Annotated in this window: 46 protein-coding genes and 4 tRNA genes (1 of these 50 running past the window's edge); 20 read left to right on the top strand and 30 right to left on the bottom strand. The window is 40.4% G+C overall.

Going from position 1 to position 57,671, the window contains the following annotated elements; genetic code table 11:
• Positions 1-727 carry the 3' portion of a hypothetical protein gene (locus H6763_00250; protein MCB9803246.1) on the top strand. 377 nt of this gene lie to the left of the window's left edge, so 727 of the gene's 1,104 nt are visible here — the last part of the coding sequence; its start codon lies off the left edge, out of view; the stop codon is at positions 725-727.
• Here H6763_00250 and H6763_00245 read toward each other — a convergent pair.
• Positions 717-2,120: an acyltransferase family protein gene (locus H6763_00245; GenBank protein ID MCB9803245.1), complete on the bottom strand. Its 1,404-nt coding sequence runs from the start codon at positions 2,118-2,120 to the stop codon at positions 717-719. The two genes, H6763_00250 and H6763_00245, sit on opposite strands and share 11 nt — an antisense overlap.
• Before the next feature lie 44 nt (positions 2,121-2,164).
• Positions 2,165-3,133, bottom strand: coding sequence for a YvcK family protein (locus H6763_00240; protein MCB9803244.1), 969 nt, complete (start codon positions 3,131-3,133; stop codon positions 2,165-2,167).
• Positions 3,134-3,215: 82 nt separating this feature from the next.
• On the opposite strand from H6763_00240, the gene H6763_00235 reads away from it, so the two are divergent.
• The 5 genes from H6763_00235 (at position 3,216) to H6763_00215 (ending at position 6,200) form a co-directional block, all read left to right on the top strand.
• On the top strand, positions 3,216-3,809 hold the full coding sequence (locus H6763_00235; protein ID MCB9803243.1) for a hypothetical protein: 594 nt from the start codon (positions 3,216-3,218) through the stop codon (positions 3,807-3,809).
• A gap of 37 nt (positions 3,810-3,846) precedes the next feature.
• The gene (locus H6763_00230) at positions 3,847-4,326 is read left to right on the top strand and encodes a hypothetical protein (GenBank protein ID MCB9803242.1); all 480 of its coding nucleotides are present in this window, start codon (positions 3,847-3,849) and stop codon (positions 4,324-4,326) included.
• Positions 4,323-4,745 (top strand): HIT domain-containing protein, encoded by a 423-nt coding sequence (locus tag H6763_00225; GenBank protein ID MCB9803241.1) that lies wholly within the window; start codon positions 4,323-4,325, stop codon positions 4,743-4,745. Before H6763_00230 ends, H6763_00225 begins: the two co-directional genes overlap by 4 nt.
• Positions 4,746-4,830: 85 nt before the next feature.
• Entirely contained in the window at positions 4,831-5,601 is a 771-nt protein-coding gene (locus H6763_00220; GenBank protein MCB9803240.1) for a TIGR00266 family protein, read from the top strand.
• A 62-nt stretch (positions 5,602-5,663) separates the two neighbouring features.
• Positions 5,664-6,200 carry a hypothetical protein gene (locus H6763_00215; GenBank protein MCB9803239.1) on the top strand — a complete coding sequence of 179 codons (537 nt, stop codon included), beginning with the start codon at positions 5,664-5,666 and terminating at the stop codon, positions 6,198-6,200.
• A 73-nt stretch (positions 6,201-6,273) separates the two neighbouring features.
• On the opposite strand, the gene H6763_00210 is transcribed toward H6763_00215, so the two are convergent.
• The 7 genes from H6763_00210 to H6763_00180 all read right to left on the bottom strand — a co-directional run bounded on the left by H6763_00210 (position 6,274) and on the right by H6763_00180 (position 12,275).
• Positions 6,274-6,555 (bottom strand): hypothetical protein, encoded by a 282-nt coding sequence (locus H6763_00210; GenBank protein MCB9803238.1) that lies wholly within the window; start codon positions 6,553-6,555, stop codon positions 6,274-6,276.
• Between the two features lie 34 nt (positions 6,556-6,589).
• The gene (phrB, locus tag H6763_00205) at positions 6,590-8,014 is read right to left on the bottom strand and encodes a deoxyribodipyrimidine photo-lyase (protein ID MCB9803237.1); all 1,425 of its coding nucleotides are present in this window, start codon (positions 8,012-8,014) and stop codon (positions 6,590-6,592) included.
• Positions 8,015-8,065: 51 nt separating this feature from the next.
• Positions 8,066-8,887, bottom strand: coding sequence for a DUF1295 domain-containing protein (locus tag H6763_00200; protein MCB9803236.1), 822 nt, complete (start codon positions 8,885-8,887; stop codon positions 8,066-8,068).
• An 86-nt stretch (positions 8,888-8,973) separates the two neighbouring features.
• Entirely contained in the window at positions 8,974-9,399 is a 426-nt protein-coding gene (locus H6763_00195; GenBank protein ID MCB9803235.1) for a hypothetical protein, read from the bottom strand.
• Positions 9,400-9,651: 252 nt separating this feature from the next.
• A tRNA-Gln gene (locus H6763_00190) sits at positions 9,652-9,722 on the bottom strand.
• A gap of 316 nt (positions 9,723-10,038) precedes the next feature.
• Positions 10,039-10,671: a Type 1 glutamine amidotransferase-like domain-containing protein gene (locus H6763_00185; protein MCB9803234.1), complete on the bottom strand. Its 633-nt coding sequence runs from the start codon at positions 10,669-10,671 to the stop codon at positions 10,039-10,041.
• The gene (locus H6763_00180) at positions 10,671-12,275 is read right to left on the bottom strand and encodes a glutamate--tRNA ligase (GenBank protein ID MCB9803233.1); all 1,605 of its coding nucleotides are present in this window, start codon (positions 12,273-12,275) and stop codon (positions 10,671-10,673) included. Before H6763_00180 ends, H6763_00185 begins: the two co-directional genes overlap by 1 nt.
• A gap of 40 nt (positions 12,276-12,315) precedes the next feature.
• On the opposite strand from H6763_00180, the gene H6763_00175 reads away from it, so the two are divergent.
• Positions 12,316-13,617 (top strand): hypothetical protein, encoded by a 1,302-nt coding sequence (locus H6763_00175; protein MCB9803232.1) that lies wholly within the window; start codon positions 12,316-12,318, stop codon positions 13,615-13,617.
• Between the two features lie 53 nt (positions 13,618-13,670).
• Here H6763_00175 and H6763_00170 read toward each other — a convergent pair whose 3' ends face one another.
• From H6763_00170 to recA, 6 genes are all read right to left on the bottom strand, one after another.
• Positions 13,671-14,633 (bottom strand): D-alanyl-D-alanine carboxypeptidase, encoded by a 963-nt coding sequence (locus H6763_00170; protein MCB9803231.1) that lies wholly within the window; start codon positions 14,631-14,633, stop codon positions 13,671-13,673.
• 51 nt (positions 14,634-14,684) lie between these two features.
• On the bottom strand, positions 14,685-16,919 hold the full coding sequence (gene aspS / locus H6763_00165; GenBank protein ID MCB9803230.1) for an aspartate--tRNA ligase: 2,235 nt from the start codon (positions 16,917-16,919) through the stop codon (positions 14,685-14,687).
• Between the two features lie 491 nt (positions 16,920-17,410).
• Positions 17,411-19,147 carry a single-stranded-DNA-specific exonuclease RecJ gene (recJ, locus tag H6763_00160; protein MCB9803229.1) on the bottom strand — a complete coding sequence of 579 codons (1,737 nt, stop codon included), beginning with the start codon at positions 19,145-19,147 and terminating at the stop codon, positions 17,411-17,413.
• Positions 19,137-19,787, bottom strand: a complete 651-nt coding sequence (locus tag H6763_00155) for a RecX family transcriptional regulator (protein ID MCB9803228.1) — start codon at positions 19,785-19,787, stop codon at positions 19,137-19,139. The genes recJ and H6763_00155 overlap by 11 nt, the downstream gene beginning before the upstream one ends.
• The gene (sppA, locus tag H6763_00150; protein ID MCB9803227.1) at positions 19,784-20,821 is read right to left on the bottom strand and encodes a signal peptide peptidase SppA; all 1,038 of its coding nucleotides are present in this window, start codon (positions 20,819-20,821) and stop codon (positions 19,784-19,786) included. Before sppA ends, H6763_00155 begins: the two co-directional genes overlap by 4 nt.
• A gap of 12 nt (positions 20,822-20,833) precedes the next feature.
• Positions 20,834-21,865 (bottom strand): recombinase RecA, encoded by a 1,032-nt coding sequence (gene recA, locus H6763_00145; protein MCB9803226.1) that lies wholly within the window; start codon positions 21,863-21,865, stop codon positions 20,834-20,836.
• Between the two features lie 119 nt (positions 21,866-21,984).
• On the opposite strand from recA, the gene H6763_00140 reads away from it, so the two are divergent.
• Positions 21,985-22,392, top strand: a complete 408-nt coding sequence (locus H6763_00140) for an MscL family protein (protein ID MCB9803225.1) — start codon at positions 21,985-21,987, stop codon at positions 22,390-22,392.
• On the opposite strand, the gene H6763_00135 is transcribed toward H6763_00140, so the two are convergent.
• Entirely contained in the window at positions 22,385-22,987 is a 603-nt protein-coding gene (locus tag H6763_00135; GenBank protein MCB9803224.1) for a hypothetical protein, read from the bottom strand. The two genes, H6763_00140 and H6763_00135, sit on opposite strands and share 8 nt — an antisense overlap.
• 109 nt (positions 22,988-23,096) lie before the next feature.
• On the opposite strand from H6763_00135, the gene H6763_00130 reads away from it, so the two are divergent.
• Entirely contained in the window at positions 23,097-23,717 is a 621-nt protein-coding gene (locus H6763_00130) for a hypothetical protein (protein MCB9803223.1), read from the top strand.
• A gap of 73 nt (positions 23,718-23,790) precedes the next feature.
• The gene (locus H6763_00125; GenBank protein MCB9803222.1) at positions 23,791-24,894 is read left to right on the top strand and encodes a DUF1846 family protein; all 1,104 of its coding nucleotides are present in this window, start codon (positions 23,791-23,793) and stop codon (positions 24,892-24,894) included.
• Here H6763_00125 and H6763_00120 read toward each other — a convergent pair.
• The 8 genes from H6763_00120 to H6763_00085 form a co-directional block, all read right to left on the bottom strand.
• Positions 24,883-26,028 (bottom strand): DNA recombination protein RmuC, encoded by a 1,146-nt coding sequence (locus tag H6763_00120; protein ID MCB9803221.1) that lies wholly within the window; start codon positions 26,026-26,028, stop codon positions 24,883-24,885. The genes H6763_00125 and H6763_00120 overlap by 12 nt on opposite strands.
• Position 26,029: 1 nt before the next feature.
• Positions 26,030-27,310 (bottom strand): hypothetical protein, encoded by a 1,281-nt coding sequence (locus H6763_00115; protein ID MCB9803220.1) that lies wholly within the window; start codon positions 27,308-27,310, stop codon positions 26,030-26,032.
• A gap of 45 nt (positions 27,311-27,355) precedes the next feature.
• Positions 27,356-28,204: a M48 family metalloprotease gene (locus tag H6763_00110; GenBank protein MCB9803219.1), complete on the bottom strand. Its 849-nt coding sequence runs from the start codon at positions 28,202-28,204 to the stop codon at positions 27,356-27,358.
• Positions 28,205-28,245: 41 nt separating this feature from the next.
• Positions 28,246-29,124: a TPM domain-containing protein gene (locus H6763_00105; GenBank protein MCB9803218.1), complete on the bottom strand. Its 879-nt coding sequence runs from the start codon at positions 29,122-29,124 to the stop codon at positions 28,246-28,248.
• 1 nt (position 29,125) lies between these two features.
• Entirely contained in the window at positions 29,126-29,701 is a 576-nt protein-coding gene (locus H6763_00100; protein ID MCB9803217.1) for a LemA family protein, read from the bottom strand.
• A 197-nt stretch (positions 29,702-29,898) separates the two neighbouring features.
• Positions 29,899-30,594 (bottom strand): sortase, encoded by a 696-nt coding sequence (locus H6763_00095; protein ID MCB9803216.1) that lies wholly within the window; start codon positions 30,592-30,594, stop codon positions 29,899-29,901.
• Positions 30,572-36,820, bottom strand: coding sequence for a DUF11 domain-containing protein (locus H6763_00090; protein ID MCB9803215.1), 6,249 nt, complete (start codon positions 36,818-36,820; stop codon positions 30,572-30,574). Before H6763_00090 ends, H6763_00095 begins: the two co-directional genes overlap by 23 nt.
• A gap of 78 nt (positions 36,821-36,898) precedes the next feature.
• Entirely contained in the window at positions 36,899-38,614 is a 1,716-nt protein-coding gene (locus tag H6763_00085; protein MCB9803214.1) for a hypothetical protein, read from the bottom strand.
• 248 nt (positions 38,615-38,862) lie between these two features.
• Here H6763_00085 and H6763_00080 point away from each other — a divergent pair, with 248 nt between their 5' ends.
• From H6763_00080 to H6763_00070, 3 genes are all read left to right on the top strand, one after another.
• The gene (locus H6763_00080) at positions 38,863-41,142 is read left to right on the top strand and encodes a hypothetical protein (protein ID MCB9803213.1); all 2,280 of its coding nucleotides are present in this window, start codon (positions 38,863-38,865) and stop codon (positions 41,140-41,142) included.
• 225 nt (positions 41,143-41,367) lie between these two features.
• Complete coding sequence (locus H6763_00075; GenBank protein ID MCB9803212.1) at positions 41,368-42,462, top strand: YibE/F family protein; 1,095 nt, start codon at positions 41,368-41,370, stop codon at positions 42,460-42,462.
• 156 nt (positions 42,463-42,618) lie between these two features.
• Complete coding sequence (locus H6763_00070; GenBank protein MCB9803211.1) at positions 42,619-43,602, top strand: Gfo/Idh/MocA family oxidoreductase; 984 nt, start codon at positions 42,619-42,621, stop codon at positions 43,600-43,602.
• A 91-nt stretch (positions 43,603-43,693) separates the two neighbouring features.
• Here the strand turns inward: H6763_00070 and H6763_00065 are convergent.
• Positions 43,694-43,770, bottom strand: a tRNA-Val gene (locus H6763_00065).
• Between the two features lie 222 nt (positions 43,771-43,992).
• On the opposite strand from H6763_00065, the gene H6763_00060 reads away from it, so the two are divergent.
• Positions 43,993-44,523: a GNAT family N-acetyltransferase gene (locus tag H6763_00060; GenBank protein ID MCB9803210.1), complete on the top strand. Its 531-nt coding sequence runs from the start codon at positions 43,993-43,995 to the stop codon at positions 44,521-44,523.
• A gap of 150 nt (positions 44,524-44,673) precedes the next feature.
• Here the strand turns inward: H6763_00060 and H6763_00055 are convergent, their stop codons facing one another.
• Positions 44,674-45,825 carry a sensor histidine kinase gene (locus H6763_00055; GenBank protein MCB9803209.1) on the bottom strand — a complete coding sequence of 384 codons (1,152 nt, stop codon included), beginning with the start codon at positions 45,823-45,825 and terminating at the stop codon, positions 44,674-44,676.
• Between the two features lie 21 nt (positions 45,826-45,846).
• Positions 45,847-45,935, bottom strand: a tRNA-Leu gene (locus H6763_00050).
• 135 nt (positions 45,936-46,070) lie between these two features.
• Here H6763_00050 and H6763_00045 point away from each other — a divergent pair.
• Both H6763_00045 and eno read left to right on the top strand, forming a co-directional pair.
• Positions 46,071-46,937: a prohibitin family protein gene (locus tag H6763_00045; GenBank protein MCB9803208.1), complete on the top strand. Its 867-nt coding sequence runs from the start codon at positions 46,071-46,073 to the stop codon at positions 46,935-46,937.
• Complete coding sequence (eno, locus tag H6763_00040) at positions 46,937-48,223, top strand: phosphopyruvate hydratase (protein ID MCB9803207.1); 1,287 nt, start codon at positions 46,937-46,939, stop codon at positions 48,221-48,223. The genes H6763_00045 and eno overlap by 1 nt, the downstream gene beginning before the upstream one ends.
• A 70-nt stretch (positions 48,224-48,293) precedes the next feature.
• On the opposite strand, the gene H6763_00035 is transcribed toward eno, so the two are convergent.
• From H6763_00035 to H6763_00025, 3 genes are all read right to left on the bottom strand, one after another.
• Complete coding sequence (locus H6763_00035; protein MCB9803206.1) at positions 48,294-49,958, bottom strand: CTP synthase; 1,665 nt, start codon at positions 49,956-49,958, stop codon at positions 48,294-48,296.
• Positions 49,959-50,231: 273 nt separating this feature from the next.
• Positions 50,232-51,317, bottom strand: a complete 1,086-nt coding sequence (gene tsaD / locus H6763_00030) for a tRNA (adenosine(37)-N6)-threonylcarbamoyltransferase complex transferase subunit TsaD (protein ID MCB9803205.1) — start codon at positions 51,315-51,317, stop codon at positions 50,232-50,234.
• The gene (locus H6763_00025) at positions 51,304-52,410 is read right to left on the bottom strand and encodes a threonylcarbamoyl-AMP synthase (GenBank protein ID MCB9803204.1); all 1,107 of its coding nucleotides are present in this window, start codon (positions 52,408-52,410) and stop codon (positions 51,304-51,306) included. The genes tsaD and H6763_00025 overlap by 14 nt, the downstream gene beginning before the upstream one ends.
• 451 nt (positions 52,411-52,861) lie before the next feature.
• Here H6763_00025 and trxA point away from each other — a divergent pair, with 451 nt between their 5' ends.
• The 4 genes from trxA (at position 52,862) to H6763_00005 (ending at position 57,618) form a co-directional block, all read left to right on the top strand.
• A complete protein-coding gene (gene trxA, locus H6763_00020) occupies positions 52,862-53,182 on the top strand; it encodes a thioredoxin (GenBank protein MCB9803203.1) in 321 nt (106 codons plus the stop codon).
• 116 nt (positions 53,183-53,298) lie between these two features.
• The gene (locus H6763_00015; GenBank protein MCB9803202.1) at positions 53,299-54,177 is read left to right on the top strand and encodes a hypothetical protein; all 879 of its coding nucleotides are present in this window, start codon (positions 53,299-53,301) and stop codon (positions 54,175-54,177) included.
• A 242-nt stretch (positions 54,178-54,419) separates the two neighbouring features.
• The gene (locus H6763_00010; protein MCB9803201.1) at positions 54,420-57,128 is read left to right on the top strand and encodes an efflux RND transporter permease subunit; all 2,709 of its coding nucleotides are present in this window, start codon (positions 54,420-54,422) and stop codon (positions 57,126-57,128) included.
• A gap of 413 nt (positions 57,129-57,541) precedes the next feature.
• Positions 57,542-57,618, top strand: a tRNA-Asp gene (locus tag H6763_00005).
• The last annotated feature ends 53 nt before the right edge of the window (positions 57,619-57,671 follow it).

Raw genomic sequence — 57,671 nt, 5'->3', positions numbered from 1 at the left:
ACCAATATATGCGGTGGTCACAGCGATACTCTTATATATCTTTATTCTCTATCTCTTTAAGGCTGTAGGACAGACTTCTGATGTTACTCTCATGACAATAATGATAAGCTCGGTGACAATGCTTTTTGTAGGTTTTCTAAATAGACCGCAACCTGAGAATGATAGACCTCTCAGCCATTCACAGAGATTCACACGTTATTTTAATGACGCTTTTGAAGTAATGCTCTTCATCTTCTTCCTCACAATGGATAGTACAAAGATCTTTTTCTTCCCTGAGAGCTTAAACACCCACTTAACGGCTCAAATAGGTAGTTATGATCTAATGCAAAGAGGCTTCACTGTTGACGGTATGACGCAAGTCACAATAAATATAGTTCTTGCGACTGTAGGGATAGAAGTTACAAGACAAGTTCTGCGTGTATTTGCTTATTCGCGTCAGTATTTTTCTGAATTACGGCGTGGAGATCCCGCAATGGAAAGAGAATCTGTGCTTAAACATGCCCTCACTAGAGGTTTCCAAGAAAATATGGACGACATAATAAAATTTGTGACCTACTTCACTTTTCTTATCATTGTATTTCTACTCTTCCCGAGATTGAAGCTCCTGGCCATGCTCGTGGTCAGTATTACTGCACTTATCCTTGATATTCTGATCCCGGAAAGACTAACTGCAAAGAGACAAGAGGATCTTATCGGAAGATTCTTAGCAAGAACGCTCAAGATCTAGTTGGTTTCTCTTTTTTCTGAAACGGCTTAATGACAAGAGCTTTGATATGGTCTAGTAACCATACCAAACATAGTGACATGAGCACGATCAAGAACCAATCAACATACCAATTTACCTTCCATTTCCATACTTCCATGATCAAAAGATGGTAGAAGAATATTTCGTATGATTTAGCTGAGATATAATTTATCAACTTGACTAGATATCTGGATCGTTCAAGAAGCGGTAAAAGGTTCATGCCCACACTCCAAACGATCGCAGAAGCGAACACATTGTAAGATACAAAATACAGATCTGGAGGATACTTATTTGTGAATATTCCACTATCCAATCCCATATACCCATAAATTGCACGTAACAAGAACCATAATGATCCTGACAGCGCAATAGTTGAGAGAAGTGTTTTTTGGGAATTGTATTTATACATGAAGAATCCAACGTATAGTATAAGTGTCCAACCAAATAGGTTCGAATGGATGTACGGAATAGAAAGCGTTCGTGTCATCAGATAAGTAGCTCCTGAGAATACTATTGAAACCAAAAGTACTCTGAACATCTTAACCCTCTCGGCCAAGAACCCATCGATCAGTAGTATTATGCTAAAAGAGAAGAATAGCTTAGGGATCCAATTATTACCGACTCCTCCACTTAAGAGGAGTGTATCCTTGATACTCTCGAATCCTAGGTATTTGGAAATATCTTTATCAAGGAACAGAACCGAGACAAGAACAAACAGAAATGCAAATTCATAATACGGGATAACGATGCGTTTGAACTTTTTCACAAGATATTTCCATACCTCCGTCTTACTACTTATCTTTCTATATGAATTCGCTGCTAAAAAACCCGATGCTAAAACAAAAAGCCCCACAGAAAAATGGATATAATCATAGAAAGCCGCCATCAGCGCACCATTTCCTTTATATCTTGATGTCACATGGATCAGTACAACCAATAAAGCAGCAAATGCTTTGAGGAGATCGATAATTGGATACCTTTCCTTTTTGATCGAATTTCCCACGGTATTTTTTTGTACAGAGGCTTCTTTCGAATTAGGCTTATGAGTCCGTTTGGTCAACTTTTTTGGATTAGGTGTTTTCACTGTATTAGCGATCTTCTTTACAGTAGATCTTTTTCTGGTCCTTGTGTCTTTTGTGGAAACACTTTTTGTATTCTTCTGTTTTACCGGTCTGTTCTTTGCTTTACTCCCTTCGGGTTTGATCTTCTTTTTGTTGATCTTCTGATCTCTCTTCGTGCGAACGTTAGATGTGATACCTACTTTACTGTTGACAGTACCTGTAGTTTTACCGCTTTGTTTCTCAACTACCTTTCTATTTGTACCTTTCTTTCTACTTACTGTGGTCTTTCTGTTTTTCTCAGAAGTTTTACTCATTCGATTTTCCTAATTAGATCAAACTATCCAAGAATAACTTGAGACTATAGTTTGTACAAGACCCCGCCCAGCATATCAGCGTCATGTCTCACCATACTGCGGACAAGGACATCTCCATCGTCTTTTTTAAAAATCTCATCAGCAATGATCTCTTTACGGATAATTCGTTCATCTTCTCCGAGGTCATCTTTCAACAAATGTTCACCACTCTGATGATAGTACTGAATGATATGTTTAGGAATGGTTTCGGTATTTACGATGATATGATCGAAGGATCTTCCTATATACCCTTCCAGTATAGAAACTATCTGAGATTGAGTGAGGTATCTGGTCTGTCCGATCTTACTCATAATATTGGTGATATAGACGATCTTCCCCTGGGCGTTCCTCAATATCTGATATACATTTTCAGGGATCATAGTTGCAAGGATCGTTGTATAAATATCTCCAGGACCGATGATTATCATATCTGCATTTTCTAAGGATCCTAACGCCTCTGCATCAGCTGAAACTTTAGGTTCAGCCCAAAAACGCTTGATATGTGTTCTCTCAGGGATACTTGGCTCATCTATCAGATGCTCACCATGAATTATCATACCATTGTCGTATTCTGCAGATATTACATAATTTTCGTATGTTATAGGCAGTACACGTCCCCTTACTTGAAAGATATCACACATCTCCTGCACAGCTTTACGCTCACTGTTGCTGATCCGTGAGAGGGCTGTCATTATTAGATTGCCTAATGTATGTCCCGTTAGACCTGTTCCTTCGGAAAATCGATATGTGAAAAGTGATCTGAGGATATCGCTATTTTCTAGTGTAGAGAGGGCTATAATACTCTTTCGTATATCACTCAACGGTAATAATCCAAATTCGTCTCTCAAGACAGCGTTACTCCCACCATCATCAGCCATACCGACTATGACATCAATATCAATATCCGGATACGATTTGAGTCCGTTTATTACTGCAGAACTACCGGTTCCACCACCTATAACTGAAACTTTCATTAAGAGTTCGTAAACTATCTATATTGGACAAAGTATAGCAAAGATATGTTATATTGAAAGTGTTAAATTTAATCCATTTCAAATGAAAAGTATAATCAAGATAGCAATATTTGCTTTAGTTATAACATCATTATCTATAGCAACAGTATCTGCTCAACAAGGTTCCAATAACACCAAAGACAGAGTTCCCACAACAGAGCAGAAAGATACAGCGAAAGAAAATGCTACCGAGCAGAGATCTGTTTATAAATGTGAAAGTGCGATATTAAAAGCAGATGCAATATTATCACGGTACCAACGAAATCATGAGAACCATCAATATATATATCAAAACATGGTAAGTCGGATAAGCGAGGTACTTGATCAGATCGACAAATCTGGTTATGACACTACAGAAGCTCGCACACAACTTGATCTATTCCAGATACAGATCCAAAACACCAATCAAGAAATGGAACAGCTAGGAGTTGCTATACAAAATGCAAAAACCAATATATGTAATGAAGACTCTGACGGAACGAGGAACTCATTGGAACAAGCCAGAGAGCAGTTAAGGAATATAAAAAAGGAAATGCTTCAACTTCGGAGCTTCTACCAAGAAAATGTTAAGCCTGAATTGATCAAGCTAAGACAACAGATGGCTACAGATACTGACACACCAGACACCGTTCAATAAAGCACTTCATGTTATCTAATCTAATAAATTTATTTGAATGGATCAATCATCACAAAGTAAGAAACTTATGATTGAGAAGCCCATCGAACAAGATCATACTGGTTCTGATGAACTCGAGTTCGGTGAATACATCAAGGTTGAGGATAGTAATATGTCTTCTGGAATGATGATCGCTATGTTTATTGGTATAGCTATTGTGATTGTTTCTGCCATAGCACTTGCTTATACTTACATATACAATGAGCGATTTCCAGTATCACTAAATCTAAACCGTAACTTACTTATCTCTAGAGAAGAAGTTATGATCGATAATATTCTGCTGGAAATCGACACAGACCTTGCGACTATCGATCCAAATGAGGATTTTCAAGATTTTCAAGATCAAGATCTAGCAACCCCAGCTACTCCGGATGAAGAACTCTCAGAAACCATCGATGAGATCGATGAGCTATTCATTGATCTTAATGAGGTAGACCGAGATTTTAATGATGTTTATGAAAGTGACCTTGGGTTATGAAAGATCATGATCAAAGCTGTATCTTTTGCAAGATCTCAAAAGGTGAACTCTCTTCATATACAATCTTCGAAAGCTCTACTGTCATGGCATTTCTAGATATCAGACCTTTCTCTTCAGGGCATACATTGTTGATTCCGCGAGAGCATTATCGTTGGATCTGGGATCTACCAAACGAGATGTTGGAGGAGTTCTATTCATCGGCAAATCAGATCGCTAAGAAATTAAAGGTTGTTTTTGAGACTGATAATGTATATTCCCTAACAATGGGAGAGATGGTTCCTCATTGTCACCTTCATATAATTCCCGACTCAAGTATTGGTTTTTCAGGAAATCTAAGTGAGCTACTCGAGAAAGAACGGCTCTCTCCGACTGAAGATGAGCTTCTCTCGTTATGTGACAAGATCAGATCATCTGATTAGCAAGCAAGATCTTCGCGACTTTTCTTGCACAACATATCGTATCAGGGGTACAATGGATTGAGGTTAAATTCGCTTTCATACACAAATGTCAAAAGTTCTGGAACATGAGATCTTCGGTGATGATATGCAGGCTGTTGAGATCGTTCTTGACCCCAAAGAGGGCGTTCGGTCAGAAGCAGGTAGTATGTTATACATGCAAAATGGTATTCAAATGGAGACAAATATGGAAGGTGGATTGATGAAAGGTCTCAAGAGAGCTTTTACAGGTGAGGGCTTGTTCCTTACGAAATTCACAAATTATTCTGATATCAGTCAAAAAGTCGCCTTTGCAGCACCCTACCCCGGAAAGATCATCTTATTGGAACTAAGTGAAGTTGGTGGGGAGTATTACTGTCAGAGAGACTCCTATTTATGCTCAGATACTAATGTTGATCTAGAGATCGCATTTACAAAACGTCTAGGTGCCGGATTCTTCGGAGGAGAGGGCTTTATTCTCCAGAAACTGTTTGGGACAGGTCAAGCATTTATCCATGCAGGAGGTACTGTCATAAGAAAAGAACTCGCAGAGGGTGAGGTACTAAAAGTAGACACAGGTTGTTTAGTTGCATTTAATACAACTGTCGATTATGACATTCAGTTTGTGGGAGGTTTCAAAAATGCACTCTTTGGTGGTGAAGGGTTGTTCTTAGCCACCTTGACAGGACCCGGAATTGTTTATTTACAATCTCTACCATTCTCTCGCATGGCTGATAGGGTTGTAACGGCAGCAGGGATACTTCCCAATACCGGTGAGTCAACAGGTGTGGCGGGTGTAGGAGGTGGATTGATAAGGGATATAATCAGCGGTGGGAGATAACATTGTTTTTAGTAGCGTAAAAAGCATTAATTTATCGGCTATTTTGTGGTATAATTGATATTATGTATAGGGATCATCTCGAACTTATGGAAATAGGTGTTAATAGTAAAGTCTTCTATCCATCACATGGAGCAGGACAAATAGTAAAAGAGAAAAAGATCGAGTTCGCTGGTGAGACTAAGCGATATTTCGAATTTTCTTTTCTAAATAAAAAGCTTACTATCTCTACCCCCGTACAAAATATCGGAAAGCTAGGTATTCGCACTGTCCTTCCAATCGAGGATATCCTTCAACAGATAAAACTACTCAAGAAAAAACCCGCACTAGACCCTCAAACCAAAGATTATAATGAACTGATGAACAAGATCCAAGAGCTTGACCAGAAAGGTGAAGTAGCATCTTTTGTAGAGATCATACAGTATGCAAATTTTGAGAAGATCTATCGAAACAATGAAGGTCGACTAATTCCTGTAAGTATCACAAAATTCATCAAAAGCTCCGTAGAACATATAGTTAGTGAAATGGCTGTATCACAAGGTATCAGCTATGATGACGCGGCAAAGCAATTCACTGCAACAACAGGTCTCGAAACAGTCTAACAGTATCATCTCCACCTATCTTTAACCATTTTTCAGGGTTTTGCTTTTTAGGCAGAAGTTCAATAGTAGTTGATCAATGCATTTCGCTCGCTCGGAAACCGTTTAGCATCGATTGGATCTTTGATCTCAGAGTATCTGTATGCTCAGTATCGAATTGGGGTGCAGGAATAATGATCTCATCTAAAATAAACTCGAGCTCATCCTCAGAAAGTTCGATGGAGATCTGATCAGAATCAGACTCAAATGCTGCAGTCATCTTGTTCTTCAGCGTTTCAGAATTGAATGTTTCCATCTCTACACGCTTAAAAACCTCGTTTATTTCATCTTTGGACAAAGTGATCACTCCTCTTTTCATAATGTTTTCTGCTCCTTATTTGATTAATATGTAATTATTTTGAATTATACGAATTTCGGGATATGTAGTCATCTACATCAAATTTCCTTTTAGCTCCATTGTAATTCATATATCGGATATTTCCAAATATCTGTCGCTCAACCCAGGGTCGATCGTGCAATCCACCAATAGCCCAAGCAACTCCGGTATATCCATTTGGATCTCTACCATCCAATTCATACTTATCATTCAGATAGACCGCTATTCGATGTGCCTCCTGAGGTGTTTTTGTCCATTCTAGGATCTTTTTTGCCCAATACATCCTCATATACCCATGCATTTTACCTGTATGTATCATCTGAGACTGCGCAGAATTCCATAAAGCATCATGTGTCACTCCACGCTCTAATTCATCTAGAGTATATAAATGCTCACGAGTGTCCATAGAATGCTTCTCTAATGTTCTTTTACCCCATTCGGGCAATCCGGCAAATTTATCATAATTTTCATTATAAAAACAGTAGTTTTCCGAAAGCTCCCTCCTTATCAGGATCTCCTCTATGAATGCTTCAGATCCAGAATTTCCGATCGCAAGAACCTGACTAACTACCTCTTGAGCTGAGATCTGTCCAAAGTGCAGATATGGCGAGAGATCTGAGAGGCTATCCTCGTTTGGATCGTTTCTCTTCTCTGCATAATTAGCTAATTTTACAGTTATGAAATCTTCTAGTTTGCTCATACCAGCTTCATATCCTGGTGTTAGCCAAGACACAGGTGCAGGAGGTTTTAGGTCTAATTTCGACTTAATTTCTTCAACATCGATCTTATTGAACCGTGTCTGAAAAGATGGAGGTTTTGATCGTGCTACCAATTGATCGACCTCAGGAAATTTCACAAGGAACTGATCAAGTAGTTTGTAGATCTTCCCTCGTATCGTTCTTGCTGAATATTCCTGCTTATCTGAGGTTTCCCAAACTGGTATGACATTATGTGCATCTACAACATGGATAGGGATATTCACCTGATCTTGTAATTTTGTGATCTGAGAGCTTGGTCCTCTAAGTGGAGTATGATCTGTCACTAACAAACTTGCACCTACTTCCTGCAAGAATCTAATGAGATCTGCAACCCCATTTCCGATCGTTATATGGGTTCCGACACCGAGGGTATGACATCTCCGCTCAACTTCCTCGAGTCCTGGTAGCATAAAATCGAAATGTCTATGATAAGGATACTGATAATTTTGTATTATCTGAAAATATACTACTAAGGGTACTTTATATGCTAATGCCTTCTGTAGAGCATGTATAAAAGCCCAATTCTCATCTACTCGTTGATCTCGACGCATCCAGTAAACAACAACTCCAGACCCTTTCTCGACCGCTACTTTCGATCCAGTTTCTTCCTCTCTCATTTTTTCCTCTCCAGATCCTTCACCTATCGCTCCTTTGATCTGTCTGACTCTTCGTTCATCAATCATCATGATGTGACAATTATATTCGAATTAGATGAAATTTTCCTGAAGGGCATATTACGCGACTTGAGCCTCTTGCGATCCAAGTCTAAGATTTGGTAGCACCGCTCTAGTTTTTCTCATATAGTCAATATATCCTTCGTATCCTTTCAGTTTCTTCTCCATTAGCTTCACTCCTGTCACTTTATAGATCATGATTGTTAGGAAAAATGGTGCGACCAGAACCCATATTGAACTAAGATCACTTACCGAAATAATGGCTACTGACCACCACATGATCATTTCACCAAGATAGTTCGGATGTCTCGATAACCCCCAAACTCCTTTTGTAAGGAGCCTCCCATTATTTTCAGAGTTTGACTTGAATTGATATAACTGAAGATCAGCAAGGCTCTCTAGGTAGAATCCGATCGTCCATATCAGGATGAATGTTGCTTGTACGATGCTTATACGGTTGCTATCTATTCCGGCGACATAGATCAAAGGGAGGGTGACTATCAACATTGAGATCGCTTGAAGCATATAGATCTTGAGAAATGCATTAATATAGTAATTTTGATACCACGATTTTCGCAAATTTCGATAGCGCCAATCTTCTCCGGCTTTAAAACTTCTAATGGCTAAATATATCGTCAATCTCAAACCCCATATTGTGACAAGCGTATTTAAGATCATCTGTACTGAAGTTACATTTTCATCGAAGAAATAGATCATCCAAGCCAATAATGGAAATCCTAAGCCCCAGCCGAGATCTACCACATTATTATTCTTCAGGAAGATTGATACTCCGAATAGAAGTACAAAAAACCCAAGTAGGATCATTACAGAAAGAAACAGAAACATATTAAAGGGGTCATATCCCATGATTTGTTCGACCATCACATCTTTCCTCTAACTTATTACTATAGCGTACCATATTACACAGCTGTGATGAAGGGTTATATTTGTAATATTGAGTTTGTTGCTTATTGTGGAGGTTTCGATACTATTGATTGTTTTTCTCTAGTTTCAACAAAAAGCATTAACCCTAAAGATATCAATACTACGTTCTTGAGTATGTATTGCCCTAGTAAGTTGGGTACAAGGAACCCATCCCAAACGTATTGTGGTAGCAATAGCAGTGGTAGCATGGTTGTGAACATATGCGCCATCATTACAGGGATCGCATATTTCGTGATCTTTGGGATCAGAAATGCTATTCCTAGTAGCGTTTCGAAAAGACCTAGTGCTATGAAGAAGAGGTCAAATGGGATGAATGGGATTGTGACTTGGTGGAGATGAAGCACTATTTCATCAGCAGGGCTGAGTGAGAAGACTTTGAGTATTCCGAACCAGAAGTATACGAGAAATAGTGAGATCCTTGAGATCAGGTGTATTTTTTGCTTACCCATCCCGCTAACTTATAGTGTGAACTTATATTTATAGGATTAGGCTCAAGAACTGGTAGCCGGGCAGGGACTTCCCGCCATCCTGCGGATGTGAGGGACCACCGCGATGCTTCGCTTTACGGGATCCACGAGTGTCTGCCAATCGCTACGCTCTTGGGACACTTGCGGGAGTGGCTCACCTTGCTCGAGCTTCGCTCGAGGGTTCTCGTTCTATATATGCAAGTTGCTTTAATGTCCATAGGACATGATATCAACTTGCCGGGCAGGGACTCGAACCCCGATTATTGGTGCCAGAAACCAACGTCCTACCATTAGACGACCCGGCAATGAACATAAACCAAGTAGAAGACCTAGCTCATGTAGAACATGAGAATTATATCCTATGATGCCGAAACTTGCTATCAATTACTAATAATTATCCGTAGCTGAAGAATTACGAAGGCTGGGAGGTTACAAAAACGGATGAATTACAGATGTAAAATAATTTCGAAAGTAAAAGATTGACGTAAGTAGAAAAATGTCAAATGAGAGCTTTTGTAAATTGGTAGGTGGTTTTGAATTTTGTAGAGGGTCATGCTGTAAAAGCAATGATAATGTTATGAATACGTTGGGGTATGGGTGGTGGTTCTGTGTTGGAGAGATCTACTGTTGCAGATCGAAAAGTTGAGGATGAATTCCGGATAAAGACCATTTGCCATCTGCAAGAGTGGCTGTATCTTCTTCAGAGAGTGCTAATACCGGGATCTGGTGGTCATTAACCCATTCTTTTATTTTAGAAGTATGATCTTCTGTGTAGTGAGGCCATACTGAATAACCAGAAATCATATCTAAACCTTTCGTTACATCTAAACCAACCTCATTTGGATCAAATGTCTCAGCTGTAGAGATATCTGCACCCATTATGATCGCTCCTGCACTCCCCCCAAAGATCACTCCTTTCTTTTCATAATTGCGTAGTGCTTCATCAACCTCTGTGTCGTATATGATCTTGAGAAGTTTATAGGTGTTCCCACCACCGATATATATGCCATCATATTGCGTGAGAGCAGAACCAGATAGCTGGTCTAATTCTGTGATCATATCAAAATGAATATCGCCAAATCCATAAAAAGCATTTGTTATCCATGATAAACAACTGTCCCAAGGATGTTTTGTGGGGTCAAGAGCGACAGGGATGTACAGTATTCTCGGGTTATCCTTGCCTATGAGTGTGTAAAAGTGTTTATGAGCTTCATACCCGCTTTTTTCATCTCCACCTCCACCAAGTACGATCATTAGATTTCCATCTGACCAAGATAATTTATCGCCTGTACAATAAACTTTCGTGTCTTCTCCCAACCCATGGCTTCTATGCTTTCCAAGATTGGTGGGCTTTTTAATCTTCCTGTAATTGCGGATCGTAAAGCCATGAACATGTCTCCATGTTTCCAATCATGTTCATCCGCAAAGCCTCGAACTACAGCTTCCCACTCCTCATGTGCTACATTCTCATTACAAAATAAGATGTCTAATTTCGGTAGTATACCCTGCAGTGCTTCTGCGAGTTCTTTTTTATCATGATTCTTAGTATTCCAATCCTCATCTGTCCAATTGAGATCTTCATCGAAGAAGAAGGCTGTTGAGTCTAGTAGTTCAGAAAGAATTGTTATCCGCTCTTGTTCTAATGCTAACGCTGCTTTCAATTTGTCTGGTTCTGATCTCCACATCGGAAGGTACTTTGTTACTTTTTCTCTGATCTCTAATTCCCTATCCTCTAAACCTGAAACCTGGTCGATCGCAAAGTCTTTTAAAACAATATTTTCTGCCCAATCAAGCACTCTTTCAACAAATTCGTCTAGACTCCATCTTCTAATGTGTTTGGCATTGATATAGTCAAATTTCTTCTGATCATAACGAGCCGGAGTATTATGAACCCGAGAAAGATCAAATAGCTCGATCAATTCTTCCATTGTATAGATCTCATCTCTGTGAGCGACAGCAGGGTCTGGAGCCCATCCACAAAGGAGCGCATAGTTTACTATCCCCTCTTTTACATATCCTTCTCGTAATCGTGCAACGATCGAGTTAGCACCATATCGTTTACTTAATTTCTTTCTTCCATCCGGGTTTAAGATCAACGGAAGATGGGCAAATTCTGGTATCTCCCATCCAAAATACTCATAAAGCTTCACATGTTTTGGAAAACTTGGTGCCCAGTCATTCCCTCGGATGACTGTCGTGATATTCATCAGATGATCGTCAACCACTACAGCGAGATGATAGGTGGGGAAGCCGTCTTGTTTTATCAAAACTTGATCCTCGATATCTGAATTCCTGAATTTCACATCTCCCATAATTTGGTCATGACATATAGTCACACCTTCCTTTGGGAATTTCATCCGGATCACATATGGTTCTCCATTCTCTACTCTTCTTCGTGCCTCGTTCGGATCAATATCCCTACAGTGTCCGTCATACATAGGTTTCTGTTTATTTTGATTCTGTATCTCTCTAACCTCTGCGAGTCTTTCCTTTGAACAGAAACAGTAGTAGGCATGTCCTTTCCCGACCAATTGTTCTGCGTGGGTCTGATAGATGGACAATCTTTCGGATTGGATATACGGACCGTATTCTCCACCGAGATGAGGACCTTCATCAAAAGTTATCCCAACAGTTTCATATGCCTCTACCATAGCTTGTGATGCAGCCTCTACACTCCCTAGAACATTTCTCTGTGTATCAGTGTCCTCTATACGAAGTATATTCTTTCCGCCTGTTTTTCTTGCTAACAAGAAATTTGGTAGGTATGCACGTACAGTTCCGATATGAACTTTCCCGGTCGGACTTGGTGCTGCACGGTATCTATGGTGATTTTTTACTGTTGGAGTAGGTTTGTTCATAATAATTGCCATTTTAGCATATAAACCTTAGAATTGTAGCATGACATTAACCGAAGCAGCTTACTGGACAAGAAGATTGAGTGTTCTATTTGTCGGGGGTTTTGGGATATTGATCCTTCTATTCTTCCTACTCCTTTCGATCAATAATAGTAATGTTGAGAGTGAAATATTAGTTCCGGATTATGCTTGTACCGATACAGCTACGGAATTCTTAGAAAACAAGCTTTCTATACCATCATTGACATTAGCCTCAAATTCCGAACAGCTGATCGAGATCGATACACCAACCGGAACCCTTGATGACAATATACCTTTAGTAGCAAATGTTTACGCTTATGATGACCCGGGTCCCTCATTAACAGCTCAAAACCAAGCAAAAGATATTGCTACAAAGTTAGGGTTCGATCCAGAACTCATCAGGAGGAGGGGTATTAAGGAATACTATTGGATAGAGGATGAATTTGGGAGATTCCTATCAGTTGATTCAGAAACCTTAAATTTCAAACTTCAGATAAACTACTTGAATCCTAACTCCTTGCCTGCAGAGATCGATCTTCCTACAGATGCAGATGCTATGTCTATTGCCTCGAGCTTCATACGATCAAATGGATGGCAACTTGAGGATTATTCAAACGAAGAGCCAACTGTAACACCGATAAACATCGAGCCAGACGGAACATTTTCTATGGCAAAATCACGCGGAGAAGCGGAATTGTTACGAGTAGATTTCTATAGATCCAAGCCTTTCCTTACGATATTGGGCAATATTCAAAATGCAGAAAGTATCAGAGATCGCTTGGAAAGAGAATATCAAGGTTATGAAACAGAAACTACTACCGTAAATACCGGACAGGAGCGTGTCGATGTCTACAATTTCAAAACCGAAGTGGTAAATCTCGATACTCAGAAATCGAATATCTCCGTGTATGTTGGTACTGAGTATCGTAGAGATAGGGGTGGCTCAATAAATCCCGATATTTACGATATTGAGTATACTTCTTGGGTCATAGAGAATGATCCGTGTGGTAAATACCCCCTACTCCCTGTAACAACAGTTGCGAGTATCATAACTAACAATCAGGCGAGTTTGGTTTACCTAAATGAAAAGAACGGTGATACAGTAGTTCCATACCAACCAAAACAGGTTGATAAGATGTTGGTCAAACAGGTACGACTAGCTTATCTGGATACTTTAGAGAAACAGAGATTCTTACAACCTATCTACATAGTTATCGGTGAAGCATCTTTGGATAACGGTCTATCGGGCAGGTTCTATTTCTATGTGCCTGCTATCGATTATGACAATCTCCGAGATAAACAGGTACCTATCCCCACTCAATAATCTCACTCACTTTCACAGATCAGCTAAATTCACTGATCACCTAAACTCACTGATCACCTAAACGAAGCTCGAAGGAGGTCAACTAAGTTTGCAGTGGTCTTAAATCTATCCTCGTCTGCGTTCAGTACTATAGTCACAAGTTGATTCTGTTCTCCAGCATCATAGTAACCGATAAATGATGGCCCAGACTCCTTAGTATAACCAGTCTTTAGTCCTTTGATATAAGGATCTGTACCTAGTAACTGATTTGTAGAGAGAAGCCCAACCTTCAAGATCTCACCGTTCCTCTCGATCTCAACTTCATCAGTATAACTATTAGTGTACTCAAGGATCCTTCTATCGACCAAGATATATTTCACCAGTTTTACAAGGTCATTGGCAGTAGAATAATGCTGATCATCATGTAAGCCTGTAGGATTAGTAAAATTGGATCCCAACATTCCGAGTTTGTTCGCCCGATCATTCATTTCATCAATGAATGATCCATACCCATCTGGATAATTTGTGGCAACCATAACTGCTGCATCATTATATGAGCTCACCAACATAGCTTTTAGGACATCTTCAAAAGTCATCACATCTCCCTCCTCTAATCCGAGTGTCCACTCCAGTCCATCAAATTCGCCCCCCCCTACTACTAATCTGTCATCTAACTCCCATGTATCAAGGGCTATCTTGGCAGTAAGTAATTTGGTCAGGCTAGCGATAGGTACTTTCTCATCAGGGTTATGAGAAACAAAGCGTTGTTGTGTCACAGGATTAAAAGCGACATATGAGAATGCGTCAATCTGATCCTCCTTTATCTGCTCGACCTGTTCCTCCATCAGATATATCTCTGGATCAACCACATTTGAGAGATCGGGAGATCTTTCACTTTTCCCTGGGGTTTCTGTGGAAGTCATTATCAGTGGATAATGATCTCTCAGATCAAATGCGGAGATCACAAAACCAACAACTAGAACTACCATCAGGCAGATCGAAACGGTCAACGAATTTGTAAGAATCTTGTACACCATCAGTTAATGGTTATGATACAACTTTTAGATTTCAATATTCAAATCAGAGACTCAATCTACCAGAAAATCCATATCAGCTGACTTTTTATCAGGTTGAGCTGCACGAATAAGATCTTTTGTTTGAATTATGATCGATCTATCTTTCCTACCACAATTGAAGGCGGATCTTTCCTTTGAATACATAGATCTATCGTAGAACAGATCCATACCCATCAATCTTCCAAAGGGTGGTACTCCTCCTACTTTAACTCCTGTATACCCCTCGACCTCCTCTGCTGATGCGACTCGAACTTCTTCCCCTATATATTTTGAGGCTTTCTGCAGATCTAATTGCTTATCAGCAGGTATAACTACCATGTAGAACTTATTATCGTATTCTTTCGACAGCAGTACCATAGCTTTTGCACCTTCACTCAATTTTGTACCGCGGATCTTTGCAGCTTCTTCAGATGTCCTAACAGGCTCATGTTCCATTAACTGGTAGTTGATCTTCATCGCATCTAGGCGATCTGTGATCCTCTTGACAGTCTTCGACCCCTTATCTTTCAATTCTATACCTAGAACATCAAGATCAGCTTCAGGAGCCTCGCTAGGCGCATTCATCATCACATCCATACCATTTGAGTTCTTAGGGAAAGCATATACATCGCGAATATTAGGTTCATCGATTAGCACCATGAACATCCTATCAACTCCTATTGCCCATCCACCATGAGGAGGTGCTCCGTACTGGAACGCATTGAACATGCCCCCAAACCTTTTAATGACCTCATCACGATCGTATCCGACAGTTTCAAATGCTTTTACTAACACTTCCGGATCGTGATTTCTGATGGAGCCTGATGCCAATTCATAACCATTTAATGCTAGATCATACTGATGTGATTGGATAGTAAGTGGATCATCAGTATCAAAAGCAGCCATACCACCTTTGGGCATTGAAAAAGGGTTGTGACCAAAATCCAATTTCCCATTCTTCTCATCCATCTCATAAAATGGAAAGTCAGTTATCCATACTAAAGCAAGTAGATTCGGGTCCTTAAGACCGAGCATGTCACCTAAGCGACTTCTTACAGCACCCAGAACTTTATTTACCACGGCACGATCATCAGCCACGAAGAAAAGCATATCGCCATCCTTTGCACTGGTAATTTCAAGTATCTCTTTTGCAAATGGTTCGATATATTTTGAAACACCCGAACTGAATGATGAACCTACGACCTTGGCATATGCTAAACCTTTTGCACCATTCTCTTTTGCAAATACCTCCATTTCATCGATATCTTTTCTACTCCAAACTCCACATCCCTGAGCGACAACACATTTGACAGTTTCTGATTCACTAAATATCTTGAATTCAGTTTTTCCTTTCAACAATTCCGTCAGGTCTTTCAGCTCCATCCCAAATCTCAGATCAGGTTTATCAGTACCAAATCTATCAAATACCTCAACATACGGGATCCGTGGGAAGGGGTATTCCATCAATTTCTTTTCAGGTGCTACAGATTGATATGTAGATCGTATCATCTCCTGGGCAACGCCAAAGATCATATCTATTGTTGGGAAACTGATCTCGATATCGATCTGATAGAAAACTCCCGCATGTCTATCTGCCCTTGGATCCTCATCTCTCGCGCAAGGTGCTATCTGAAAGTATCTATCAACACCGCCCACCATGAGCAACTGTTTATACTGCTGTGGTGCTTGAGGAAGTACGAAGAACTTCCCCTGGTGGATCCTTGAGGGGATATAAAAATCTCTTGCACCCTCTGGGGAGGTACTGGTTAGCAAAGGAGTTATAACTTCAGTGAAACCATTTTCAGAGAACCAATTTCGGACAGCAAGAAGAAGCTTATGTTTCTTTTTCATATTCTCTTTCAATCGCTCCCTCCTAAGATCCAGATATCGATATTTCAACCTTAGATTTTCATCCAGTTCATGTCCATCAGAGTCCAAAGGAAATGGTATCGGTAGAGAGGTGTTTATCAATTCAAGTTTCTCTACTTTTATCTCGATCTTGCCTGTATCTAATTTTTCGTTCACTAGTGAGCTATCTCTTTCAACGACAATCCCTGTTGCACTGATCACAAACTCAGCCCCAAGACCTTTAGCGATCTCAAATGCTTCTTCCTGATCAGGATATATGACCAGTTGGATCCGTCCAGACCAATCACGAAGATCAATAAATACAAGCTGTCCATGATCTCTGATCGTTGAGACCCAGCCTGACACTTTCACTTCTTTTCCTACCATTTCAGTTGTTTTTGATGCTAATATTCTGTCCATTCTTACTTTTTGATAATTTAAAAGATACATCACTGCGATCACTCATAGGATCCCTCGATTCAACCTTCTCTTTGGGATATTTAAACCATAGTTGAGATATACTCATAGAAAATGGTCCAAAAGTCGTATAACTGTTGCGTTTCAGATCTAAAAAGAAAAAATCCCCTGATGATCAGAGGACGATAAAATACTTTGACCTAAAGGTCGGAGTATTGTTTATCCTGCAAACAACTGGTGGAGTCATGTCGCCTGTCCAGTTTGGCTTGTACTCCCAAATTTACGCTGGGAGTAGCTGGTTTTGCAGAATTCAAGTTTACCGCGGTGCCACCTCAATTGCGTGAGCCACTCGATTGATATTCAATTTGTTCTTTGTCACTTCCTTTTTGCGGACTTTCACTATCACCGCTCGCTACTGTTGGGATTATACATATTTTAACATATCGTATCAATGCCATCTGCAGTAGATATTATCATAGGTTGTCTGTCCCTGATCACGCTTGTAGAGCTTGATCTGAGTACCTCCACTCTTTGATCGAAAATTGTATAGATACATTCCCATTCCATCGATTTATATCAAGATATCCTGCTATATCTATCAAATCATCAACGTTGATCTTCGCAATATCTTCCTGACAGTTGAACATTATCGCTTCGAGAGTCTCTGGAGTATCTAATTTCAGTTCTAGCTTTAGATGATCACCATTCTTCCCCATCATCCTTTTGTCTATCACCACACACCGCATGAGTCCTTGTAGGGGTTTTCTGTTGCCTATGCCCCAAGGAGCTGTAAGTTGTAGCTTTTCTATGAATCGAAGATCTAAAGACAGATCATTTAGTAGAAGTTCGATCTTCAACTCCTTCTGCAATATCGAATCGCCTATTTCATCACTGGCAATCTCCTCTAGTTTCCCTACCAAAGTGTCAATCTGTGAGGGGTCAATATTAAAACCTGCTGCTTCGCTATGTCCACCATACTTGACCAGATGGTCAGAAAGCTTTTCTAATGCGTTTGTGATATGGAAACCCTCAAGACTTCGTGCAGAACCCCTTGCACCACCGGAATTCTTACTTATCACAACAGTTGGTTTTGAGTGCTGTTCCATGATCTTGCCTGCAACTAAGCCGATTATCCCTTCCGGCCAGTTTGTGCCTACAGCAATTATTATACTTTTTGACGGATCTATCTGATCCTGAACTTCTCTGAGTATCTCCTCTGTGAGTTGCTGTCTTCTAGAGTTTAATTGTTCGAGTTTCAAAGAAAGTTCTGATGCCTGCTTTCTATTTTGAGTTGATAGTAATCTTACGCCATCTAGTGGTGAACCTATCCTACCTGTAGCGTTGATCCGGGGACCTAATATAAAGCCTATGTGGTAAGTGTCGATATCCTCTTTCTTCATACCTGCCTGTAGAGCAAGAGTTGAGAGTCCTAGTCGATCACCTGATCGAAGTTTTATCAGCCCCGAATTCACCAAAGCTCTATTTGACCCGGTAAGTGGCATCATATCAGTTATAGTCGAGAAGGCAGCTAGATCCAATCCAGGTGTGTTGACTGATCGAGATATCTTATAGACGTCACGCAGAGCTTGAGTCAACAAGAAAGCTACTGTAGCTCCAGAGATCTCTTGCTGGGGGTATGGTTTCTTCGGATGCATCGGGTGCACTACTGTATAGGACAATTGTGTAGAAAAAAGATCTTCAGGTGGAACGTGATGATCGGTTACAATAAAGTCAAGATCCTGTGACATATATTTTTCTATGAGATCCTTATCTCTGATACCACAATCCACAGTTATCACGAGATCAGCTCCTAATTCTTTTAATGAGTCGATCGAACTCTCTGATAATCCGTACCCCTCTTCAACCCTATCAGGGATATATGGTAAAACATCGATCTTTTTTCCTAGATGTTTTGAAAGTTCACGGTAAAGGAATTCCCACAGTATGGTAGTAGCACATATCCCATCAGCATCAAAATCACCGTGAATCAATATCTTACTCCCTTTCTCAATATGATCACGTATCTTTATAGCAGCAGTTTTTGCTCCAAAAAGGTCTTTATGTGAAGGGATCTGGTCAATGGTGGGGTAGAGAAATTTCTGTTCTTCTGCGGGTTTGATCCCTCTTTGTAGAAGCAAACCGGCAATTACAGGATCAATTTTGTACTTTTTAAGCAAGGAAACAGGAGGAGAGCCCGGGAGTATCCATTTCTTTACAGATTCATAGGTCATTTTTCATGAGTTCTGAAATAACATCCCAATTGTAACCTTTCCTTTGTAGAAATTGGATCATCTTAGTGTCAGAACGTTCCAAGGTTTTCTTATGATAACGCTTCTCCAAAGCACCTCGTGCCATGGCTACCTCATCTAACTCAATTTCTGTCATCACTTCGTCAACTATACTTTGTGCGATCCCATATCTGTACAATTTACTACACAATTCTATCGTGGAGTAATTTTTTCTGGCTAATAACGACCCAAGATATATCCGAGTAAATTCTCTATCATCCAACAAACCTTCTGCAACTAGCTTGGAAAGTGTCGCATCTACAAGTCCTTCAAGATCAATACTGTTTTCTTTGACACCACTCCAATCAGATATCCTCTCTTTTGCTATCTTTATCAAATGGTCATTCATCTGTTTGATACTCTTTGGACCGCGAGCTAAATAATCAATAGCTCGGGATCGGAGTCGATATGACAGGTCTTCAGTAATTATCTCAGTGATCTGATCGTCACTAAGCTCAACCCCTATAGATAATTGACGTTTCACCAATAATCCAGCATGTATGCTAAATTCGTATCCGTTTTCAGAATACACATTGACTCTTGATTGATCTTTCTGTTGATACTCTAACCGAGTGATCTTCACCTTGTAATGTCCGGAAGATAATACACACCAAAAGAGCTATTTGGAACTAATTGCGAACCTATGATGCCTTGAACTTTTGTTCCAAGTAATGCATCCCAGAATCCCTGGTTTCCGTATTCGACAATAGTAGACCCACTAATCCCAGCTAGCTCCTCTGCTTCTTGAACTGCTTTCTCAAAATATCCCATCGAATCTGCGAGACCATTAGCTACTGCTTGTCGACCTGTATAAAGCCTTCCGTCAGCGAGTTTTACAACGGTCTCACGATCCATCTGTCGTCCTTCAGCTACCATATCGACAAAATCATTGTATGCCTCATCCACGATCCCCTGATATATTGTCTCGATCTCGCCATCAACACCATCATATAACTCAGAATCATCTTTAAATTCCCCAGACTTAAAGGTCACAGTCTCTATCCCGAGCTTTTCGTACAAGCCATCTATGCTTGAGGTTTCCAATATCACACCAATCGAGCCAGTTAACACACCCGGGTGCACTACAAACTTATCAGCAGCTGAAGCGATCATGTATCCTCCTGATGCAGCTATACTTCCACTATATGCAACAACAGGCTTTCTCTGGGATGCTTCTGAGACGTATTCCCTGATCACATCACTTGCTACTGCTTCACCACCCGGAGATTCGATGTATAGAATTATTGCTTTGACAGAAGGATCTGACAGCGCACTATCAAGATCGGCTCTCACCATGCTTGGAGTCACTCCACCACCAGCACTGAAGATTGAGCTATCTATACTCTGCAAGATCATGCCATTTACGTTTATCACAGCAATTCGATCAGCTGAACCTTCATCGAGTATTCTCTCTGATGAGGTCTGGGTTCCCATCGAAAGAATGGCAATCATAGAAGAGAATGAGCAGAATACAAACACAATGACTACCAGGATCGCTATCAAAGCGAACTTAAAGCAACCGTTGGAATCCTTTGGCCTATCGTTATTCATCTGTTGTGTTGAGCTAACAGTCTTAACTGAACTGCCAGACTCTATCGAAGTGGTGTTATTTTCCAAGATGATCTGTATTTATTTTATTGATTGAAGGACCTTGTCTACGATCTCTTTTTTTAGATTAGGATCTTTTTTCAACTCCTCAGCACTCGACTCTGCTCCTTGTGCCAGTTGCCTATCTCCATAACTAAGCCATGAACCCTTCTTCTCAACAATACCACGACTGATCGCAGCATCCAAGATACTGCTCTCTTTATCTATACCAGAAGGATACTTGATAAGGAAACTAGCCTCCTTAAATGGTGGAGCAAGCTTATTTTTCACGACTTTTACCTGTCTTATATGTCCAATTAGTTCCCCATCTTTCATGACCTTTTCTCTTTGGCGGATATCCATTCGGATAGATGAGTAGAATTTTAGGGCATTTCCTCCTGTCGTAGTTTCCGGATTACCAAACAATACACCGATCTTCATCCTCAACTGATTCAAAAATATCACAGTAGTACCAGTTTTATTACAGATCGCTGTGATCTTACGCAATGCTTGGGACATCAACCTAGCTTGTAATCCCATATGACTATCTCCCATCTCTCCTTCTATCTCAGCTCGTGGTGTCAATGCGGCAACAGAATCTACAACAATAACTCCAAATCCCGCCGAACGTACCAGCGTTTCCAGTATCTCAAGGGCTTGTTCACCAAAATCAGGCTGTGCAATATACATCTCATTTATATCAATTCCAATATTGCGACCATATTCCGGATCAAAAGCATGTTCAGCATCGATAAATGCAACATTTTCTCCTTTCTTTTGAGCTTCAGCTAATATGTGCATAGCAAGTGTGGTCTTTCCTGATGATTCAGGACCATATATCTCAACGATCCTTCCTCTTGGGACACCACCCACACCTAGAGCAACATCAAGAGAAAGCGCTCCGGTTGGTATTACATCAATATCTATCTTTTCCTTACTTCCGAGTTTCATTATTGAGCCCTTCCCAAACTGCTTCTCTATCTGTTCTACGGCAACTGATATGGATTTAGACTTATTATCAGATCTTTCAGTTGATCTTGCGTCTGATTTGGTAACGGTTGCTTTCTTTGGCATTAAATATGTTTAATAATTTATAATATAGGCAGTAAATGATAACATGATGAGTCTATCAAAGCTGGTATACCATAGTCAAAGAAATCAGCTCGATATAATAAGTTTTTAATAATTCATTAATGACTGACCTAAAAGACCGAGTAAGCAAGACTTTTATCTCTCAAGAATTTGAGTATTTCTCTAAGTTCCTTGGGAAGTACTCTATTTTTGCTCTAGCGATCGGAACTATACTTGGACAAGTATCTAAAGATGTGGTCAACACCCTGGTTACAGGGATAATCAGTCCAGGTATCAGCCTATTGCTACCAAACAAGCAGTTCGGTGAGTGGAAACCTTCTGTAAATGGAGTTGAGTTCTTAGTGGGAGATTTTCTAGACTCAGTAGTACAGATGCTAGTTACAATGCTTGTGATCTATATAGTAGCTCGATACCTGTTTAGGAAATTGGATCTTATCGGCGTCGACCAACCTACTAAAGAGTCAAAAAAGGCGTCAAAGAAGAAGTTAATTAAGAGTGAAGTTAGTTGATCAAACCGGAAACCGCACCGGTCAGATGTTTGATCAATTCTTCACGAAGGATGGGATCTTCCCGAATGTACCTAGCTACCTCTATTTGTACGGCAGGTATCTTTAATTCATGAACAGTAAATTCGGACAGTGTTTCTTGACCACTCTCTGGAAAATTAAAGTTCTGGATCAATACTCCACGTAGTTTGCCGACATTTAGTGCTTCTGCCACTTTATAAGCTAATTCTTTGGATTTATAATATCGACGCTCATAAAAGATCCCAAGATCATACCTGTGTCGATCATGTAATCCATGTATGTCTATAAGATATTTGCAGTTGGATTGTTCAACTATCCTTCTAATGGTTTGTTTGAATGGATTGTTATCTTCTTTTTGGTAATTTGGGTCATAAGACGAATCATTTCTGAGTATCAAACCATACGACTTAGAACCTTCTGCTACAGCCTTTGCAATATAGTCGGTCCAAGGTTCTGCTTGTTTGATCGAAGCGGATAATGAAGGTCGTTTATGATTAAAGACATGAGGAGCAGTGATAAGGACCGGATGTGTTCCCTCGATCAGCTGATACGTTTTGTCTTGTGTAATATCGATCATACCAAAAGCTAACATATCCACAATTTAAGGTAAAGGAATTATTTGCCAATAGAACACAAAACAAAGTAAGATGTAGTTGGTTACTATTAAATTATTCAATTTTTCACATATGGTCAGAAAGCTCTTGACCCTAACGGCAGTGCTAGCACTCACACTGATGCCGTTAAATCTAGCCTTTGGTACAGGCAGTGTATATGCCCAAGATGATGGGTATGACTCGACCTTGGATGACTGGAATTGGGAATCAGACACTTGGGATGACGTAGATTATACATATACTTATGAGGATGAGCTCGACCCAGAAGTAGCAGCTGCAGTCTTTATTGGATATATGGGTTTTATTGCTTGTATCTCATTAGTAAGTTTTATTTATATGGGACTTGTATTTAGTACAATTGCTAAAAAGCTCAATGAAGAGAACAGGTGGATGGCTTGGGTACCAGTCGTAAGTACCTTCTATATGGTTAAACTCGCAGGTATGAATCCTTGGTTAGGTTTATTACTATGCTTACCAGGGGTGAACCTTGTTGTTGCGATAATTGTACTAATGAAGATCGCTGAGAGACGTGGTTTTGAGAGTTGGTTAGGATTACTTATGCTTGTTCCTGTTGTTAATTTCTTCCTTCCTGCATATCTTGCTTGGGCAGAACCAAAAGGTAAGAGTGCTATGACTGAATCAAAACCGGATGAACCAAAAGCTCCAACACCAGTTTCTGAAACCACAGAATAAGGTTTGGCTACCTATAGGAGATGAATATTAAGGAACCGCTGAAGCGGTTCCTTTTTTATGATACGATGAATGAATGGATCAAACAGACACAATCCCCTACTCTGTATTAGGGTTTGACAATGGAAAATATTTACAGATACAGAAGGATCATATATTAGACCGTATCGATAAGTTTCGTGAAGGCAAACTCTATCTAGAGATAGGTGGAAAATTCATGTACGACGCTCATGCAGCAAGAGTACTTCCCGGATTCGACCCAGAGGTCAAGCTACAGATTTTCAACTCCATGAAAAATCTCATCGAGATCATGTTCTGTGTTAATGCCAATGATATCCGTTTCAATCGTCAATTGAAGAATAGTGCAGAAAAATACACTGATGCTACCTTACGAATGGTCAAAGAACTAGAAGAGAAAACTGGTGTAAAACCAAAGATAATCATAAATCTTTGTGATCGAGAACTGTCTGGGATCGTCCTCTCCTATGAGAAAATCGCACAAGAGATGGGTTACCAGACATTCAAGAGATATAAGATCGATGGATATCCAGATGATACAAGCAGAGTGTTAAGTGAAGAAGGTTACGGATACGATGATCATATTCCTACCTCAAAGAAGCTGATCCTAGTGATGGGTGCAGCATCGAATAGCGGCAAGATGTCTACTTGTTTAGGTCAGATCTATTTAGATAAACAAAAAGGCGAAACTTCAGGCTATGCTAAATACGAAACATTTCCGATATGGAGTCTTCCTATCGGACATCCCGTAAATTTGGCATACGAGGCCGCAACTGCTGATATCGGTGATTACAATGTAATCGATACATATCATGAGATCGCTTATGGTAAGAGATCTGTCAATTACAATCGCGATGTAGAAGCATTTGAGATCATAAAGAAAATGACAGAGTCATTCTTAGAACCTTCGAACTATATGAGTAGCTATAGATCTCCTACAGATATGGGTATCAACTATGCTGGGAATGCTATTTCGAATGACCAGGTGGTCTGTGTCGCAAGTCTTGAGGAGATCCGTAGACGTCGTGGTTGGTATATGGAGATCTTTAACCGTAGCGAAGGTGATAAAGATTGGATCAAAAAATGTGAGAATCTCGAGATCCAAGCCCTCAAATATATAAGGGAAAAAGGATACAACCCTGAATATCGACTACTCAAGTAAGCTTTTCTGTTTCCCACTATCCTCATACTCAACTCCTTCAAGCCGAACTTTGTCAACTGTCTTTTGTAGTTGATTGGTACGAGTTCCACTAACTTTGTCATATTGATTCTTTAATTCTGATATCTTCTTATCGATCTTGATGAATTCTGATGTGAAAGACTCGAACTCCTTCTCAAATTGTTTTATATGACCAATGATCTGCCTTACGTTGTTCTGATATCTGAAACTTTCGTACGCCTGTCGGATCATCCTCAGTATCGCAGTAAAGCTGAACGGGCCTGCCAGTATTACCTTGTTACTCATTGCCTCAGTCCAAACATCATTAAACCGTTCATATATAAAAGAGAATATCATCTCGTTTGGAATGAAAAGGATCACAAAATCAACAGTTTGATCATCTGGATTAATATAATCACGAGAGGTTACCTGTTTGATCTTATTCTTGACATCACGTTCAAATTCCCGGAGATATTTATCTTTTTGTGAGGGATCTTCTGATTCTGACATTTTTTGTAAATTTGAGTATGGGAATTTTGCATCAACATTGATCCTCGTGCCATCAGGTAAGAACACCGAGAAATCAGGTCTAGTCTCAGATGATTCTTGTTTTTTGTTGAATTCATAATCGATCCCCCTTACAAAACCAGTCATTCGTAGTAGATCTTCAGCGATCTGTTCACCAAATTGACCACGCATCTGATTATCTGATAGCAACCCCTTCAACTGATCCGTACTCACTCGCAACTGCTCTGTAACTTTCTGTTGGTTTTCCAATCTCTCCCTTAGTTCATGAAAGGAGCCTATTCTCTTCTGCTCTGCTTCTGACAATTCTTTCTGACTTCTTTTCAAGTCTTCTTGAACCAATTTGATCATTCTTTCGATCTCGCCTCGCTTATTCTCAAGATCTGTCTTGATCTCTTTCTTCTCTGCTCCTAACACTTCGTTTGCCCTTGATACGAGCATGTCGTTGGATTGTTTCATTATGTCGGGAAGCATTGATTTGAGTTGCAATTCCAATGCACGCATAGCAGCTTCATTCTGCTGTTCGGTCTGCTTAAATAATTTGTCTTTAAGTATAAAGAGTGCGACAGCCATAACACCCAAAGCAAGGATAAATCCAATAGCAAATTCCATATTATGATCGATTCAGTTTAGTCTTATTTATCGAGCGCCTTTCCTCAAACGCCCAATAGAAAAGTATCAGTATCGCTATTGTAGCGTATAAGAAGATCTGATTGGTAACAGCGTCTAGAAGTACATCATTTCTGAAGAGATACAGTATGATCTGACCTAAGAATATCCCTAGCAGGATAAGTATTTGCCCTCTTCTTTTGTCTGACAACAGATAATTTAACAGTAGATATGTTACAGAATAAAACGACATCCCGATAGCTAATGGCACCATATACTTCTGGATCTCTGGATAGTTCCCATGGAACATAGCCTGGTGTATGGCATCCCCAAATACCATGAATACATATACCAATCCAAATCCGATAGAAAGGTTCAATGCACCTCCAACATACAAGTAGCGTCTTTTTGTTGTCCTATTCTTTGTATTTGCGAAATAACTAAACAAAACAGAAGTCGCGAGAGCTGATGCAAAGTAGACGATCTTTCCAACTAAGGAAAGCGCTGCATAGGAAGCACGATAGCTAGGATCAACCAAAACGAGATCCAACGATATCAATCCATTGAACAGGAAGAACGATATCAAAGTCACGATCAGGTATCCAAAATTCTCTTGCTTCATCAGAACATCCTCACCCTGGTTTGTAAAACTGGATCTTCGAAGAGAGATATAAGCAAACAATCCGACAACCATTGAAGGCAAAATATATGACCACAGTGGCCAAACAGCATCTGTAGAGATCTGTATGATCAGAAAGAACATCAGTAATCTCAAAGAGGACTCGACTATCGAAAGAATGTTGTAAAGATTTATTCGCTTTAGACCGAGGATCATACCTCTCATGGCAGGTGTAAACACAGATGCGAAGATCATTATAGATACTGGCACGACGTATCTGATCTCAACACCTGTAACTTTTGCCAAAAGAGGTAATAGGAAGAATACTATCAATACACCTAATACCCCATATATCATATAGCTACGAGTGGTAGCTCGTAGTTCTTCAAGTTGGATATGCTTTAGTCCTGCGCTTTTCTTCGTAAAATACGTCTGGATTGTAAGAGCAGGTATCTGTATCAGGTATAGTAAACCCACTACACCACTCATTATTGAGAATGACTCTGCTGGTAATTGATTCGCAGCGATTATGTTGAACAGGTAGTTAAGAACACTAGCCAATCCTGATATCACAGTAGTTATGATCAGATCTCTAACCAATTCTGTTTCAGTTAGATATCGGATCAGCGGAAAACTATTTGACTGTACCAGATCACGAACTTTCATCGCTATATCATATCAGAGGCAGGGGATTGTTGTAAGGATATCACACTAGAACTGCAGTGACATTAATCTCTCTATACGTTTCTCGGTTGGGAGATGGGTAGAGAAGATCTCAGAAAGCTTATTTTGTTTCTGTTTAGGAGAACTTATATACAAAGATGCGAATACGGGATCCTGTCTTAACGTAGGACTAGAATTGGTAGATGTTGAGATCGTTCTTAGAGCATGTGCAAGTGGTAGTGCAGAACCCATGTTTCTGGCTGCCATCTCGTCGGCTGAGTATTCTCTTGAGCGAGTTATTGCTAATTGGAGAAGCATAGCAAGAAATGGTGCAAGTATTATTGTTATCAGTTGTGCAATTCCATCTGAAGAATCATTATCTCTAGATCCAGACCCGAACCAAATTGCCATTCTGGGGATAGTACTAACAATGCTAGCGATAACCGCTGCCATGGTCGCGATGAGTGTGTCTCGATTCTTTATATGCGACATTTCATGCGCTATGACTCCTTCGATCTCTTGTAGAGGCAGTGTGTCGATCAATCCTTGTGTAAGACATACAACAGCATTTGAAGGATTGCGTCCGGTTGCAAAGGCGTTTGGTGTTCGCTCAGGTGAAATGTAAAGTTCGGGAGTTGGTATATCAAATGCAACCGATAGTTTTTCCATACTCCTATATAAATCCTTGAACTGACTTCTTTGAGCTTTCTTGGCTTTTGCTGAAGCTATTGCAACCCTATCGCTATAAAAGTAGATGGCTAGGTTTAGACTTACTGAGATCAAAAGCATCGGTATGATGCTGGCATCACCTCCAAAAAGATAGGCTATCAAGATAAGTAGTGCTGATAGCGCACCTAATAGGAATGCTGTTTTTGAGTAATTTGAAAAAATATTCACATCGTATTATAGCAATATATCCTGTGAAGGTTTTGTGAATTTCACCAACTCCTAGAGCTACCGCCACCACCGGACCCACCACCTCCAAACCCTCCAAAACCGCCACCGGAGCTACTGCGACCTCCTGATATCGGAAAGATAGATCTAGATGCACCTCGTGCCAATGATCTTCCTGTAGAAGTACTACTAAAGAATTTTGAGAGTACGAAGTCAACTATCAAACCAATGATGGTAAATATAACGGCTGAATCAAAACCTCCGATTATCATTCCCCCAATAAATCCTATCACACCTCCTAACCACCAACTCTTACTGAATGCTACTGCTTGAAACAGCATGAATCCAAATACCCCAATTGTAGTTAGTAGATTGGTATTCAATGGATCCTGACCTGAGGTATCCGTACCTGTATACCCCTCAGCAGTATACTCACCTGCTATTGCTTCGATCACAGCATCTACTCCATTATTGATACCGGTAGTATAATCATCTTCCTTGAATGAGGGTATCATTGCATTGTCTTGGATCCTACCCGATTCGGCATCTGTTAATGCTCCTTCTAATCCGTAACCTATCTCGATCCGGGATTGTCTCTCTGATGCTGAAACCAATATAAGTATGCCATTATCCCTATCCTCTTTACCGATCCCCCATGCCTCAAACAGTTTGACAGCATAATCTTCAATAGTTGTACCTTGAAAATCTGGTACTGTCACAACAGTTATCTCATTAGTTGTTTCCTTTTCATAGGCATTTAATTTTGCTTCTAATTCCTCATCATTGGAGATGATATTCTCATAGTCGTTGACAAATCCCGTAGGCTCTGGGAATTTTAGTTGAGCGTAAACAGAACTGACTGAAAGAATGCAGATCCAGATGATCGATAAAATTTTGATACCAATTACCCAATTTTTGGACATTCTAGTCAGCTAGATCAACTGATGGTGCAACATCTGCTTCTGAGACAGCCTCAAACAATGGTCTATCTTCAAATCCAAACATCCCTGCTAGGAGATTATTGGGGAAGCGACGGATGAATTTGTTATATGTAGTGACTTCTTCATTATACCTTTGTCGTTCTACGCTGATCCTATTTTCTGTACCTGTAAGCTCGTCCATTAGTGACTGTACTGTATCAACACTTCGCAATTCTGGATAGTTCTCCATAACTACGAGTAACCTGCTCAATGCACTTTCCACTTGATTTGCAGCATCAACACGCTCAGGAGTACCTGACGATGTACCTGCATATCTTGTACGTGCTTCAGCAAGTGCTGTGAAGACATCTTCCTCCTGATCCATAGCACCACGTACAGACTCAACCAGATTTGGGATCAGATCAAACCTTCTTTGCAATACGACTTCCACTTGTCCTTGAGCCTTTTCTGCGTCTAGATCAAGGTCTACCATGGTGTTGTATTTCCCAACCAGATATCCACCTACTAGTACCAACACTCCTACTATACCTAGTAGTGCTATAAATAATGTTTTCTTCATCCTAACACGGTCCTTGATAATTTATGTCTGTACATATATTAGTAAATAAACATTTCTGATGCAATATGAGTAAGTTCAGATAACGCTCGAATGTACAACTTCTATCAGATCTGCTCATTCGTATTGGCTGAGATCTTTGACCTAAACAGTTCCAGCACCTTGTATATTCTTGCAATGATTTTTTATTGGAGAGGTTGCTACTGCTTCGTAGCTTCAACAATTACACGCTTGAAGTCTGTTCCGGCAGGCCAACAAGTCATCAAAGTCAATTTCCCATGATCTGACCCAGTAGTTAAATACCCGATCTCCTCCGGATCCACCTTGATGTTCTTCTCTACAATGTATTTGCTCATCTCACCTTTATACATGATGTAGATCTCGTCACCCTTCACTAGCTCAGTTAGTAGAAAGAAATTCACATTCTGTTTTACTAGGTCATAGAAGTTTAGAGCTGAATGAGCAAAGAGAAATGTATTTCCTATCTGGTCTGGGTATGCAGTACCTTTTGCATGTGCGATACCATTATTCAATGCAACAGTATATGCTACTTGGTCAAATGGATCTACATCGGCGATCACTCTAGATCTAGCATCGATTTTTGGAATTATGATCGAAAATTCTTTATCCGGGAAAAGATCTTCTATCAGGGTGATATTGGGTACTGCTGACCCTCTATTCTCACTCCATACAGTATCTACACGCTCTTCAACTACACGATTCTCATCTGTGGATGTTAGATAGTCTATCTTGGCGATCAAGAGAGGAAGGAAAAGATACAATAGTATCAAAACCCCAAGAGTTACCAGGGTGATTGCTATCACCCTGGCTCTTGAGTAGACACGTAGTTTATTAAGAATAGTATCAGATATTTTATGCACGCTGTCTCCTGACATACCAATAGACTACCACTCCGACCACTGCAAGTCCAAGTATGATCACTCCATACTTTTCTACGAAACTCTCCTCGGATGTATCTTTTTTATCCGCCTCATCCTCATTTGTCTTTGTATCATCGTCTGGAGTTTCTTCTTCTCCCAGTACTTCTCCGTCTTTCTCATCGATAACTCCATCTCCATTTGTATCCACAGCACCTTCTACAGTACCTCCTGTATCTCCTTGACCAGAAGTATTGGTTGTAGTGACAGGTTCATCTATCACTTGAGTGATAACGACCTCATCACCTACAAATGTCGAAGAATTGCCGAATTCGTCGATCAATCTCAATGAGTAGTAATAAGTATCATTACAATCGGATGGTGTGTCTAGAAATTCCACATCTTCACCTGAACTCACAGCTAATTCTCCTACTAATGTCGTCGCACTTGCAACAAATGAAGTTTCAGTCGATCTGAAGATCTGCGCCTTTGTAGCGGAGCTACTAGAAGGTACTGTGAATGTTAATGTACTTGTACATGTATCACTTTCCGTTCTCTCGTAGGATTCTGGAGCATCAGGAACAAGTGCACTGAAATCTACCTCTACAATATCTGATACATATCCGCTTCCTTCTACTTTGAACTGGTAAACGCCATTCTCAGCTACGACATTGTCATCGACCTGACAGAATCCAGTACCGCTCTTGGTAAAACTCTTACTGACGCCAAATGTACTAAACGCTACGTCAGAAGGTCCTTTCACATAACATGCAAGTTCGATATTTTCATTACTGATGTTTGCTACAACATAAGGGATCTTGAAGTTGTTGTCATTTGTCTGTGCATCCGGTTGACTGATCGAAATACCTACTTGCGCTAAGGCTGGCTGTGCCGATGCAAGTAGCAATATCGACATCATAACAGCAGTCACTCCAGCAACTCCTGATCTTAAGAATAACTTACTGGATCTCTTATTCTTGAACCAATCTCCTACAAACAGTACGAGCCCGATCAAGAGTGTTAACAATCCAACTATCGAGATCAAACTTGAGACTCCGGTATTTGGAAGTCTTACGATCGCACTACCTAACACAACTCCAGTTTCAACAAATTCATTTAACGCTACCTGTACATAAGTTCCGACAATATTCTCTGAGAAGTATGATGGGTCTACCTCATCTGCTTTGCTTAGTACCTCAACATCTCCAGGTGTGGTCCCTGTCGCCCATGCAAGATCACTATATTCACCTGCATCGGCATCCCCGTCTACTATTGCATCGTAACTTACGATGACCTTACCACCGACCATAATATCTCCTAACATCCATACACCTGCATTATCATCGTATACTGGTTCACTGTAACTTACTGGATCACCATTCTCATCAACTACTTCTGATGTTCCTGGGATAAAACTCAATCCTTCAGGGATCAAGTCTGTCAGGACAACATCCTGCACACCATGGAAGATCATCTCCTTTGAGATCGATAGCGGTACGGCTGAGGGATTTATCTCCTGTTCGATATCTTCATCGAGATCGTCACCCTTTTTTAACAGATCCTCAACAGAAAGAGTGATCGAATATCTTACAACATCTCCTGGGGAGAGAGGTTCAGTACTACCTAACCAATCATTACTCTTTGTAATGAACATATCTGGGATACTCAAGACTTCTGTATCGTCAGAGTCCTCATCTCCCTCATCTTCATCTGAGCTCGTGACCACATAATTTGTGTAAACATCAGGATATGCATCAACAGAAGCTCTTACTGTGACGATCATCTCAACTATCTCATCTGGATCAAGTTTGTCGATCGTACAGCTGATGGTCTGACCATCAACACTACACTCACCTTTCTCTATATTAACATCTACTATTTCGAACACAGATGGCATTTCATCTGTGATCATGACATTTTCAGCATCAGAATCTCCACCATTTCGTACAGAGATAAGATACTCAAATTCTTCACCCGGATGCACAACCGATGGATCACTACTCTTATCAACATCTAATTGGACATCCTCTACAACATCGATCGGTTCATTATCGTAGTAACAGATACTTTCCAACTCCGATTCTGTTAGTCCTATCCGTGTTCTATCATCCTCTATACCCCAATCTCCACAATACTGTGTTTCGTCAGGGTCGTTGGCTTCAGCATAATTGTTGTATGTAGCAGTATCCATGTCATATGGGATCCATACCGTAACCTCGGTTGTGAAGCTTTCTCCTACTTCCAGTGCACCTACCATACATGACATCTCATACCATCTAGCTGGATCAAATTCTGAGGTTAAACCGTCTACTAGAGAAACAGTACATATTGAGTCGTCGTACTCGGTGATCATAAATCCATCAGGGAACCAATCGTAAACTGTGACTTCGGTCGCGTCAGATGGTCCATAGTTCATAGCTGTAAGTGTGTAGGTCACATACCCAAGTACCGGATCACCTGCTACTGCTGTGAAATCGCCATCTTCTTTCTGCATATCGAGATTTACTTCAACATCAACATCTGTTATTTCACTTCCATCATTGGAATCCTCATCAGATTTGACTGATGCGAGATTCTCATATGAACCAGCAAGAACTGATGATTCTACAAAGACAACAACTGTTATCGTCTTTGTCTCACCAGAAGCGACATGCTCAAAATACCATTCCAATGCATCTGGGTTCTCACTACTATTTTCACTACATCCCTCAGTTTCTGGGGTAGGTGTTGAGAAAATATGTACAAAACCTTCAGGAAGCAGATCCGACACGCATACATTGTCTGCATCAGATTCACCATTATTTGTAACTTCGATCGTATAAGTTACATAATCACGACCTGCAACTGCACTCTCCTCATCTTCGTAATTATCATACTTCTCTATCACTAACTTAACATCTTCCGTTATCTCCACATCTCTTTCAAATTTCAGGCTCTTTTCGTCAGAAACCAATGAACCGGAATTATTGATCCCAGGATCTGAGATCGAATCAACACCTTCAGGTACATACATCTCATATGTAAGTGTAAATGTTTGATCCGGATCCATTGTCCCCAAGTCACAGATGATCACTTTATCCGTCTGATACGGATAGCTTGGTAATACAACTGCTCGGAGATCCAATGAGACATCAGGATCAAAGGTATCATCCACCGTACAAATACCGATATTTGAAGAATATGTTCCAAGCTGGAATTGATCCGGCAAAAAATCATACACAATTACATTATCTGCATCGGACGGACCCTCGTTAGTTGCGGTGATAGTATAGGTCAAAGGTGTATCATCACCTGCAACTGCAGTAGTTCTGTCAACGAGTTTCTCTACTGTAAGTGTTGGGTCCTCGTATATAGTAGTCTCTTCTTCGTCATAACCCTTTGTTTCTTCGGTAGCGGCATATGCGATATTTTCGATCACCTGAGCTTCTAAACTCGGAAGTGCAAGGACCGTTACCTTGACGACTTTCGTCTCTCCTGAATCTAGATGATCGTATTTACACAACAAGTTATTACCATTTATAGAACAGTTAGGATCATCAACGGAGATAGCCTCTAGTTGAGCAGGGATGGTATCAGTAATACCCAACTTATCTGCTTGTGAAAAGCCTTCATTTGTTACAGTAATGATATAGTCAAATTCAGTACCTGCTATAACTGGATCTGTTGAATCAACTTTATCTACTACTAATTTAACATCTTCGCGAACTGACAGATCAAATTCATCCTCAGCACAATATTTAAGAAATGCTCTACTGTCCTCACTCAGATCTTCATCAACCTCTCTTACCATACAGTCATCAGATCTTGTACCCACATAGTTATTATAGGTACCACCTTCAATTACACTTGGTGCTGACATGACATATTCAAATTTGATGGTCTGATCAACTGCAAGTTCTCCTAATTCACAATGTAAGTAACCTATACCTTCAACACATTCTGTAGGATATGACTCTAAAACCAATCCTTCTGGAAGAATATCATCCACAATTACATTTTCGGCTGATGAAGGACCACTATTTGTGACGGATACCGTATAGGTTATCAAATTGGATATTTCTCCTGCTATCACTTCTTCTCGGTCTGCTGACTTTTCGATCTTTAGGTACTCTTTTTCATCAATCTCAAAAGGTGCCACATCGCTAACCTTTTCGGAATCCTCTGATGATGCGACTACGGAATTCTCAAATTCACCTGATTCCATAACATCTGGAACATCTACGGTTACCATGATCTTCACCTCTGTAGGTAGGGGGGTCGATGTCCCGTAAACACCCAATGTTCCTATTTCACATGTAAGTGAGTAGTTATCGAGATCTACGGCTGAACAGCTTCCAACGTCTGTTGAAACGCTATAATCCAGTGCTGTGAGATCATATCCTAATATCATCAAAGACTGTAGATAATCTGAGAGATCATCAGTCACAGTCACCATATCAGCAACAGAAGGACCTAGATTTCGTACTAATATACTAAACATTAGTTCATCCTGACCTGCTATGGCTGGATCTTCAGATTCTAATTCTTTATCGATACTAAGTGTGGCAGAACCATCGACATTTACATCAGCTGTATCAGAATCCTTATCCTCATCTGAAGTTGCATAAGCGGTATTTGTGTATGAGCCATCTTGAACTGATGCCACAACAAAAGCAGTTATCATTACCTCGAAAGTTTCTCCAGGCTTTAGAGTTCCAATACACCACTCCACAGTTCCGACAGGAAGAACCGAACCGGGACAAGGCGAAGGGGAAGGATCTGCAGAGATAAACTCAAATCCTGCTGGTAATACATCCTGCAAAACTACATTATCTGCGGTTGAATAACCGGTATTTGTAAGTGACAGTTTATATTCTGCATTATCCTGACCTGAGATCAAGACCTTGTCGGAGGTTGTTTTGATCAAGTCGAGGACAACATCCTCAACAACATCGATCCTATCGCTAAAGTCACTAACTTGTTCGTCGGTCACTTCCCAGCCCCAATTAAGTACTCCTTGACCGGGGAGGGTTGCATCAACATCTACTGGTACGTCCATCGTTACCGTGATAAGAACCTCTTCTCCTGCACCGAGATCTCCTAGATCACAGATCAAGATAGGATCTCCTACACTATCAGTTGGCATTACGACGACTCCAAATCTAGTATCTAACTGTTCACCATCAACGAATGTTGGAGAGGGGTCATATGTACATGTACCTACTGTAGATGTATAGCTTTGGTAGTCAAACTCTTCCGGCAGGAAGTCGTAAACAACAAGATCATCTGTCTGAGAAAGGCCATTATTCTTTACCACGATCGTATAATCAAAAGTGGAATTCCCCGCAGTAACAGGATTGGCACTGTGAGTCTTTGCTGTATAGATATTTATATCCTCATAAATACCTACAACAAGTTCATCATCGGTCTTATCCTCATCTGAGTAGCCGTAAGCAGTATTCTTCACCTCTCCTTCTGTTGCTGCCGGATCTACTTTGACTAGAATATTTACCTCAAAAGCAATTCCATCTGGTAATAGTGTACCCACATCACATGTCAGATCATTACCAACTAGTGAACAATCAGTGCTGTCAACCGAAAGGATCTCGAACATTGCCGGGATACTATCAGTCAATATGACATTATCAGCATCAGATGGACCTAAGTTTGAAAGTCTTAATGTGTAGGTGAATGTATCACCAGCTGCAACTGAAAGTTTATCCGCAGACTTTACAAGATCAAGCTCAGCTTTTTCTTCGATAGTGACTTGATCCTCAGCTTTCCATTCGGTTTCACCTGTTTCTGAAGTAGTGAAAACTGCTGTGTTTAATATCGTGCCACTCTCGGCATTTAGAGGAACAGATACATTTAGCTTGAATACAACATAATCCCCAGGGCGCAGGTAAGAAATATCACAGTCGACATTATTTCCTATTGTGCTACACAATACAGTACCAGGTGTAGTAGATGTAAGCGTATAACCGATGAATGTAAATGGTGCAGGTATGATATCTTTCATATTTACACCTTCTACATCAGAAGGTCCTAGGTTCTCGACTCTTACATCATATGAGAAGCTACTGTCTTGACCTGGGATAAGAAGATCAGTACTGGATGATTTCTTTACTGACAGATCGAATCTCTCGATCACTTCTGTTGTTTCATCTGCAGTCAGTCCGTCAGGGTATTCGTAAGAATACATGGTTGCAGTATTTGTGAACGAATCAGCATCTATTGAATACGGAACAGATACCCCGATCCTCACTTGAACAGTCTGACCTACAACAACATCCCCGACCGTACAATCTATACCAGTACCAGCAGGAGCTATCGTACAGCTTCCCTAATCTGTTGAATAGTTCTCAACTATAAAAGGAGTAGTACTTTGGACAGGATCTGCTAGAACTACATCATGTAGAACATTTGGTCCAGTATTTTGGATGTTAATGTAATAATTGAATGAGTTGCCTGCGATGACAGGATCAACATCATCGGTTTTCGTTATAACAACCTTCGGTCTTATAAGTGCGTTTACGGCGACTAGTTCTGTTTTTTCACCATTTACAACTTGAACCTCAACACCGTTCGTAGGATCACTATCATTGTCCGGAGTTATACTCAGAAGTTGATAGTTCGAAGGGATACCACTTTCAATTACAGTATAAGTACCAGGTAAAAGACCGTTAACTTCTACCGTAGATCCACCAGTGACCTTAACAGTCTTACCGGTGTCATAAGTAAAGGTAAATTCCGCATCATCTTTTATTTGATTACCAAGAGAATCTTGTACTTCTTTAGTTATCTGTAGTGAGCCTCCAACCTGTCGGTTAGTAACTGTCAGTTGAGTAGCAACTCCTCCTGTGACATAGATCTGTGCACCGGGTGTAGTTGGATCCTCATCAATGCTGTATGAGTCCAATGCGTAATTTGCTGGAACTACCTCGTCGATTGTATATAGACCTGTTGGTAGATCATTGAAGGTTTTTGACCCTCCATCTGTTAAGAAAAATGTTTCGTTACCGAATTGGAATTGGAAATCGGCGGAGGTATCTAGAATATCCTCACCATTTGGGCCAACGACCTCCTTAGTTACTGTAAGTCCACCGATAGCACGAGTATTCTTGAATTCACAAATTGCATCTGTAGATACCGAACCAGATGCTACTGTAGCTGAACCAACACCGGACTGAGATTGTACACAGTTTGTACCTGAGATCGATTGTGGAATATAGCCCTCTTGTCCTACCTCAGCTATGGTATATGAAGTATCTTGTAGATTATCAATAACGATCGTGTCTGTGCCATCTCCATCACCAGTAATACAATAACGTGTTTTGCCAGCTACCACAGGTGTAATATCAAAGCAATAATCAGCAGCAGAAGTTTGATCTACAACAGGATCTCCCTGGCCATCTACAATAATCTTTGTGATAGTTATAGAGGGAAGTCGTTCGATATCTCTGACATTTATAGGAATATCAGAATTACCTCCAGTTACCATTCTCATATGCAATGATGAGCCACTCCACTCCGAGGCATCTAACCCAAGGACAGCATCAAGATATATTACTGATTTCGTCGCTGTAGCAGTAAATGAGAGGGTATAATCCCAACAAGTAGTACCCGAAGAACAAGTCACAGGTGAAAAACTACTTAGGGTCACTCCAGTAGCACCGACATCAGCAAGGACAGGAGTTGATCTATCAAACCTATCATATCCGATAAGAGGTCCATCTTGGTGGTCGATCTCAATAACCACACTGTATGGATTACCCGGTACAAGATTTTCAGAGGAAAGACGGGCAGGAACCTCATCACCCTCGGCATAACATCCTCCACCACCTTGACACAGATTGCCTGTGGTCCAGGTGCCACTTACTGGATTTTCATCAAAAACCAATCCTTCGAGGTCATGTTTTACAGGAGCATCTGCATATGCAGGGCTTACCATGGTCACCATGGTATACGCAGGAAGGAAAACACTCTGGAAAAGAATTGATAGTAATGAAAGAGACGAAAGCACTGAATAGAAGGGGAATTTCCTTAGATACTTATACATATTCTATGGGCTCTCATATTAATTGTAGATAACCAATGTATATTAGTACATTTTAGTTACTAGTACAAGGAATAGAAACACATCAACCACAAATATTACTTTATCAGACTACCAGCCATCTGACCTATATAGAAATATACCCGACACCATTGTCAATTCCCCACAAAGTCAGCAGTTATTCTAGATTGAATTCTACTCAACGCACAATTACAATTAGCTAACTATCGATAAGTTTTATCTTTTCAGAAATGCCAAGAAAGATCTACTACAGCCGTCCAATCACTATCAACAAAGTGTTACATACAAAAAATGATACGCAAATATCCAAACAATCCGAAAATTATATCGAAGTATCAACTTCAAATGAGAACAAACTCAGGGAGATCCGAAGGATCTTGAAGAAGTACGAGGTTATCGGGGTAGATCTAAATATTGAAGAAATACAAAGTTCGGACCCATACAAAGTGATATCAGAAAAGGCAAAAACTGCATTTGAAGCCAACGGCTACAATCCAATTCTTGTAGAAGACACATCGTTAGATATCAAAGGGTTAGATGGCAAACCCGGAACATATGTAAATGACTTCTGCTCTTCAGTAAACGGACGACGAATGATCGCTACTGAATGGTTAAAAGGGAAAGACAGATCAGCGATAGCACGAGTACTGCTCGGGATATTTGATGGAGTAGATGTCAAATATTGGGAAGGCACAGTTGTAGGCGAGATATCTGAAGAATTGCTTGGTAGTTATGGATTCGGTTGGGATGATATGTTCATTCCAGTTTCTGAGGATAATCCTCAGAAGAAAACTTTTGCTCAAATGTCAGCAGAGGAAAAGGATCGACTTTCTATGAGGCGAAAAGCTCTCAAAGCTTTCCAAAAAGATCCATTCAAATTCGGATACCCAGTCTATCAACTACCTGAACCGTACGAGCAGGAATTACAAAGAGTACAGCTAGACCAAATCACAGATGGCAAGGCTCGCAAATTTGCATACAAATTAGAATGTCTCGAATCCAACAACCGGATCAAGAAGGATATGACAGCAACAAAATATTCAAATATTCACAGAACTGATAATTCATACTTTACAAGATTTCTTTTAAATCCAAACACACCCAGTCTTGGGTTGATGCTCACCGATGTTGATAGAAAACACCTAAAACTGCAAAAGAATGGTGACCCATATCTATGGCAGATGGGCCCTGAACGTCGGCACCTTGCCCTAGTACAAAGAGCAGACTTCTTTATGAGACATCAGAATCCAAATGTTCATCAGATATTGGATAGATTGGATCAAGATCGAGAGAACTTTCCGAAGAGGAACAATCGAAGAAGTATCACACTCGAACATGCTCTAGGGATAGAAGGCTACTCTACTGTCACACAAACATTATCATTAAAAGAGATCGGTTATAAAAAGCTGTCCTCGCCTAATTATGCCAGTCGCAGTAGGTCATCAGATTCGGGTTTGTACACAATTATCGGCAAGCACGCCAGAAGCATATATGCCATAGGTTGTTTACCTTGGGTCTCAGGTTGGAGAGATGTGATAGTGACAGCCGCATTAGGTCACATGCCTGTCTTTGTACACCGCAATAATATCAACGCAATAGACTTCAACAATCAGATACGACTGATATCAGAATCAATAAGAACGATAAAAGAACTTGGATTACCTGAACTTGCGGAGAAACGAGCTCTAGGAAATATCGGTGCCGCATTGGGTTGCGATCCTAAAGAGGATCTTAGAAAGGCAAAGAGACTCTTCAAAGAAACTGGCACCAAACTATTTAGGATATATACGATCAATTCAGATCCGAGAGTGAAAGAAACAGCCCTAGCTTTGCGTCAGTATTTTGGGGATCAGATAGAGATATTTGTTGGTCAGATCGCCGACATGAAGCAGTGTTACGAATTGATCGCAAATGATATCCAGGTTGACGGACTTATCGCTGGACATGGAGGTGGGCGTCAGTGTACATCTGCAACAAATGGTATGGCGCTAACTACACTAGAGGAGTTATACAATTTGCTGATAAATAGAGATTTTAACAATACCACGATCATGGTTGAAGGAGGGATAGGTACTAGTGTGGGTGCGCTACTTGTGATGGGTGTTGATGGGATACTTCGAAATGCGCAGTTAGCAAGTTGTGTGATCGAACAGGGAGATCTATATTTTGAACATAGAAATGGAGAATTCTGCCAACCGTACCATGGGAGCGCAAGTGCACCAACAATGATAATCGAGTCATATCATAAGGATAATGCAAATAGCCGACTGTTCCCAAGTGGTCGCACAAAAAATGTCGAAGGGAAATCAGGATACATTTATTATAGGGAGAAGGCTAACTCGATGACATTTGATATTGATCAGTTCAAACATTATGCTGCTAGAACATTAGCGGATCTTGGAGTAGGCAGTATATGGGAATTAAGAGAATTCTTAGATAAGAATAATGATGAACTGTTGAGAATAGTTTCTGCCGATGCAGCTTATACAGCGAGTGCCTGGAGAGGTTGAAGGGAACAACGGTTACCATTCGATAGTATAAGGATAGCGTAAAGGGAACAACGGTTATCATTTGATAGTATAAGGATAGCGTGAATATTTTTATTGGAATAACTTTTTGAAATAACCGTCGAAAGCAAGTCTATACTGATAAACATACGAGTAATGTATTTTTGTATACATTTGTGTATATGTGATCATCGGATTATTAAATATTTAATTAACATTAAAGAGCAAATGATCAGAACCTTCCTTACAGTATTAATATTCCTAATCATCTCCCCACTCTTGGATCCCGCACTAGCTCAGGATAAAGGTTCCGAATACTATAAAGGAACAGTCAACGCAGTTATTGAAGAAGCAGAATACTATGATGAGGCACTTGATCTCGATAATATCTATCAAGAGCTTAAGGTACTGATCAAGACTGAAACTGGTGAAAAGTTGATCGATATCACAGTGGGCGATGAGTATCAATATAATCAGGTCAGATATAAAGTTGGTGATAAGGTTCTTGTACAAGGATCGAGCAGCTCAGACACAGGGTCAGATCTGATGTACTCTATACATGATTTCGATCGGTCCAGACCGTTACTGATATTGTTACTAGGATTTGTTGTTTTGACTCTCCTGATAAGTAAAACAAGTGGCCTACAGTCATTTCTAGGATTGATAATATCGATATTTGCTGTATTTGGGTTGATAATACCGGGGATCCTAAAGGGTTATGACCCGATCCTAATTTCTATACTTGTTGGGATATTCCTGATACCAACAACCTTCTATATTTCACACGGATTCTCGAGAAAATCTACACTTGCTGTTATCGGAACTGTCATTTCTTTACTTATCACCGGAATAATCGGCTCATTGTCCGTGAAAAGTAGTTATCTGACCGGGCAAGGACTCGAAGAGTCATTCTTCCTCCAAACACAAAGTGAGCAGAACATTAATATCGCAAACCTGATCATCGGAGGTATAATCATCTCATTGATCGGCATACTTGATGACGTTACCATATCTCAAGTTTCGATAGTTGAACAACTGAAAGATACAAATAGGGAGATCTCACCATCAGAGTTGTTCAGAAGAGCTATGACCGTAGGGAGAGACCATATATCATCGATCACAAATACCTTGATACTGACGTATAGTGGTGCCTCGATCCCGATACTGCTGATCTTCTCGCTCTCAAACACAACATTTAGCGAGGTTGTAAATCTTGAGATCGTTGCTGTTGAGATAGTAAGAACCTTAGTCGGCAGTATAGGATTGCTTCTGGCGATACCTATTACAACACTCATTGCCACGAGATCATTTGCAAAACGCTAAACAGGTTTATATCTTGAAGGTCTCTCATATAAGAAGTTTAGTATCTAAGATGCTAACAAACCAATTTTAGTTGTATCTTCGCTGTTAATCTTGGTAAATACGGGATCTGATCTGCTTTGATATAATAATCATATTAAGCTTGAACAGAGTAACAATATGAAAATCGGATTTATTGGTTATGGACGACATGCAAGAGCCAATCTATATCCTTCCATAAAGTTCTTGGGATACCAAATTCATGCCGTATGCACCACTAGTTTCAATTCTTCAAATCTAGGCGTTAAAGAGCAGGAGGCTCAGATCGCATACCAAGATCACAAAAAAATGCTTGAAAGCGAACAGCTCGATGCTGTTTTCATTTCTTTAGACCCTGCGAAACAAGCTGAGATCACTATCGATTGCCTAAGAGCAGGTGTAAATGTTTTTGTAGAGAAATCACCTGGAACTTCCCTATCAGATGCAAACAGTATCGTACAAGAAGAGCTTAACTCCAGTAAACTCGTGTTTGTCGGATACATGAAACGATATGCGCCAAGTTATCAAAAAATTTCTGAGTTGTATAAGAATGGTCAGATCGGAAAACTCATATCTATTGATGCCACTTTTTCATGTAGAAATTTCACCACTAATATTCGTGATTATCTCTATTTTGCGCCGATCCACTACATAAATTTGATACGTAGTTTCACAGATCAGATCAAAGACATAAAAGCCTTTGCAAATATTGTTGATGGACATTTTGCGATCACGATATCTGCGACCGATGTAAATGGCATATGCATCAATATTGATCTCAAAGCAACAGATTCATGGTCGAAACTGAATGAACAGATAATTTTGACAGGTACTAACGGATATCTGAAATTCAATAACAATGAGAACAAAGTGATCCATCATATCAATCCTCCTCGATCTGACAAACCTAGATGGCAGGTCTTAGATGAGATAGACACCATCTATGGATCAGTATCAACTACCGGATCGGGTGGTAACCAAGATCTTTATCTACGAGGTTTTATACCAGAGGTCGAAACATTTATGGATCTAGTACAACAGAAGATCGATATCAATATCACCGATGCAGTCGACAATCTAAATACTATAGATATGATCGAGAGGATCCTAGAGCAGGTATCATGATCCCATTAATCAGCTATGGTCAGTAGTTTTACCGTACTGACGGTGAAATAAACAGGCTTGTCTGTCATCATATCTATGGGAAATGTGGTGTTGGTGGGCGACGAGGGACTTGAACCCCCAACCCCCTCGGTGTAAACGAGGTGCTCTAGCCAGTTGAGCTAGTCGCCCAGTACGAGAGTGATTTTACATGGTTGAAATGTCTTATGCAACCAGCTAACTTATAGTCAGAATGTGAATACCTCTAGTTATACCCTTATCCGCCATGAGTAATAAATCTGCAAATCGACAATACCCATACTATCATCCTTAATATAATCTTTTCGATGTATCCTCAGATCTTCTTGATACATTTGTTTTTCTAAATGATCAATTTTCTGATACTCTACTATCATGGAAAATTCTATCCAATATACTAATCGACCTTTAACGGAAGAAGAGATCGACATACTTGTCGAGGAGATCAAACATATCCCAGGAATTGTGTATATGCCACGCTTCCTACTCAGGCGTATATCAAATTCGGTTGTAGCAACTTGTGACGGTGAATTTTGTGGGGCGTGTTCAAATTACCATATCAAAAGGGATATCTATAAACTTGGACCTCTACTGGTTCGTGCTAAGTACCGAAAAATGGGTATAGGGAAGGAGTTGCTAAACCGTTCTTTCAAAGCCCTTGAAAGTAAGACTGTTTATGCAGGAACTTCAAATCCTTCGCTGTGGAATGTACTGACCGACAATGGTTTTGTACAACACCCCCTGATACGATTACCTTTAATTGTGAAGTTCTTTCTTATCATATATCTCTCAATATTCCTGTCTCCTCAGTTCCTTTTGGAGGCCAAACGAAAGGGTCGACTTTATCCCAGAAAAGAGTATCGACATTATATTAAGCCTCAACAAACAAGGGGTTCCCAAATCTGAACCTGTGTTAGAAGAAGTTTCTTTCCAAATGATATCTAGCTGTAGCTGACGCATGTTTAGATCCTTTGTATCTAGTGAAAAAGCCACCGATCCATAAGAACTATATTTAGTAGAAAATATTCAAAACAGTCTACAATTATCTGTATATACTTATACTCTATTCTCATCAGTGTCAGGAGGGATAATTATGCACATTGATACTATTGCAGGGTTATCATCATTATCTGTTACACACATTATATCGAGACCTACCATTCGTAACGCTCTAGCAACCATATACAATCCTAAACGCCAACTATGCGAACCCATATTACCATAACCAGCAGATACAGGGAGATCGAAGATTGCACTTGAACCTGGAAAGTGACTCCTCGCTATATCGTTCAGAGGATTGGAGATAACCAATACCTTTCCATGAGGCATATCGATACAATTCACTGAAATTGTACTACCTTCTGGACTATACTTACGAGTATTTGTAAGTAATTCAACTATTGCATAGTTAACTACTGGCACCACGACCCTAATTCCCGATAAAGAAAACCAATTGTCACAACTTACTCTTCGATTACCTATATAAGCCATTCCTACTACACGTTCTAGAAGAGATTGTTGCGCTTGATCACCTACATTATCCATCACTTCGTAGTATTCTTTTTGGGGTGGAGGCTGTCCTAATAACATTCTCATAACACTATAACTATCAGTCAAGCCGTGTTCTAAAGGACCTACTATCCCAGGTAGGTAACTCACAATACTAGGATCCTGTGTGCTTAAAGTCTGTATAAAATATAAATTCGATAATCCGTGTCGAAGATCATGAAATAGTGCAGAAAGTGTCTTATCATTTATTGTTTGTATTGCCGAAATTATCGCTTCGTGCATAATTGAAATTATTGTTTGATAAGAGCCGCTCAATACAGATAACTGAAGGTGCTCATCAACATTGCTCCTGACAATAACCATTAGTGATGCAGAAAAAACAGGAAAAACGTCCTGAATTGCAACACCTCTAAAATGGTCATCAATAAGTCTAGCGACCAGCTGTGACCTCAAATCAGATATTTTTTGTTCTGTTTGAATTAGAAATATAAAGTTGTTAGAACCGTCTTGGTCCGTCACAATCTCAAGGCATGCTTGAGCAGAAGATTGTAATAGTACCGTCGGATCTTGAATTTCGGGAGGAGTATAACCAGACAGTTCTTTTTGTATACGTTGTAAGTGTTTAGCAGATAGTAACTCTCCAACTGATTGGGGTGGAGTATCAGCTCCTTGACAAAGAATATCCCCAGTAACACCCATTTTAGAAGTAGTAAATTCACATGGTGCCGAGGACAGGACTTGAACCTGCACAGGCCGTAAAGCCCACTACCACCTCAAGGTAGCGTGTCTGCCAATTCCACCACCTCGGCATATATAACGATGTCATTATATCCCTAACACTGTGGATGATACAACCATTTTTTTGAGTAGACAAGCATATTGGTATGCACCGGTGCTTAGATATCATATAATCAACATATCAGATAAGTTATTTTTCAATATTTATGAAAAGCATATCAATCAATACATCAACTGCAAGAAACCTGCTCATCTCTGCAGTAGCAGTTATTGCCCTGATCATCTTGCTTTTAAATTCTGCATTTACAGTACAGTACGGTACGGTCGCTGTATTGACCAGATTTGGTGAGATCATAGGTGATGTAAACACACCCGGTCTACATTTCAAAATCCCCCTTATTGACCAAGTGTTAAGATATCGAACTCAGAAAGTTGTTTATGAGACTTTGTCTGTCACGCCCTACTCAAACGCGTCAAATGCTGATTATCAAGACGTACAGGTCGATACTAACACCAAAGATGGTCAGCAAGTTTCTATCAGATATACAGTCAGATTTGCTATAGATCCGGATAAGATCAAAGATGTTGCAACTTCCCTTGGAACTGAAGCGGAGGTGGTAGAAAAGATCGTTAAAACTGATTCTAGAATTTGGGTTAGACAGATACCTAGAAGCTATTCAGCCAATGAGCTATATACTGGCAATATCGATATAGTTGCTGAGGAGATCGCTAAACGTCTCAAGCCAATCTTCGAAAAAAATGGCTTGATATTAGACGAGTTTGGTATTCGTGCCATCCAATTCACTGATGATTACATAGGAGCTATTGAACAGAAGCAGATCGAGGCAGAAAAGGTCAAGACTGAAGAGTTCAAGGCTCAACAAGAAGAATTTAAAAAGGAGGCGTTGATAACTAAAGCAGAGGGTGAATCTGAGGCACAGAGGTTGCAAGAAACTACTTTAACAGATAATCTGATCAAGAAGTTGTACATCGAGAAATGGAACGGTGTACTACCCGAGGTATCAGCTGGAAGCGATACTGGATTGATCTTAGATCTAAATAGTACAAAATAATGAAAATCACAGGACTGTCCGCTAGAGAGATCCTTGACTCACGAGGGATCCCCACGATCGAAGCTACGATCGAATTAGATGCGAGGTATCAAGCTAAAGGAGCTGTACCCTCTGGAGCATCTACAGGTACTACCGAAGTATTAGAACTTCGGGATGGTGATCCTTCAAGATATTTCGGTAAAGGGACTCTTTCCGCGGTTAGGTCTGTTGTGGAGAATATTGCACCCGCTCTAATAAATAAGGAGTTCAACACCCAGAAAGAACTAGATGAATATCTCATACAGTTAGATGGGACCGAACAGAAAGGTTCCTTGGGGGGAAATTCGATCCTTGCTGTGTCGATGGCTTTCTGCAGGGCTAGTGCGATGACTATGAATATGCCTCTTTACGAATATTTTGCACGAATATTTTGGGGTGAAGAGTTCTCTACAAGAAAGTACAAGATGCCTACTCCCATGATACTTATAATGGAGGGAGGAAAACATGGAAATTGGGCTACGGATATTCAGGAGTACATGATAATACCTGATCAGAAGAAGTTCACATCGTACAGTGAATGCGTGCGTGTTGGAGCAGAAATATTCAAGGCAACACATGACCTACTGATACAGAAAGGTTATGCAGGGACAGTTGGATTTGAGGGTGCATTTGCCCCTATCCAGATAAGATCTAACCATGAGGCCTTTGATCTGATCCTTCAAGGCGTTACATTAGCTGGTTACAAGCCCGGAACTGACATCACTCTTGCAATGGATATAGCAGCATCAGAATTTTTTAATAAGGAAACTGGTTTGTATGACCTCAGAAGAGAAGATAAGGAATTGACAGGTCCTCAATGGATCGACCTGCAAAGGGAATGGATCGGGAAGTATCCTATCAGCAGTATAGAAGATGGTTTCCATGAGGAGGACTGGGATATGTGGGTCAGATTCACTGACGAATTCGGAAGTGAGCTACAGATAGTTGGGGATGATCTACTTACTACAAATGTTAAGAGAATACGGAAAGCAATCGAGCTTGATGCTGTTAATTCAGTACTGATCAAACTTAATCAGATCGGGACAGTCACAGAGACTCTCGATGCGATAAAACTTTCTACAGAAGTTGGATATTCTGCAGTGATCTCACATCGTGGTGGAGAAACAAACGATGATATGATAGCAGATCTGGTTGTTGGGACATCCGCCGATCAAACAAAATTTGGCGGACCAGATCGAGGTGAAAGGCTGGCAAAATACAATCGTATGATGGAGATCGAAGAAGAACTACAACAGGTCAAGATCTAATCGGGAGATCCTCACGATCTCATCAAACATATCACATATCACCTGATAATATCTTCACAGAGTCTCAACGCTACTTTTTTGCCAAACAAGCCTTCACAAATCCCATAAATATTGGGTGTGGTTGTATCAGTTGAGATTTCAGTTCGGGATGATACTGTGTGCCAACAAAGAACGGATGTACCTCTTTTGGTAGTTCGATAGCTTCTACGAGCATATCATCCGGACTGGTACCAGAGATCACTAATCCGGCATCTGTCAAACTCTTGCGATAATCGTTATTGAACTCATATCTGTGTCTGTGTCGTTCCTGAACCACAGGGAGGTTTTGATACAGGTCATTTTTGTACTCCTTGTAAAGAGAGTGTAGAAGGGTTCCTTTCACAACCTTACATGGGTATGCACCAAGTCTGATCGTGCCACCGTACTGTTGTTTCTTTATTAGCTTTTTCTGAGCCTCCATCAGATGGATAACTTGATCTGGAGAATCTGGGTCGACCTCTTCTGAATTTGCTTTTTTCAATCCGAGTAAATTACGAGAGTATTCGATAACAGCCATCTGCATACCATAACATAGGCCCAAATACGGGATCTTTTGCTCTCTTGCTAGTTGTACTGCTTTTAATTTCCCTTCTGCTCCTCTACTCCCCCAACCTTGAGGAACGATCATCCCATCAAGTTCTTTCATTCTCTTTGACATAGAACCTTTTCCATTAAACTCATCAGCTACGAACCATTCCACCTGCGCTTCTACACCAAATTCCCATGAAGCATGCTTTAATGCCTCAAGCACAGAAACGTATGAGTCCTGTAGGTCAAAATCCCCACTCTTAAAATACTTCCCAACCACCCCTATTTTGATGGTGTTTTTAGCGGATGTGATCTTTTGATACTTATCTGCCCACTTTGTATACATACGACCCCGTCTCTTTCCCTCTATCTGGAGTAAATGTAAGAGTGACTTGGTGATATTATCTTTCTCAAAATTCAATGGAACTTCATAGATATTATCAATGTCTGGAGCTGAAATTACCTGCTCTTTAGGAACAACACAGTATCGGCTTAACTTCTCACGACGGATATCATCGATCGGTACTCTGGCTCGTGCGATGATGAAATCAGGATTGATACCTGCTTCATTAAGTAGTTTAACCGATATCTGTACCGGCTTACTTTTCATCTCACCAAGTGTACCAGGGATAGGCAGATATGAAACGTGCATATGCACTACGTCATGATGATTCATCGCCTTCATGATCCTGTTGGCTTCCAAGAAGATCGACTGTCCCATTTCCCCAACGGTTCCACCGATCTCGATCACAACAACCTCTGCGTCATCCTTTTCGCCTACCTCTTCTATCCAGTTGATTATCTCGTGAGGTACATGACTGTCCATACTCACCCATCGTCCATCATACTTCAACGATCGTTCCTTATCTAAGACACGTTTGAAGATAGCACCCGCTGTTACAGAGTTTGGGCGTGAAAAGATCTGTCCAATAAATCTTTCATAATGCCCCATATCCATATCCGTCTCAAATCCATCTTCCAAGACAAAAGTTTCTCCGTGCTCAAGGGGATTCATTGTTCCTGCATCAATATTGAGATACGGATCAGCTTTGACCATGGTCACTTTAACTCCATAAGATCTGAGTAAGAAACCTACTGATGCAGAAGCGATACCTTTACCGACCCCTGATATCACCCCACCAGAGATAAATACATATTTCCTGTTCATGAATTCAAAGATATAGATTAAAAAAACTAAAGAACATTCTAATCAAACTATTTATTTATTCCAATATGCCCTCATAAGTGCCGTCAGGACAACATATATCCCGTTATATAGAAAATAGGGTAATATATACTCAAAATAATCGTATTATACCAAGACATCTGTGGCATCCGTTGACACGATCCTGAAAATATCTGATGATATAAATCCACCTCAAAACATGGATAATCCACTTTACATCTTTCCTAAAACCTTTGTAGATATGTGTTTTTGGCTTTACAAAGAGAGTTTTGGATCTCGCTCTAGGCTATTGATATCTTGTCCAGAAAGAAATTCACCCTTCTGATACTGAACTAATCCCGCTATCCCGATCATAGCAGCATTATCCCCACGATATCTTCGAGGTGGGTAGTAAAAACCTACAGAGAAGTTTTTCGCAACTTTTCTCATCCCTCTGATCATGCGAACATTGTTAAAGACACCTCCTCCAACCAATATGCTTTCAATGTCTCGGTTTTGTTCTAGAGCGGACTCAACTTTTATACTTATGGATTCTACAACCTTGTAAACAAATTCAGAACAGAAAGCATTGACCCACTCTTTATCCTTTCTCCCTGATTCTCGCAGAGATCTGATCTTATACAAACATGCGGTTTTAAGGCCCGAATAACTGAAATTAAGATCCCTAGATCTTTCCATCGGAACGGGTAGGTCAAAAGACTCTGCTTGCTCTTTTGTTGCTTTTTCGGCGAATTCTGAGACAATGGGTCCCCCAGGATATCCAAAACCCAACATTCTGCCGACCTTATCAAAGGCCTCTCCTGCAGCATCATCCAATGTCCAACCAAGTTTTAGATACTCACCCGGCATGAACGAGTACACCAACTCTGTGTGTTTACCCGATGCTAGTACACCAAGAGCAGGAAAAACTGTCTCTATAGAGTCTTCTACTTGACCTGCACCCAGGCTATTTAGAAGTAAACTAGATAAAAAGTGTCCTTCCATATGATTAACGGGAACAAGAGGAAGATCACGATCAAGCGCTAAGTTCTTTGCGAACTCAATACCAACCTCTAGGTCTATGGCAAGTCCTGGCCCCTGTGTGACTGCGATAAGGTCTATCTCACTTTCAACAACATTTGCTCGTGTCAAAGCTTCGTTGTATGCAATACCGATATTCTCTTGATGAGCACGTCTTGCGATATCAGGAACCACTCCACCCCACTTCTTGTGTAATTCAACCTGGGAGGAAACTATACTAGACAAGACTTTTCGTCCATCTAGCACTGCAACAGAGGTATCATCACAACTGGTATCAATAGCTAAAATGATATTTTGGGATCGGGCTTTAGTCGTTGTCATATACTTTTATATCTCTTTCATTTAATTCTAAATATTCAAAATCAACCTTCAGTATCTTCATATGATACTCTTCAACCATAGCAAGAAGCTGTTGATAGAATTTATCAGCCCACTCCACTGCGATGACATTACCCTTTTCAAGATAACGTGTTATCCCTGTTCGGATCAATTCACTCTCACCATCAACCCTCCAAGTATCCATATGTATTAATTTACCTTTATGATGTCCAAAGTTATAATCATACTCATCGATTATAGTGAAAGTTGGAGAAGATATGGTTTCATTGATCTTTAGATATCGTGCGATCCCCTTTGTAAACTGCGTCTTTCCTGCGCCTAGATCACCCCTTAACGCAAGGATCAGAGGCTGTTTCAATGGGATATCAAGATATCTTAGCATCACCAAAGATCCAAAATCGATCGTCTCACCTGCATTCTTTGTATGAGCACGAAGCACCAACTTATCATCATTGATATCTTGATCAAATCTCAAACTACCCTGTCTCATAACATTCATATTATTTAGGGTAGTATCAACAACAGTAGATGGATCATTCTTAGGGAGAACACCTGCATCAATGATAAGATCCAGATGCCCTTTATATTTTTCGGGTAGATCATTCAACAGTGCCGAAACTGAGTAAGGTCGAGGTTTATAGGACATATTTGCGCTGGTAGAGGTTACTGGACGACCCAATTTCCTTACAATGTCGAGAATAAGTTCATGATCAGGGATTCGGATACCCAAGGTTCCGTATTCGGATTCTACACCATTTGCGACTTTGCCTTTACCCTTTGAAACAACTGTAATAGGGCCAGGTAGATAGTTTTCATAAAGATTTTGAGCTATGTCGTTGATCTCCACATACTCACTAGCCATGTTTGCATCGCAGACAGCCACAGAAAGAGGCTTACCTTCTCTACGAGACTTATACTCCATCAATCGATCAACAGCCTTCTGATCAGTTGCATCTACACCGATCCCGTAACACGTTTCTGTAGGGTACACGACAATACCACCTGAATTCAGGGTCTTTACAGCTTCAGCAATGATCGTATTTCGATCTTTTTCGCTAAATTTGAGGATGTTCATACATGCACGGCATTATATTACATAACTAGTCCAATTGACCATTCGAGATATTTGGATCTTAACGATCTCACCCCAAGAATGTGAATATAGTAATTATTTGGGAAATTTGCTTGACAAGCTTCTACCCAGAGGATAGAGTGTAAGTAGGTCCTCACGAACCTCGTGTGTGAGTGTCGCTCACCTTCGGGTTTGCGCCACTGGTAGTTCGGTTTCTACCACCGACTGCACTTCGGTGCTTTCGGTCGCACTTCAGACCACCCTCACGGGTGGTTTCGTGTTTTTTATAGTCATAACTATCATCACCAACCATTACCGAATTGATATGTGACCAATCTCACTTTACTGTTGGGCATCAGGATGTATCTAATTGATATTGATTAGTTATCCTCAATGTGTATAATCAGATACCTGAGCACTTGTTCAGATATATTAATTATTTATAATCATAAACATGGCAGTAACATTCACAGATGCTACGTTTGAGGACGATGTTTTAAAAGCAGAAGGCCTTGTTCTCGTAGACTTTTGGGCTGCATGGTGTGGTCCTTGTATCATGTTAGGTCCAACCATTGAAGAGATCTCAGAGGAGATGGGCACAAAGGTCAAAGTTGGTAAGTTGAATGTTGATGAGAATCAACAAACTTCATTCAAATATCAAGTTATGAGTATCCCAACAGTGATTCTTTTCAAGGATGGCGAACCTGTACAAACATTTATTGGTGTACAGCCAAAACAAGTTTATGTTGATGCGATCGAGAAGGCTGGTGAGTAGAAATTGAAGTGCTTTTCAGAATAATCCCTTCTGATTGATTAGTTGCCCTTAAGCATATTCAATCTAGAAGCAAAGAGACAGAGCTACTATATCAATACTAGCCTAGAATATGGGATATGGGAGCAGAAACACCTAGTTCTTCTGCAGAACAAACGGCAGCCGATAGGTCAGAAGTGCAGATGAAAGGAATTCCAATGACTGTGGGTGATCTTCATCGCTGTGTTCGTGTACAACTTGCTTCTGCAACAGATGGATCTGATGGAACTCCAAGTCAATTCCACGAAGACGTTTTAGAACCATATATTGGCTTTCTGCAATTTTTGCAAGAGAGATTTCGAGATAAAGATCCAGATACAATAACTGTTGGTCTTCCTCCAAGGGAGTTGATGAATTACCAGCGAGACCGATTGCTTCCTGACTTTTCTGTTTCTTTATGGTTAAGAAGCACAAGACATGGTCAAGAGTATAAAGTTCCCCCTTATACAATAAATAGGTTATTACAAAACTTCGGTGCTGTTCTGGATAGAGAGTTCAGGTCATTGGAGTCATCACCGGATGAAAAAGATAATCAAATACAATGGGAGGAACTAGTTATAGAGTTTTTGACTCAAGAATTTTATGCGACCAGTGAAGCATTAGATGAACTAGATGTTCTACATCACATGAGTTATGGATACAGGACTTTAGAACACATACTCCATCAACTCCACGATATTGGAGCCGAGAATCCTGACACAAGTGCACTATTTAAGGAGATCGTAGCGCGCGCGATTATTTACGAGATGTTTGAAACGTATCTCAATAATTGGCATACTGCACAAAAAAGAAGTGAGCAATTAGCTCACTGGATCACCTTTGCAAGACATGCCTTACATATACTTCCTGCAACTTTAGTTGCAACTGCACAAACAGGTCACCCGTGGTACCTACCAATCATTCTATATTTAATGTTCGAGAATTTTGGTACTAGAAGGAAGGAATCTGGAGAAGGGTAAGAGTATGGAATCCCTGTATTATATGCTCTGTACAAGATTCCGATATTCGGCAGTTTGATAAATCACAGATACCCCCGGAAATTAAAGATCTCTCTACTCGAAGCATGACGGATCATTGACCCAATAGAAACTGCTCGTAGGGACTACCTTTGCAGAAGAAAGATGTAACCTGATTTACATCAAATTTACATCAAATTCTGATATACTCCTTCGACAGTAATTTCAATTGAGAACACATAGCTATGATCGAACAAAAAAGTCTAATAACTCGAATATCAGAATACTTCGTCACTCATTACAGAATAGCTGTACTAATTTTCATTCTGATATTAAGTATCGGTAGTTACGCCTACACTACCCTACTACCAAGAGAGGGTTTCCCTTCTATCAGTTTTCCTATCGCCTCAGTAAATATTGCCTACTTTGTCGATGATGCTGAAAAGTTCAATGACGAGATATTGACTCCAATCGAAGATCGACTCGAAGATCTACCATATGTGGATGGGTTCTCATCAAGCACAGACGGCAACATTGGTAATCTGTTCATACGATTTGAACAGGATATAACTTCGGAGGACGGTGCTGATAAGTTAGATGCTGAGATACTAGACCTCCAACTCCCTAGCAATGCCCAAGCTATCGTAACGCCTATAAATGTTGATTCCGTTGATAATGTGAGCGATATATTGATAGCGCTAACATCAGATCCGAATAACGAGGATGAGTTATTATCCACAGCGGAAATGCTTAAGCAGACACTGATAGACGAGGAACAGATCTCAGGTGTTACGCTATACTCTAATCAGGTCGAGAGAACAGATCCTCAGACTGGTACAAAATTTATCTCTAAAGAGAATTTTTATAGTATCGGATATCCAGCTGACGACGGAATTAGGACAGAACAGGCTGTTCTACTAGGTATTGAGACGGTCGATCTAAGTACAACTGAAACTTCTGAACTTGTCACGTCGGTCATAGATAAGCTGAAAGATGATGGAGTGCTTGATGGATACAACATTGTTTATTCGGGCGACCTTGCAGCAACAGTTAAAGACCAGATCTCGGTCTTAGAATCAAATTTCCTCTCGGGGATGGTTGCGGTTGTGGTTGTTCTAGTGCTATTAGTAAGCCTCCGTGCGTCTATTGTTGGACTGTTATTCATTCCAACTGTTCTCACAGGTACTTTCGTAGTGATGGAATTTCTTGGAGCCACGCTAAATGTGATCTCACTATTTGCTTTGGTGTTGGCATTAGGTCTTTTCGTGGATGATGCGATCGTAGTGATCGAAGCGATCGATCGCAATAAAAAGGAAGGGATAAAAGGGATCAAGTCAGTTACTCAGGCAATCGAAGATATCGGAATAGCCGATGTTATGGGTACATTAACGACAGTTCTTGTATTTGCACCTATGCTCTTTATATCAGGGGTCTTAGGTGAATTCATTATAGAATTACCTAGAACTATTATAATTTCACTCTTGTTGTCATTACTATTCGCACTGACACTCACTCCCCTAGCTACATACTATCTGATCCCTACTAGGAAAAAAAAGGAAAAGAAGAACATAATCTCCAAGATAGAGAGCATATTATCCATACCATCAGATGCTATGTACAGATTAGGTGAGAAAGTGGGTAATCTAACCAAAAAGACTTTGGACAGCAAGCTACTGAGTATCATCGTACTAGTGCTAACTGTCGGGCTATTAGGTATCGGAATGCAGTATGGACAGAAGTTATTTAGTGAAAGATTCAATCCTTTCCCTGAGGTGGATGATGCCGAGCAACTTTCATTTACCATCTTGTTCCCTGAAGGCACCACTGTGGATGAAGCTGGAACGAGATACGACAATTTGATTGAAGAGCTTCCCGAAGATGTCACTGCAGAGATCGAGCGAATCGATCTATTCAGTGCAAATAACCGAGGAGTATCTGGCAACATCGAGTTGACCCCTATGAGAGATCGCGAGATAACAGCTGTTGAACTAGCAACGAAAGCAAATGAAGCTTCTGAAGGTCGTGAGCTATTGGATGTCACTTTCAGGGTTATCGGTGCAGGTCCCCCACCAAGCGATTATCCTTTTTTAATGCAAGTTTATGCGGAAGACACCGAGACACTACAGCAGATAACTGATGATATTACTATTTTATTGGGTGATCTAGATATTGATGGGGAGAAAGTTACAGATGTAGTAGTATCCGGTCTCGAAAGGCTTCGCAAACAGGATGGGAGAAGATTTGCAGAGATCCAAGCAAAATTGACAGACCCCGAGAACACAACCCTTATCTTAAATCTCCAGGAAGAGGTGAAGAACGAATTCGACAAAGGGAAACTTGATCAATACGGTTTGGATGAAGATGCCTTAGGTTTCGACCTAGGTCAACAATCGGACAATCTGGAGTCATTCCAGTCTCTCGGATTGATCGGAATAATAGCGATCGCAGCAATGTATATTCTCCTTGTAGCCAGATTCGACTCATTCTCACAACCGTTCTTGATCATTGCTGTAGCCGTGATACTTGCCCTACCAGGCGTTTTCATCGGCCTTTGGACCACGGGGAACTACATGAGCTTCCTCGCAGCGATCGGAATGATCGGGTTGATCGGTATAGTGGTTAACAATACCATCATGCTAGTAGATTTCGCTAACAGATTCATCGGTGAGGGTCATACACCCAAGGAAGCAATGAGCGAGTCTATCAAAAGAAGATTCAGACCTCTTGTGACGACTACCATAACAACATTTGCAGGTCTATTACCGCTTGCCTTGAACGATCCTTTCTGGGAGCCGATCTCTTTCACTATCATCTTTGGTTTGTTGACTAGTACACTATTGGTAATATTTGCTTTCCCACTAGTGTTTGTAGCGAATGAGTGGCTGAGAGGGAGGAAAAAGATGTTGTTCTATGGCTTAGGGTTGCTAGTTTTGTTAGTAATAATATTTGTGTAATTGGGGTATAGAGCTTGGTATACGAGTCGTGGGATGTTCAGGTTAGATTTGGATCCTATACCTATCTACTACTGGATTGAACTAGCGAATACGGGGTTGAGTTGGTGATTACTAGGTTGAGGTAGCGATTGCGGGGTTGAGGGTAGCGATTGCGGGGTTGAGGTAGTGATTGCGGGGTTGAGGTAGCGATTCGGGGTTGAGGTAGCGATTGCGGGGTTGAGGTAGCGATTCGGGGTTGAGGTAGCGATTGCGGGGTTGAACTTGAAATCCAATGAGTACACCAGACAACAACCGAATGATCCCTGAATAAACCTCGAAGAACATGGGATGATGACCATTTGCTACTTTTTGCGTTTCTATTGCTAAACAACCTAGCATTTTGATATACTTCTGGGACGACTTACAAACAAGCTGGGGTGGTAGTTCAGCTGGTTAGAATAACGCACTGTCACTGCGTAGGTCGCGGGTTCGAATCCCGTCCACCCCGCCAGTTATCGCTTAATCGGACTTCACGAATCTTTGTCAAATCGACAATTACGGGAT

The organism is Candidatus Nomurabacteria bacterium (assembly GCA_020632395.1).
Classification (GTDB): domain Bacteria; phylum Patescibacteriota; class Dojkabacteria; order SC72; family JAHDCA01; genus JACKFQ01.
Note: the sequence above shows the minus strand (reverse complement) of the source record. Positions and strands in the feature narration are given on the sequence as shown.

Bases quoted from the DNA above. Each gene is read 5' to 3' on its own strand.
- H6763_00245 (MCB9803245.1), bottom strand. From the start codon at position 2,120: ATGAGTAAAACTTCTGAGAAAAACAGAAAGACCACAGTAAGTAGAAAG.
- H6763_00240 (MCB9803244.1), bottom strand. From the start codon at position 3,133: ATGAAAGTTTCAGTTATAGGTGGTGGAACCGGTAGTTCTGCAGTAATA.
- H6763_00235 (MCB9803243.1), top strand. From the start codon at position 3,216: ATGAAAAGTATAATCAAGATAGCAATATTTGCTTTAGTTATAACATCA.
- H6763_00230 (MCB9803242.1), top strand. From the start codon at position 3,847: ATGGATCAATCATCACAAAGTAAGAAACTTATGATTGAGAAGCCCATC.
- H6763_00225 (MCB9803241.1), top strand. From the start codon at position 4,323: ATGAAAGATCATGATCAAAGCTGTATCTTTTGCAAGATCTCAAAAGGT.
- H6763_00220 (MCB9803240.1), top strand. From the start codon at position 4,831: ATGTCAAAAGTTCTGGAACATGAGATCTTCGGTGATGATATGCAGGCT.
- H6763_00215 (MCB9803239.1), top strand. From the start codon at position 5,664: ATGTATAGGGATCATCTCGAACTTATGGAAATAGGTGTTAATAGTAAA.
- H6763_00210 (MCB9803238.1), bottom strand. From the start codon at position 6,555: ATGAAAAGAGGAGTGATCACTTTGTCCAAAGATGAAATAAACGAGGTT.
- phrB (MCB9803237.1), bottom strand. From the start codon at position 8,014: ATGATTGATGAACGAAGAGTCAGACAGATCAAAGGAGCGATAGGTGAA.
- H6763_00200 (MCB9803236.1), bottom strand. From the start codon at position 8,887: ATGGTCGAACAAATCATGGGATATGACCCCTTTAATATGTTTCTGTTT.
- H6763_00195 (MCB9803235.1), bottom strand. From the start codon at position 9,399: ATGGGTAAGCAAAAAATACACCTGATCTCAAGGATCTCACTATTTCTC.
- H6763_00185 (MCB9803234.1), bottom strand. From the start codon at position 10,671: ATGATCGTACTTGGTGGAGGTGGAGATGAAAAAAGCGGGTATGAAGCT.
- H6763_00180 (MCB9803233.1), bottom strand. From the start codon at position 12,275: ATGAACAAACCTACTCCAACAGTAAAAAATCACCATAGATACCGTGCA.
- H6763_00175 (MCB9803232.1), top strand. From the start codon at position 12,316: ATGACATTAACCGAAGCAGCTTACTGGACAAGAAGATTGAGTGTTCTA.
- H6763_00170 (MCB9803231.1), bottom strand. From the start codon at position 14,633: ATGGTGTACAAGATTCTTACAAATTCGTTGACCGTTTCGATCTGCCTG.
- aspS (MCB9803230.1), bottom strand. From the start codon at position 16,919: ATGGACAGAATATTAGCATCAAAAACAACTGAAATGGTAGGAAAAGAA.
- recJ (MCB9803229.1), bottom strand. From the start codon at position 19,147: ATGACCTATGAATCTGTAAAGAAATGGATACTCCCGGGCTCTCCTCCT.
- recA (MCB9803226.1), bottom strand. From the start codon at position 21,865: ATGCCAAAGAAAGCAACCGTTACCAAATCAGACGCAAGATCAACTGAA.
- H6763_00140 (MCB9803225.1), top strand. From the start codon at position 21,985: ATGACTGACCTAAAAGACCGAGTAAGCAAGACTTTTATCTCTCAAGAA.
- H6763_00135 (MCB9803224.1), bottom strand. From the start codon at position 22,987: ATGATCGATATTACACAAGACAAAACGTATCAGCTGATCGAGGGAACA.
- H6763_00130 (MCB9803223.1), top strand. From the start codon at position 23,097: ATGGTCAGAAAGCTCTTGACCCTAACGGCAGTGCTAGCACTCACACTG.
- H6763_00125 (MCB9803222.1), top strand. From the start codon at position 23,791: ATGGATCAAACAGACACAATCCCCTACTCTGTATTAGGGTTTGACAAT.
- H6763_00120 (MCB9803221.1), bottom strand. From the start codon at position 26,028: ATGGAATTTGCTATTGGATTTATCCTTGCTTTGGGTGTTATGGCTGTC.
- H6763_00115 (MCB9803220.1), bottom strand. From the start codon at position 27,310: ATGAAAGTTCGTGATCTGGTACAGTCAAATAGTTTTCCGCTGATCCGA.
- H6763_00105 (MCB9803218.1), bottom strand. From the start codon at position 29,124: ATGTCCAAAAATTGGGTAATTGGTATCAAAATTTTATCGATCATCTGG.
- H6763_00100 (MCB9803217.1), bottom strand. From the start codon at position 29,701: ATGAAGAAAACATTATTTATAGCACTACTAGGTATAGTAGGAGTGTTG.
- H6763_00095 (MCB9803216.1), bottom strand. From the start codon at position 30,594: ATGTCAGGAGACAGCGTGCATAAAATATCTGATACTATTCTTAATAAA.
- H6763_00085 (MCB9803214.1), bottom strand. From the start codon at position 38,614: ATGTATAAGTATCTAAGGAAATTCCCCTTCTATTCAGTGCTTTCGTCT.
- H6763_00080 (MCB9803213.1), top strand. From the start codon at position 38,863: ATGCCAAGAAAGATCTACTACAGCCGTCCAATCACTATCAACAAAGTG.
- H6763_00075 (MCB9803212.1), top strand. From the start codon at position 41,368: ATGATCAGAACCTTCCTTACAGTATTAATATTCCTAATCATCTCCCCA.
- H6763_00070 (MCB9803211.1), top strand. From the start codon at position 42,619: ATGAAAATCGGATTTATTGGTTATGGACGACATGCAAGAGCCAATCTA.
- H6763_00060 (MCB9803210.1), top strand. From the start codon at position 43,993: ATGGAAAATTCTATCCAATATACTAATCGACCTTTAACGGAAGAAGAG.
- H6763_00055 (MCB9803209.1), bottom strand. From the start codon at position 45,825: ATGGGTGTTACTGGGGATATTCTTTGTCAAGGAGCTGATACTCCACCC.
- H6763_00045 (MCB9803208.1), top strand. From the start codon at position 46,071: ATGAAAAGCATATCAATCAATACATCAACTGCAAGAAACCTGCTCATC.
- eno (MCB9803207.1), top strand. From the start codon at position 46,937: ATGAAAATCACAGGACTGTCCGCTAGAGAGATCCTTGACTCACGAGGG.
- H6763_00035 (MCB9803206.1), bottom strand. From the start codon at position 49,958: ATGAACAGGAAATATGTATTTATCTCTGGTGGGGTGATATCAGGGGTC.
- tsaD (MCB9803205.1), bottom strand. From the start codon at position 51,317: ATGACAACGACTAAAGCCCGATCCCAAAATATCATTTTAGCTATTGAT.
- H6763_00025 (MCB9803204.1), bottom strand. From the start codon at position 52,410: ATGAACATCCTCAAATTTAGCGAAAAAGATCGAAATACGATCATTGCT.
- trxA (MCB9803203.1), top strand. From the start codon at position 52,862: ATGGCAGTAACATTCACAGATGCTACGTTTGAGGACGATGTTTTAAAA.
- H6763_00015 (MCB9803202.1), top strand. From the start codon at position 53,299: ATGGGAGCAGAAACACCTAGTTCTTCTGCAGAACAAACGGCAGCCGAT.
- H6763_00010 (MCB9803201.1), top strand. From the start codon at position 54,420: ATGATCGAACAAAAAAGTCTAATAACTCGAATATCAGAATACTTCGTC.